This is a genomic window from Rouxiella sp. T17 (genome assembly GCF_036663475.1).
Taxonomy (GTDB): domain Bacteria; phylum Pseudomonadota; class Gammaproteobacteria; order Enterobacterales; family Enterobacteriaceae; genus Rouxiella.
Map to the genome: position 1 here is coordinate 1 of NZ_JAWUEA010000036.1, position 41,414 is coordinate 41,414.

Consider the following 41,414-nt stretch of genomic DNA (forward strand, 5'->3'; position numbering starts at 1 on the left):
GGATTCTCAAGGGTGTTCGCTTAGGAACATCCTTGAGGCGGTCTGCGCCGCCGCGCAGTAAGCGAAGCGCATGCTTTTGAAGTTAAATTTGAATTTGAATTTGAATTTAAATTTGAATTTAAAGATTAAAGTTGAAGAACAACTCAAAATCTTGCTTTACCTGTATGAAAAACTAATAGTTAAATGATAAGGGCGACAGCCGAAACTTGGGGCACTGCCGCTTCAGTGCTATGCTTTGCCCCTTTTTAGCGCGCGACCGCAACCCGCACGCGTTCAATGCAGAGAGTGATTGATGAGTACAGAAAATCAGGTCCGCGAAATATTGCAGGATATTGAAAAGGTTATGCACGAGCTGTCCTTATGGCAGGCGATGCCGCCCGAGCCGGCAGCCTTTGAGAGCAAAGAGCCGTTTGCCGTCGATACCATGTCCGCCGAGCAGTGGTTGCAGTGGGTGCTCATCCCGCGCATGTATGCGCTGCTGGCCGCCGAAGCGAATCTCCCGACGCGTTTTGCCATCACTCCATATTTTGAAGTCGCGCTGCCGGGTCAGGATCGCCTGCACAACGCGCTGCAACACCTTGATGATTTGCTTAACATAGAAGACTGACATGCTGGAAATTTTGTATCAGGATGAGCATCTGATTGCGGTGAACAAGCCCGCGGGAATGCTGGTCCATCGCAGTTGGTTAGACAGGCATGAAACCGTTTTTGTGATGCAAACGCTGCGTGACCAGATTGGTCAGCACGTGTTTACGGTCCATCGTCTCGATAAACCGACGTCCGGCGTGCTGCTGCTGGCGCTCTCGAGCGACGTGGCGCGAATGCTGTCGCAGCAGTTCGAACAGCATGAAATGACTAAGATTTATCACGCTGTGGTGCGCGGATTTGTGCCAGAAGATGGCACGGTCGATTACGCGCTGACCGAAGAACAGGACAAGATTGCCGACAAGTTTTCGCAAGGCGAGAAAGCCGCGCAGCCTGCCGTCAGTCATTATCGCGTGCTGGCGCAGCGTGAAATGCCGGTAGCGATTGGCCGTTATGATTCGGCGCGCTACAGTTTGGTCGAGCTGACGCCCGAAACGGGTCGCAAACACCAGCTGCGTCGCCACATGACGCATCTGCGTCATCCAATTATTGGCGATACGGCGCACGGCGATCTCAAACAGAATCGCGGCATGGCGCAGCATTTTGACTGTCCGGGATTGATGTTACACGCCAGCCATCTGCGGCTGAATCATCCGGTAACCGGCGAGCCGCTCTCCATCACCGCACCCTGGGACAATCGCTGGCAGCAGCTGATCAGGCGTTTTGAGTGGCTGGGCTGCGTGAGCGAACTTGAAAGGGTTGAGTTTCCGGTAGAGTCGAGTCAGGATAGTTAACAATTTTGGAATAACCTAAGGGAGTTGGCGGCATGGCTGAGATTGGTATTTTCGTAGGCACCGTGTATGGAAACGCTTTGCTGGTAGCGGAAGAGGCGGAGACGCTGCTCAAGAAAAAAGGTCACGAGGTTAAAGTGTTCGAAGAGGGCACGCTCGAAGCCTGGCAGTATTATCGCCATCATTTTGTGCTGGTGATTACCTCGACGACCAGACAGGGCGATTTGCCTGACAGCATTGCGCCTCTATATAACGATATTCGCGATAAAGTCGGTTATCAGCCTGAGTTGCGCTACGGCATTATTGCCCTCGGTGACAGCAGCTATGATTTCTTCTGCGGCGGCGGCCACAAGATGGACGATTTGTTGCAGGAGCAGGGCGCCAATCGAATGGGCGATATGCTGGAGATTGATGCTATCGAGCATCCGGAACCGGAAATTGTTGCCCTGCCTTTCGTTGAAAAATGGGCAGCGCAGATTAATCCGTCTTAGGTTGTTGCTGGCTTATAGCCAAACCCTATTTGGAACCAAACAGTAGTTAACGAAAAAAAGGTCAGCGCATGATAAATGCCTGACCTTTTTTCTATTCGCAACAGAGCATTAAACACGATCACGCGACTTAGCGTCCGCTGGTCAGTTTTTCCAGATCGGACTCAATCTCGGTAATTTTGTTGGCAACAACGGACTCGAGATGACGCAGGTCATCAAGAATTTTGCGTTTAAGATCGACTTCAACCTGTTCGCGCTGGCAAATCTGGTCAAGCTCGTCGATGACATAACGCAGATTCGGGCTGATTTCGTTGATCTCTTTATAACCCTGACCGGCATTGTCGGCGGCGATAGTTTTGCGCTGACGCGGATACTTGAACTTCACGCTTTTGGCAAAGAACTCGCCCTTGTCTTTACGGAAATAGATTTTCAGTATGTCGTTGTTCGCCTCTTGGCGCAGGCTGTAACGATCGACGTCATCAGGGTTATTGACCCCTAAACCTTTAAGATTGTCATACATGGCAATACCTTCCTGTTTTTTACCGAGTAAAACGGTGGGAGATCTCAATCCGTCACAACGACGCGAAACGCCGAAAACGCCATAAAAAAAAGCGGGTTATTTAACCCGCTTTCTCAGTTTAGTCGATGGAGCGTAATAACTCATTCAGACCGGTTTTGCCCAGAGTTTTGGCATCAACCTTCTTCACGATGACTGCGCAGTACAGGCTGTAGGTGCCATCTTTGGAAGGCAGGTTGCCGGAAACAACCACAGAACCCGCCGGTACGCGACCGTAATGGATTTCGCCGGTTTCGCGGTCGAAGATTTTGGTGCTCTGGCCGATGTAAACGCCCATTGAAATCACGCAGCCGTCTTCAACGATCACGCCTTCAACGATCTCGGAACGCGCGCCGATGAAGCAGTTGTCGCCGATGATGGTTGGGTTGGCCTGCAGTGGCTCAAGCACGCCGCCGATACCGACGCCGCCGGACAGGTGAACGTTTTTGCCGATCTGCGCGCAAGAACCGACGGTGGCCCAGGTATCAACCATGGTGCCTTCATCAACGTAAGCGCCGATGTTAACGTAAGAAGGCATCAGCACCACGTTGCGGCCGATGAAAGAGCCTTTACGCACGGCAGCTGGCGGCACGACGCGGAAACCTTCACGCTTGAAGCGCGCTTCGTCATACTCGGCGAATTTCATTGGAACTTTGTCGTAGAAACGGTTTTCTGCGCCGTCCATGACTTCGTTGTCATTGATTCTGAAAGAGAGCAGGACGGCCTTTTTCAGCCACTGATGCGTCACCCACTCGCCGTCGATTTTCTCTGCAACGCGCAGTTCGCCGCCGTCGATTTTGTTGATGACCTGATTGATTGCATCGCGAGTTTCGCTGTCAACGTTGGTTGGCGTGATGTCTGCGCGGCGTTCGAAGGCCTGTTCAATAATGTTCTGTAAATGCTGCATATAGCTCTCTTTTAGAAATTTTGGTGATGTTGAAAAAAAGTCCCAAGCAGTACTTGTATCATATTTTGTCGAACGGGTTGAGCACCTCTGTCAATCTGTGCTCAATTTCACGACGTGTTTGCTTATCTAATGCACGACGTTCGCTGTTGGCAAGGATAAATAAATCCTCGACGCGCTCGCCGATGGTCGAAATTCTCGCGCCGTGCAGCGACAGCCCCAAATCTGAGAAGACTTCCCCGACGCGCGCCAGCAGGCCGGGTTGATCCAGCGCGACCAGCTCCATGTAAGTCCGGCGATCGGTGTGCGTTGGCAGGAAGCTGACTTCCGTCGGCACGCTGAAATTACGCAGTTTTGACGACGGACGACGCGCGCGCGGCGGCTGATACGCCTGCAACATTGCCTGTTCGAGCGCAAAACGGATCGCTTCGTGGCGATCGGGCGCGAGCGGGTTGCCGTCGGGCTCGAGCACGATAAAGGTGTCCATCGCCATGCCGTCGCGATTGGTAAAGATTTGTGCGTCGTGGATGCTCAGGTTGCGGCGGTCAAGCTCACCGGCAACGGCCGCGAACAGGTAAGGCTTGTCGGGGCTCCAGACGAAAATCTCAGTGCCGCCGCGCGTGGCCTGACGGCTGACCAGCACTAATGGCTTGGTCGAGTCGTGATCCAGCAAATGACGAGCGTGCCACGCCAGCTGATTCGGCGTGTGGCGCAGGAAATAGTCGGAGCGGCAGCGGCTCCAGATTCGGTGCAGCGCCTCTTCGTCGATATTGTCCATTCGTAACAGCGCGAGGGCCTGCAATCGATGATGACGCACGCGTTCACGCAGGTCCGGTGCGTGCTGAGCGCCGCGACGCAGCTGTTTTTCAGTGGCGAAATAGAGCTCGCGTATCAGGCTCTGCTTCCAGCTGTTCCACAGCGTTTCATTGGTGGCGCAAATGTCGGCGACGGTCAGGCAGACTAAATAGCGCAGGCGATTTTCAGTCTGCATCTCGGCGGCAAACTGCTGAATTTCAGTGGGATCCTGAATATCGCGGCGCTGCGCGGTGACAGACATCAGCAGGTGACAACGCACAAGCCACGAGACCAGCTGGCTCTCGTTTGAGGTCAGGCCGTGCAGCTCGGCAAACTCCTGCGCGTCGCGCGCGCCAAGAATCGAGTGATCGCCGTTGCGCCCTTTGGCGATGTCATGGAACAGCGCCGCCATCAGCAGCAGCTCGGGCTGAGGCAGGCGCGGGAACAGGTCAACGCACAGCGGATGGCGCGGGCGGGTATTTTCGTCGGCGAAACTCTCGAGTTTTTGCAGCACGCGAACCGTGTGCTCATCAACCGTGTAGGCGTGGAACAGGTCGAACTGCATCTGCCCGACAATCAGCCCCCACTGCGGCATATAAGCCCACAGCACGCTGTGACGGTGCATCGGCACCAGCGCGCGACTCACCGCGCCCGGATGACGCAAAATCGACATGAAAATCTCGCGCGCCTCGGGGATCATGCACAGCGGCGTTTGCATATGCCGACGGGTGCGGCGCAGCAGGCGCACAGTAGTCGAATAAATCCCTTTGATTTCGCGGTGGCGCACCATCAGATAAAACATGCTGATAATCGCCTGTGGCTGGCGGTCGAACAGCGTTTCGTCGCGCACGTCAATCAGGTCGCCACGCAGCTGGAAGTTGTCATCCAGCGGGCGCGGCTTTTCATTCGGGCCGATCGCCAGAATCGCCTCGTCAAACAGTTGCAACAGCATCTGATTCAGCTCGCCCACGCGGCGGGTCATGCGATAAAAATCTTTCATCATCCGCTCGACCGGCTCGTTGCCTTCGCCCTGATACTGCAACAGCTGGGCGACGTTAAGCTGACGGTCGAACAGCAGGCGATTGTCGTAACGGTTCAAAATCAGGTGCAGGGCAAAACGAATCCGCCACAGGAAGCTCTGACATTCGTTAATTTCGTTGCGCTCGGCTTTGGTGAGGAAACCAAAACTGACCATTTCGTCGAGCGACGTGGCGCCAAAATGACGGCGGGCAACCCACAGCAGCGTGTGGATGTCGCGCAGGCCGCCGGGGCTGCTTTTTATATCTGGCTCAAGATTGTAGCTGGTGCCGTGATAACGCTGGTGACGCTCGTTTTGCTCGTCGATTTTGGCGCGGAAAAAGCTCGGCGATGGCCAGAAACCGTCGCTGAAAATATGCTTTTGCATATTCAGGAACAGCGCAACGTCGCCGCAAATCAGCCGCGATTCAATTAAATTGGTCGCGACGGTGAGATCGGCCAGCCCTTCGAGCAGGCACTCTTCAAGCGTGCGCACGCTGTGTCCGACCTCAAGTTTGAGATCCCACAGCAGCGTGATCAGCTCGCCAATGCGCTGCGCCTGTTCGTCGTTAAGCCGTTTTTGGCTGAGCACCAGCACGTCGATATCCGACAGCGGATGCAGCTCGCCGCGCCCGTAACCGCCCACCGCGACCATCGCCGTTTCGGGGATTTGATCGAAACCGTAAAAAATCCACAGCCGTTGCAGCATCTGATCGATATAAAGGGAGCGCGCGGCGACCAGCTCTTCAACCCGTTGCCCGCAGTTAAACGCCTCGGCCAGCCACAGCTGGAATTCGTCCATGTGCTGCTTGAGCGACTGGCGGTTCAGCTCGTCGTCGGGATAAAGCGAAGGGGAGGGCGGTCTGTCGGGAAAGGCACGGGTAATTTCGACCGGCAGCGGCAACGCCAGATGAATCAGGTTTCTCGATAAAAACGAATCAGACATAAGTGCGCGGCCTATTGAGCTGTGGAAACAAAACGACAAGACACTGCGAAAAAAAGCCGACGTTTCGCCGGCTTGAGTCAATCAGAACGTCACTTAATTTGCCGCGACGGTGTCGTGAGTCAGGATGTTTGGTAACGTCTCATCCTTGCGCAGCGTCATGATTTCGCAGCCGTTTTCGGTGACAATAATCGTGTGTTCATATTGGGCAGACAGGCTGCGGTCTTTGGTTTTCACCGTCCAGCCATCTTTCATGCTGCGAATGCGGTAATCGCCCGCGTTGACCATCGGCTCGACGGTAAACGCCATGCCCGCTTGCAGCACAACGCCGCCATCATCGGCATCGTAATGCAAAACCTGTGGCTCTTCGTGGAAACCTTCGCCGATGCCGTGTCCGCAATATTCACGCACCACGGAGAATTTCTCGGCTTCGACATATTTCTGAATCGCCTTGCCGAGCGAGCGCAGGCGAATGCCCGGCTTGATCATTTTCAGCGCCAGGTAGAGGCTCTCTTGGGTGACACGGCACAGGCGCTCGCCGAGAATGGTCGGTTTGCCCACGATAAACATGGTGGAAGTGTCGCCGTGGAAGCCGTCTTTGATAACCGTCACGTCGATGTTCACAATGTCGCCATCTTTCAGCAGGCGGTCGTCGCTCGGAATACCGTGGCACACCACTTCATTAATAGAGATACAGACGGATTTCGGGAAACCGTGGTAGCCGAGACAGGCTGAAACCGCGTGCTGCTTGTTGGTGATGTGGTCGTGACAAATACGGTCGAGTTCGCCGGTACTCACGCCTGGCTTAACGAAGGGCGCGATAATTTCCAGCACTTCGGCGGCCAGACGGCCCGCGACGCGCATTTTTTCGATGTCTTGAGGTGTTTTGATTGAGATTGCCATGAAAGAATCCTGCTGATGTCGTGTTTTTGACGACCAATATTTCTACAGCCTTTATTTATGCCTGCGGGTCGTCAATAATTAACTTTGGCTTTATGGTATCAGCCTCGTTCTGACCTGCCAAATTATCATTCTCCCGCCGCGCCTTTGTTCAAGTTTTGTTGGTCTTGCGCCGCGAATTATGGTATAAAGCGCGCCGGCAATCACTGTATTGTCTCTGTAGAAAGGCTCCAGTCTTTTTGCAACGGATAAGAAGTGACTGAGCCGAATACTCACTCTTTTGTGTACTTATTGATTCAATAAGTAATAACACACACGTATCGACACCTGCGCCGGGGTGCTCTGGAATCGCCGTCTTCGGACAGCTTTTTACGGGGTCGGTTGCATGGGATACGTGGAGGCATAACCCCAAACATTTACTATAGAGGTTTTATCATGGCAACTGTTTCCATGCGCGACATGCTCAAGGCCGGTGTACACTTCGGTCACCAGACCCGTTACTGGAACCCGAAAATGAAGCCATTCATCTTCGGCGCTCGTAACAAGGTTCACATCATCAACCTTGAGAAGACCGTACCAATGTTCAACGAAGCTCTGGCTGAGTTGACCAAGATCTCTTCCCGTAAAGGTAAGATCCTGTTCGTTGGTACCAAGCGCGCAGCAAGCGAAGCGGTAAAAGACGCTGCACACAACTGCGACCAGTTCTTCGTGAACCATCGCTGGTTGGGCGGCATGCTGACTAACTGGAAAACCGTTCGTCAGTCCATCAAACGTCTGAAAGATCTGGAAATCCAATCACAAGACGGCACTTTCGAAAAGCTGACCAAAAAAGAAGCTCTGATGCGTACTCGCGAGCTTGCGAAGCTGGAAAATAGCCTGGGCGGTATCAAGGATATGGGTGGTCTTCCTGATGCACTGTTTGTTGTCGATGCCGACCACGAACACATTGCAATCAAAGAAGCTAACAACCTGGGTATCCCGGTATTCGCTATTGTTGATACCAACTCTGATCCAGATGGCGTTGACTTCGTTATCCCTGGTAACGATGACGCAATCCGTGCAGTAAATCTGTACCTGAGCGCCGTTGCTGCCACTGTCCGTGAAGGCCGTTCTCAAGATCTGGCTGTTCAGGCAGAAGAAAGCTTCGTAGAAGCTGAATAATAAGGTTTGTTCAATTACCCGATAGATTTCAATGTGCAGCAAGGCGGCAACGCACGGGCAGATTGAAAGACAACGGGTAATTAGCCCTTATTAACCAGGTATTGAATATGTTGGTTAGGGGGCCTTGATTGGCCCCCTTTGCTTATCTTAAATGCGAGAAATATTTCACTGCAAAAAGCCTTTTTGCACTGGGATAATCGAGGAAAATACAATGGCTGATATTACCGCTGCCCTGGTAAAAGAACTGCGCGAACGTACAAGCGCTGGCATGATGGATTGTAAGAAAGCTCTGGTTGAAGCTAACGGCGACATCGAGCTGGCAATTGAAAACATGCGTAAATCTGGCGCGATCAAAGCCGCTAAGAAAGCAGGCAACGTAGCTGCTGACGGCGTGATCAAAACCAAAGTTGAAGGCACCTACGGTCTGATCCTGGAAGTTAACTGCCAGACTGACTTCGTTGCTAAAGACGGTGGTTTCCAGGCGTTCGCCGATAAAGTGCTGGATGCTGCATTTGCTGGCAAAATCACTGACATCGAAGTGCTGAAAGCACAGTTCGAAGAAGAGCGTATCGCACTGGTTGCCAAAATCGGTGAGAACATCAACATTCGTCGCATCGCTGCTCTTGAAGGCGATGTGCTGGGTAGCTACCTGCACGGTGCTCGCATCGGTGTTCTGGTTGCTGCTACTGGCGCTAACGAAGAGCTGGTTAAGCAACTCGCTATGCACGTTGCTGCAAGCAAGCCAGAATTCGTCAAGCCAGAAGACGTGTCTGCTGAAGTGGTAGAAAAAGAGTACCAGGTTCAGCTGGACATCGCGATGCAGTCAGGCAAGCCGAAAGAAATCGCAGAGAAAATGGTTGAAGGCCGCATGAAGAAATTCACCGGCGAAGTTTCTCTGACTGGCCAGCCTTTCGTTATGGATCCAAGCAAGTCTGTTGCTCAGGTTCTGAAAGAGCAAAACGCTGACGTGACTAACTTCATCCGCTTCGAAGTGGGCGAAGGCATCGAGAAAGTAGAGACTGACTTTGCTGCAGAAGTTGCTGCAATGAGCAAACAGTCTTAATACTGGATTGATATAAAAACGGAACCGCTGAAACTGGCGGTTCCGTTTTATCGAATCTTAAATTACCTGCAAATTCTGCCTTCAAGGTATAATTTGGAGGTAAATTTCAGGCAGTTGAATCAGGCATATCACTGATGTCTGATGACATCACAGGATTTGTGATGCAAAAAAAACGACCATCCCAACACGACACATTGCTTCTTAGGACAGACACCATGGCGACCAATGCGAAACCCGTTTATCAGCGTATCCTGCTAAAACTCAGTGGCGAAGCCCTGCAGGGCAGTGAAGGTTTTGGTATCGATGCGAGCGTTCTGGATCGCATGGCACAGGAAGTAAAAGAGCTGGTAGAGCTGGGCATCCAGGTGGGTGTAGTGATTGGCGGCGGGAACCTGTTCCGCGGTGCCGGTCTTGCTCAGGCAGGAATGAACCGCGTCGTGGGCGACCACATGGGAATGCTGGCTACCGTGATGAACGGCCTGGCAATGCGTGATGCACTGCACCGTGCCTATGTGAACGCGCGCCTGATGTCGGCAATCCCGCTTAACGGCGTTTGCGACAACTACAGCTGGGCCGAAGCTATCAGCCTGCTGCGTAACAACCGCGTCGTGATTTTTGCCGCCGGTACGGGCAACCCCTTCTTTACTACCGATTCTGCGGCCTGTCTGCGCGGAATCGAGATCGAAGCCGATGTGGTGCTGAAAGCCACTAAAGTTGACGGCGTCTTCTCGGCGGATCCGGTCAAACACCCCGATGCCACGATGTTCGATCACCTGACTTATCAGGACGTTCTTGAGAAAGAATTGAAAGTCATGGACCTTGCCGCCTTTACGCTGGCTCGTGACCACAATCTGCCGATTCGCGTTTTCAACATGAACAAGCCTGGTGCACTGCGCCGCGTGGTCATGGGCGAGAACGAAGGTACGCTGATTTCCAAAAGCGAATAACCTGTTGTTCCGAAAACGACCATTTTGACTCTTCACGGACTATAATCTTGTTATGGTCTGCCAAGTAACCCGTTTCTAAAGGTTCGCAACGTGATAAATGATATTAGAAAAGACGCTGAAATCCGTATGGGTAAATGCGTAGAAGCATTCGAAAGCCACATCGGTAAAATCCGTACCGGCCGTGCATCGCCAAGCCTGCTCGACAACATTATGGTTGAATATTACGGGGCTAAAACGCCACTGCGTCAGCTGGCAAACGTCGTTGCAGAAGATGCGCGCATGCTGGCCGTTACCGTGTTTGACCGTTCAATCAGCGCTGCGGTCGAGAAAGCTATCATGACGTCAGACCTGGGCCTGAACCCGATGTCTGCCGGCGCCACTATTCGCGTGCCACTGCCTCCGCTGACTGAAGAGCGTCGTAAAGATCTGATCAAGATCGTACGTGGCGAAGCAGAGCAGGGCCGTGTTTCCGTGCGTAACGTGCGTCGCGATGCCAACGATAAACTGAAAGCGTTGCTGAAAGATAAAGAGATCAGTGAAGACGAAGATCGTCGTTCTCAGGATGAAATCCAGAAAATGACCGACATCTTCATCAAGAAAGTGGATGTCGCGTTGAGCGAGAAAGAAGCCGAGTTGATGGATTTCTAATCGTCACTCGCTAAAGTCTGAAAGCGTCGCAATTGCGGCGCTTTATTTTTTTGAAATTATCCCCTCTAAATCGCTTATACTTCAATGTAAGTTAAGTATTTATCCGTAAACTCGTTCTCCTTCCGTTGATGTGAATGACAGTAATGTGCGGCTGATTCTGATAGACAAGCGGCGCAATGAGTAACAGACTGTGTCACCTCCGATAATGACTTTCGCTATTGAGTAACTTCATGAAGCAACTGACTATCCTTGGCTCCACGGGCTCCGTTGGCACCAGTACGCTTTCCGTGGTGCGTTCCAATCCTGAAGCCTTTGCCATTCGTGCGCTGGTCGCCGGTAATAATGTCAAAATTATGGCCGAGCAGTGCCTCGAGTTTTCTCCAAAGTTCGCCTCAATGTCCAGCGAGGCTTCTGCAAGCGAGCTGAGGCAGATTTTGCAGGCGCAGGGTTGTAAAACCGAGGTAATGTCGGGCATGCACGCGGCCTGCGAGCTGTCGGCGCTGGATGAAGTGGATCAGGTAATGTCGGCCATTGTCGGCGCAGCAGGGCTGTTGCCTACGCTGGCGGCGGTCAAGGCCGGGAAGCGCGTGTTGCTGGCGAATAAAGAGTCGCTGGTCACCTGCGGACGCATCTTTATGGATGCCGTGCGCGAAAACAAAAGTCAGCTTTTGCCTATCGATAGCGAGCACAACGCGATCTTCCAGAGTCTGCCAGAAACCGTTCAGCAACAGCTGGGCTACGCTTCGCTGGCCGATAACGGCGTGTCGCGCATTATTTTGACCGGCTCGGGCGGACCTTTCCGCGAATTGCCGCTGAACGAGTTCGACGCCGTCACGCCGGAGCGTGCCTGTGCGCATCCAAACTGGTCGATGGGCCGCAAGATCTCCGTAGATTCGGCGACCATGATGAACAAGGGGCTGGAATATATCGAGGCGCGCTGGCTGTTTAACGCTTCCGCCGAACAGATGGAAGTGATTATCCATCCGCAATCGATGATTCACTCCATGGTGCGTTATGTCGATGGTAGCGTGCTGGCCCAGCTGGGTTCGCCAGACATGCGCACGCCTATCGCCCACGCCATGGCGTATCCAAAAAGAGTGGCGGCGGGCGTCGAGGCTCTCGATTTCTGCAAGATGGGCGCGCTGACCTTTAACGAGCCCGATTACGAGCGCTACCCGTGCCTGAAGCTGGCCATCGAGGCGAGTCGGACAGGACAGGCGGCAACCACGGCGCTCAACGCGGCCAATGAAGTGTCGGTGGCGGCGTTCCTCGACGGGCAGATTCGCTTCGGCGACATCGCCCGAATCAATCAGCAGGTGCTGGAAAAATCACTGCCTGACGAGCCGACCTGCGTCGATGAAGTATTAGAGATAGACCGCGCGGCAAGAGAACGCGCTTTGTTGTTATTACAGACATTTACTCTGTAATATTATGCGTCATTGTTTGAGGTCGTTTGTTCGAGCAACGTTGAAATGATATAGTCTGCGCCTCCTGACGACGCATTAATGTGTTTAATGGCAGTACTTCTCATTATTTGGTAGGTTGAAAGTCAGGTGAAGCCGTGCCCGAAAGGTTTACGGATTTCAATGAGCAGGGGTTTCATCATGCACGCGAAAACAAGTTACCCAATGACGTCGTTAATTCAAGCTGAAGGAAAAGAGTACGAGTTATGTCGCTCGAGAATCAACAAATGACTGATACAACTTGTCTGCTACCGCGCCATGTCGCCATTATCATGGATGGAAACGGCCGCTGGGCGAAACGTCAGGGAAAAATGCGTGTCTTCGGTCATAAAGCGGGAGTCAAATCCGTACGCAAAGCCGTAAGCTTTGCTGCAAGCCATCAACTAGATGCGCTCACGCTTTATGCCTTCAGCAGTGAGAACTGGAATCGACCGATTCAGGAAGTCTCAGCGCTGATGCAGCTGTTCGTTCGCGCGCTGGATAGCGAAGTAAAAAGCCTGCATAAGCATAACGTCCGCCTGCGGATTATCGGCGATCTCAGCCGTTTCAGTCCGCGTTTGCAGGACATGATCCGCCGTTCCGAGACGTTAACTCAGCATAACGATGGGCTGACGCTAAACATTGCTGCCAATTATGGTGGTCGTTGGGATATTATTCAGGGCGTAAAGAAGCTGGCAGGCCAGATCGAAGCTGGTACACTGCGAGCGGACCAAATCACGGAAGAGGCTTTAGGTGCTTCAGTCTGTATGAGTGAGCTGGCGCCTGTTGACCTGGTGATCAGAACCGGTGGAGAACATCGTATCAGTAACTTCCTGCTGTGGCAGATTGCCTACGCAGAGCTCTATTTTACTGACGTCCTCTGGCCTGATTTTGATGAAAATGTCTTTGAAGGTGCGCTGAATGCTTTTGCACAACGCGAGCGACGCTTCGGCGGAACGACACCTATCGGCGCCAATGCGTCCTAGGGAGAACTTTTGCTGAAGTATCGCATCATTACAGCTTTAATTTTGATTCCTATTGTTATTGCTGCACTTTTTTTACTGCCGCCGGTCGGTTTTGCCGTCGTTACTATTGTGGTTTGCATGCTGGCCGCGTGGGAATGGGGGCAGTTTGCCGGATTTAAAGCGCGTACCCAGCGTGTATGGCTGGCGATTATCTGCGGATTTATATTAACCGCCATGATGTTAAGCCTGCCCGCGTATCAGCAGTCGGTGCATCTGGTGCAGATTAGCGGCTCGCTCTGGGCATCGCTGGCCTGGTGGATAGTCGCGTTCCTGCTGGTTATTGCCTATCCCGGTTCTGCCGCGCTGTGGCGCAGTTCGCGCACGCTCAAACTGCTCTTTGGGTTGTTGACCATCGTGCCGTTCTTTTGGGGCATGCTGGCGCTGCGTCTTTATGGCTATGCCGAAAACCACTACAACGGTGCCTGGTGGCTGTTGTATGTCATGCTGCTGGTATGGGGCGCAGATTCAGGCGCTTACCTGTTCGGCAAGCTGTTCGGCAAACACAAGCTCGCGCCGAAAGTCTCACCGGGTAAAACCTGGGAAGGCCTGATTGGCGGCCTGCTGACGTCGGCCCTGATCTCCTGGCTGTTTGGCCGTTACGCGCCATTGAACGTGGTGCCTGCAACGCTGCTGATTTGCTCGATTGTCGCGGCGCTGGCTTCGGTACTCGGTGACTTGACCGAAAGCATGTTCAAACGCGAAGCCGGAATAAAAGACAGTGGTAATCTCATACCTGGCCACGGTGGGATCATGGATCGCATCGATAGCCTCACTGCTGCGGTGCCGGTTTTTGCCTGCTTGATGCTGTTAGTGTATTAACCTCTCTGCCAGCGGCAGTCTTTAAGGAATAGTTGGGATTATGATGAACGTACTCTGGAGCCTGGCCGCCTTTATTGTTGCATTGGGGGTGCTTATCACCGTGCACGAATTTGGCCATTTCTGGGTCGCTCGTCGTTGTGGTGTGTACGTTGAACGTTTCTCTGTCGGTTTCGGTAAGGCGCTATATCGCCGTACCGACAAGCACGGAACCGAATTCGTACTGGCTCTGATCCCGCTGGGCGGCTACGTCAAGATGCTCGATGAGCGCGTCGAGGCCGTCGCCCCTGAACTCCGCAATCAGTCCTTCAATAATAAAACCGTCTGGCAGCGCGCCGCGATTATCAGCGCGGGACCTATCGCCAACTTCATCTTTGCCGTTTTTGCCTACTGGCTGGTGTTCATTATCGGCGTGCCGAGCGTGCGTCCGGTTATCGGTGAAATCACGCCACATTCCGTCGCCGCGCAGTCCAATATTTCGGCCGGTATGGAACTTAAGTCCGTTGCCGGTATCGAAACGCCTGATTGGGATGCCGTTCGCATGGCCCTGCTTGGCGAAATCGGCGATGCAAAAACGACTATTGGTATCGCGCCGTTTGGTTCGACTCAGGTAGTTGAAAAGCAAGTCGATCTTGCTGAATGGAAGTTTAATCCAGAGAAGCAGGATCCGGTTGTTGCCCTCGGGATTATCCCGCGCGGGCCGCAGATAGAGCCTGTCATGGCGCAGATTCAGGCCGACTCCGCCGCGCAGAAGGCGGGTTTGCAAGCGGGTGACAGGATAGTTAAAGTTGATGGTCAGGTTTTGGTAAGTTGGCGAGCATTTGCCATTCAGGTACGCGATAATCCGGGCAAACCGATGGCGCTTGAAGTTGAACGCAACGGTCAGCCGGTGAACTTAACGCTAATACCGGACACTAAATCAGTGGGAAAAGGACAGGCGCAGGGTTTTGCCGGCGTGGTGCCCAAAATTATCCCGCTGCCTGACGAGTACAAAACGATTCGCCAATATGGGCCGTTCGTCGCGTTTTATGAAGCCGGGGATAAAACCTGGCAACTGATGAAATTAACGGTCAATATGCTGGGCAAATTAATAACCGGCGATGTGAAGCTGAACAATCTGAGTGGTCCTATTTCCATTGCACAGGGTGCAGGATTGTCAGCTGAATACGGATTTGTGTACTACCTGATGTTTTTGGCATTGATAAGTGTCAATCTCGGTATTATCAATCTGTTCCCATTACCGGTGTTAGATGGTGGCCACCTGCTGTTTCTGGCAATAGAAAAGCTCAAGGGTGGGCCAGTTTCCGAGCGAGTTCAGGACTTCAGTTACCGCATTGGCTCTATTTTGCTGGTGTTGTTGATGGGGCTTGCACTTTTCAATGATTTCTCCCGTCTTTAATGGCGGAGATTAGGTTAGGAAGACGCATAACAACGATGGCGATCAAAAAGTTGCTCATAGCGTCGCTGCTGTTTGGCAGCGCGACCGTATACGGTGCAGATGGATTCGTAGTGAGAGATATTCATTTCGAAGGTCTGCAACGCGTTGCCGTCGGTGCGGCGTTACTCAATATGCCGGTACGCGTAGGGGATACGGTTACCGAGGATGATATCAGTAATACCATTCGTGCCCTGTTTGCCACTGGCAACTTCGAGGACGTTCGTGTCCTGCGCGATGGTGATACGCTGCTGATTCAGGTCAAAGAGCGCCCAACTATCGCCAGCATCACCTTCTCCGGCAACAAAGCCGTGAAAGATGACATGCTGAAGCAAAACCTCGAAGCCTCTGGCGTTCGGGTTGGCGAAGCGCTTGACCGTACCGCAATTTCCAGTATTGAAAAGGGTCTGGAAGACTTCTACTACAGCGTCGGTAAATACAGCGCCTCCGTGAAAGCGGTAGTCACGCCTTTACCGCGTAACCGTGTCGATCTGAAGCTGGTGTTTACCGAAGGTAAATCCGCGCAAATTCAGCAGATTAACATCGTCGGTAACCACGCGTTCACCACTGACCAACTGGTTTCCCAGTTCCAGCTGCGTGACGAAGTGCCTTGGTGGAACCTGATTGGTGACCGTAAATATCAGAAGCAGAAGCTTTCCGGCGACCTCGAAACGCTGCGCAGCTACTACCTCGATCGCGGTTATGCCCGCTTTAACATCGACTCGACTCAGGTCAGCCTGACGCCGGATAAAAAGGGCATCTACATTACCCTGAACATCCACGAAGGCGATCAGTACAAGGTTGCCGGCGTGCAGGTTGCAGGCAACATGCAGGGGCATTCGGCCGAAATCGAAAGCCTGAGCAAAATCAACAATGGCGAGCTTTATAGCGGCGCCAAAGTGACCAAGATTGAAAACGACATCAAGGCCATGCTGGGTCGTTACGGTTACGCCTATCCAACGGTAACCACGCAGCCTGAAGTCAACGATAAAGACAAAACCGTTATTCTGCATATCAGCGTAGATGCCGGTAATCGTTACTATGTTCGTCACGTTCGCTTCGAAGGCAACGACACCAGCAAAGATAGCGTGCTGCGTCGTGAAATGCGCCAGATGGAAGGGGCATGGCTGGGCAGTGATCTGGTCGATAAAGGCAAGGAGCGTTTAAACCGCCTTGGCTATTTCGACACGGTAGACGTGGACACCCAGCGTGTTCCGGGCACCACCGATCAGGTTGACGTTGTCTATAAAGTGAAGGAGCGCAACACCGGTACCTTCAACTTTGGCGTGGGCTACGGCTCAGAAAGCGGCGTGAGCTTTACCGTTGGCGTTCAGCAGGATAACTGGTTGGGTACAGGTTATCAGGCCGGCATCACCGGAACCAAAAACGATTACCAGACCTATACCGAACTGACAGTCACCAACCCGTACTTTACGGTTGACGGCGTGAGTCTGGGCGGTCGTATCTTCTATAACGACTTTAAAGCCGACGACGCGGACCTGTCCGAGTACACCAACAAGAGTTACGGTATTGGTGGCAACCTTGGCTTCCCGGTTAACGAAAACAACTCGCTGCGCCTTGGCCTCGACTATGTCCACAATGACCTGTCGAACATGGAGCCGCAGGTATCGATGTTCCGTTACCTGAACAGCGTAGGCGTCGACCCGAAAGTGGTGGCAGGTGAAAACACCTCTGACACTGATTTCAGCGCCGACGACTTCTTCCTGACTCTGGGCTGGGGTTACAACAACCTCGACCGTGGCTTCTTCCCGACAGCGGGTAGCAAAGCCAGCCTGAGCGGAAAAGTGACCGTGCCTGGTTCGACCAACGAGTATTACAAGATTACCTTTGACGCCACCACATACGCGCCGCTTTCCGAAAGCCGTAAATGGGTGTTGATGGGACGTGCTCGCGCCGGTTACGCCGACGGTCTGGGTGGCAAGGAAGTGCCGTTCTACGACAACTTCTATGCCGGTGGTTCAAGCAGCGTCCGTGGTTTCCAGTCGAACACCATTGGTCCAAAAGCGGCTTACTATAACTGTCCTACTGGCGCGGCTTCCTATAAAGGCTGTCCAATCGATAACTCTGACGATGCGGTCGGCGGTAACGCCATGGGCCTGTTGAGTGCAGAACTTATCGTGCCAACGCCGTTTGTTGGCGACAAGTATGCCAACTCGCTGCGTACCTCCGTGTTTGTTGATGCGGGCACCGTGTGGGATACCAACTGGGAAAACACCCCGGAAACTATCGCAGCGGGCGTGCCTGACTACAGCAAGCCTGGCAATATCCGTTCATCTTCCGGTGTCGCATTGCAGTGGCAGTCGCCTTTGGGCCCTCTGTCATTCTCCTATGCGCAGCCAATCAAGAAGTACGACGGCGACAAGGCAGAACAGTTCCAGTTTAACATTGGTAAAACGTGGTAATCTGTTACCCCTATTGAGCCAAAAATAGAATCGCGAAGAGAGGGGCTGACCCTCTCTTTATCCGACGTTCCTGACGCTGTGGCCTTGCTGCTACGGCTTTGGGAACGGAAGATAAATGCGTAATACACTGTGCTGAAAGGCGCAAACGAGTAATGCAAGGAGTTTATAGTGAAAAAGTGGTTATACGCCGCAGGCCTCGGATTAGTTATGGCTGCTTCAGCTAGCGTTCAGGCTGCTGATAAAATTGGTGTTGTAAACGTTCAAGAAATTTTCCAACAAATGCCTGCTCGTGATGCTGTTGCAAAACAGCTGGAAAATGAATTCAAAGGCCGTGCAACGGCGCTGCAGGCTCAGGAAACTGCTTTGCAGTCCCAGATGCAAAATCTGCAACGCAACGCCGGTTCAATGAAAGCCGCTGACCGTGCAAAACTTGAAAAACAAGTTATGGCCAACCGCGAAGATTTCCAGTCAAAAGCACAGGCCTTTGACAATGACAATCGTAAGCGTCAGGCAGAAGAACGTAATAAAATCCTGAGCCGCATTCAGACCGCAGTGAAAACTGTTGCTGATAAAGATGGCCTGGATCTGGTTATCGATGCCAATGCTCTGGCTTATGTATCTAGCGATGCAAAAGACATCACTGACGAAGTGTCGAAGCAGGTTAAATAAGTATGGCTTCAATTCGACTGGCTGATCTCGCACAGCAGTTGGATGCACAATTGCACGGTGATGGCGATCTCGTCATCACCGGCATTGCTTCAATGCATTCCGCACACTCTGAGCAAATCACGTTTTTATCAAACAGCCGTTACCGTGAACAGTTGGCGTCCTGCCTGGCAGGCGCTGTAGTGTTGACCGAAGCGGATCTGCCCTTTTGCCAAAGCGCGGCATTAGTGGTTAAAAACCCCTATCTGACTTATGCACGCATGGCTCAGTTGCTTGATACTACGCCTGCGCCTGCACAAGATATCGCTCCGAGCGCCGTTATCTCTCCCGAGGCTAAATTGGGTCAGCAGGTATCGGTTGGCGCGAATGCAGTGATCGAATCCGGTGTTGAATTAGGCGATGGCGTGATTATTGGCGCTGGCTGTTTCATCGGAAAAAACGCAAAAATTGGTGCCGGAACGCGTATCTGGGCCAACGTTTCTATCTATCATCGGGTCGAAATCGGTCAGAAATGTCTGATTCAATCTGGCACGGTGATCGGCGCAGATGGCTTCGGTTACGCGAACGATCGCGGAAATTGGGTCAAAATTCCTCAACTGGGCACGGTACTTATCGGTGACTCGGTCGAGATTGGCGCCTGTACTACCATCGACCGTGGCGCGCTTGACGACACGCAAATTGGTAACGGTGTCATCATTGATAATCAATGTCAGATTGCACACAATGTCGTGATTGGAGACAATACGGCGGTGGCCGGTGGTGTGATTATGGCCGGTAGCCTAAAAATCGGGCGTTATTGCCAGATTGGCGGGGCCAGTGTCATAAACGGCCATATGGAAATTTGCGATAAGGCAGTCGTAACGGGAATGGGAATGGTTATGCGACCAATTACCGAACCTGGAGTATACTCCTCCGGTATTCCGTTGCAGACGAATAAAGTTTGGCGTAAGACCGCCGCGTTGGTTATGAATATCGATGAGATGAACAAACGCTTGAAAGCTGTAGAGCGTAAAATCGAACAAGACTAATTTACCAACAACTAACTACTAAAAATCAATAAGTAAGGCGCTGTTTTTGTTCTATACTGCATTGCCTTTACGATTCTTAGTCCCTATTTGCGGCCTGCACAATGCTCCTCTTTGAGGGTCACGCAGGCCGTGCTATTGATGAAATCAGTAATTTTAGACAGGACGAGTATTTTGAGCACTCCTACTCACAACGATCACGAGCAAGAAGTTAGCCTAGAAGGTTTTGGTATTGGAGAAATACTTGAGCTGCTTCCGCACCGCTTTCCTTTTTTATTGGTTGACCGCGTCATTGAATACACGCCACACAAAACGTTGCGTGCGATCAAAAATGTTTCGTTCAACGAACCGTGTTTCCAGGGACATTTCCCTAGCAAACCTATCTTCCCTGGCGTACTGATTCTTGAAGCCATGGCGCAAGCTACCGGTCTGCTGGCGTTTAAAAGCGTGGGCCGACTGGAACCGGGCGAACTGTACTACTTTGCCGGCATTGATAATGCACGTTTCAAAAGACCGGTTGTTCCAGGCGATACCATGGTTCTGGAAGTTGAATTCCAGAAAACACGCCGTGGCGTGACCTGGTTCACTGGCCGGGCTCTGGTTGATGGTCAAGTGGCATGTGAAGCCCAGATGATGTGCGCCCGTAGTCAGGAGAAATAATCCGTGATTGATAAAACCGCCTTTATTCACCCTAGCGCCGTCGTCGAAGAGGGCGCGGTAATTGGTGCTGGTGTCCACATCGGACCTTTCTGCTATATCGGCTCACAGGTCGAGATTGGCGAAGGCACCGAACTCAAGTCACACGTCGTAGTCAATGGCGTGACCAAAATTGGTCGCGACAACCGCATTTTTCAGTTCGTTTCCATTGGTGAAATCAACCAGGATCTGAAATATGCCGGTGAACCGACGCGTGTCGAAGTGGGCGATCGCAACAATATCCGTGAGAGCGTAACCATTCACCGTGGTACCGTTCAAGGCGGCGGGCTGACCAAAGTCGGTAGCGACAATCTGCTGATGGTCAACGCGCACATCGCGCATGACTGCATCGTGGGCAATCGTTGTATTCTTGCCAACAATGCGACGCTGGGCGGACACGTTCAGGTTGACGACTTCGCTATCATCGGCGGCATGACCGCGGTTCATCAGTGGTGCATCATCGGTGCGCACGTGATGGTCGGCGGCTGTTCCGGCGTAGCGCAAGACGTACCGCCTTTCGTTATCGCTCAGGGTAATCACGCGACGCCGTTCGGTATTAATATCGAAGGGCTAAAACGTCGTGGTTTCGACAAGCCGTCTCTTCACGCTATTCGCAACGCGTACAAAATTTTGTACCGCAGCGGCAAAACGCTTGAAGAGTCGCAGCCAGAAATTGCGGCTATCGCTGCCGAGTTCCCGGCGGTTAAACCGTTCAGCGATTTCTTTGCGCGTTCGACTCGCGGCATCATTCGTTAAACAGCTTTATTGATAGACGCGTGTGCCCGACCTGGCCGCCAACTGGATTGCATAAAGATGGAAAAGCCCGTTCTGACAATCGGCCTGGTTGCCGGTGAAACATCCGGCGATATTCTTGGCGCGGGGTTAATCCGGGCTTTGAAAGGCCACTATCCCGATGCCCGTTTCGTGGGAGTCGCAGGACCCCTGATGCAGGCCGAAGGCTGTGAAGCCTGGTTCGAAATGGAAGAGCTGGCGGTAATGGGCGTGGTGGAAGTGCTCGAACGTCTGCCACGCCTGTTGAAAATCCGCAAGGAACTGACGCAGCGGTTTAGCGAACTCAAGCCTGACGTTTTCGTAGGCATCGACGCCCCCGATTTCAACATTACGCTTGAAGGTCGACTTAAACAGCGCGGCATTCCCACTATTCACTACGTGAGTCCCTCGGTTTGGGCCTGGCGTCAAAAGCGCGTTTTCAAAATTGGCAAATCGACCAACATGGTCCTGGCTTTCCTGCCTTTTGAAAAAGCGTTTTACGATAAATTCAACGTGCCGTGCCGCTTTATCGGCCATACCATGGCAGATTCGATGCCGCTGGAGCCCGATAAAAAGCTGGCCCGCGAAACGCTGGGCATTCCTCTTGATGTCCATTGTTTAGCGCTGTTGCCCGGCAGTCGCAATGCCGAAGTCGAGATGCTCAGCGCCGACTTCCTGAAAACCGCGCTGCTGTTGCGCCAGCATTATCCCGATTTACATATCGTGGTGCCGCTGGTGAACGCTAAACGCCGCGAACAGTTCGAGCGAATCAAGGCGGAAATCGCCCCCGATTTGCCTGCGCACCTGCTCGACGGACAGGCGCGCAACGCGATGATCGCCAGTGACGCCGCGCTGCTCGCTTCAGGCACGGCCGCGCTGGAATGCATGCTGGCAAAATGTCCGATGGTGGTCGGCTATCGCATGAAGCCGTTTACCTACTGGCTGGCAAAACGTCTGGTGAAAACGCCTTACGTGTCATTGCCAAACCTGCTGGCCGGACGCGAAATCGTAACCGAATTACTGCAGGAAGAGTGTGTCCCCGACAAACTCTCCGTCGCGCTGCTGCCTTTGCTGGCGGGTGGCGAGAAGAGTCACGAGCTACGACAGACCTTCACGACGCTGCATGAAAGTATCCGCCGCGATGCCGACGAGCAGGCGGCGCAGGCAGTAATAGAATTGGCGAGAAAATGACAGAAATTTTTGTATATCCACAGGCAAACCTGATTGCCGGTGTTGATGAAGTAGGGCGTGGACCTTTGGTCGGCGCCGTGGTAACTGCCGCGGTGATCCTCGATCCTGCGCGGCCTATCGCCGGTCTGGCGGATTCCAAAAAGCTCAGCGAAAAACGTCGCGAGTTTTTGTATGAAGAAATAAAAGAAAAAGCGCTGGCCTGGAGTCTGGGTCGCGCCGAACCCGAAGAGATTGACCAGCTGAATATCTTGCACGCCACTATGTTGGCGATGCAAAGAGCCATCGCCGGTCTTGCCATCGTGCCTGATTTTGCTTTGATCGATGGCAATCGCTGCCCGGCGCTGCCGATGCCTTCGCTGGCCGTCGTGAAAGGCGACAGCCGCGTCGCCGAGATTAGCGCCGCGTCTATTTTGGCAAAGGTCACCCGCGACCGCGAAATGTTTGAGCTGGATAAAACCTTTCCAGCCTACGGATTTGCCAAACATAAAGGCTATCCAACCGCCGCGCATCTGGAGCAGCTTGCCCTTCATGGCGCAACGGTCCATCATCGACGTAGCTTTGCGCCGGTCAGAAAAGCGTTGGAAAACGCCTTCTAGTCGCGCGCGCTTTGCTGCCTCACCGCACTTTTAAATTATGTAAAGTGCGGCATGATGAACAGTATCGATGATTCGATTTTCATCACCTCAACACCTCTATTTCTGGTAACTGAAAATGGCTGAACCTCGTTTTATTCATTTGCGCGTACACAGCGACTATTCCATGGTTGATGGATTAGCCAAAGTCGGCCCGTTGGTGAAACGAGCGGCCGCGCTTGGCATGCCTGCGCTGGGCCTCACCGACTTCACCAACCTGTGCGGTCTGGTCAAATTTTATGGATCGGCACACGGCGCGGGCATCAAGCCGCTGATCGGTGCTGATTTCAACGTCCACAGTGAGATGCTCGGCGATGAGCTGGCGCAGCTCACCGTGTTGGCGATGAATAATCAGGGTTATCAAAACCTTACCCTGTTGATTTCCCGCGCCTACCAGCGTGGTTACGGCGCGGCAGGTCCGATTATCGACCGCGAATGGCTGGCCGAGCTTAACGAAGGGCTGCTGTTGCTTTCCGGTGCTCGTCACGGTGATATCGGTAAATTCCTGACCCGCTCGAATCAGCCGCAGGTTGAGCAGTGCGTCGAGTTTTATCAGCACTATTTCCCGAATCGCTATTATCTCGAGCTTATCCGCACGGGTCGTCCCGACGAAGAAAACTATCTGCATCAGGCGATTGCGCTGGCGGGTGACAGCGGATTGCCGGTGGTGGCCACCAATGACGTGCGTTTTCTGATTGAGAGTGATTTTGACGCCCACGAAATTCGCGTTGCGATTCACGACGGCTTTACGCTCGACGATCCAAAACGTCCAAAGAATTATACCGCGCAGCAATATTTACGCAGCGAAGAGGAGATGTGCGCGCTGTTTGCCGACATCCCCGAAGCGTTGCAAAACAGCGTCGAAATAGCCAAACGTTGTAACGTGACTATTCGTCTCGGCGAATATTTCCTGCCGCAGTTCCCGACGGGCGACATGACGACGGAAGATTTTCTGGTTGCCTGCTCCAAGAAAGGGCTGGAAGAGCGTCTGGAATTTTTATTCCCCGATCCCGCGGTTAGAGCTGAAAAACGCACAGAGTATGACGAGCGTCTCGACGTTGAGCTGCGCGTCATCAACCAGATGGGCTTTCCGGGTTACTTCCTGATTGTTATGGAGTTTATCCAGTGGTCGAAAGACAACGCCGTGCCGGTGGGGCCAGGCCGTGGGTCCGGTGCGGGTTCACTGGTGGCCTATGCGCTGAAGATTACCGATCTGGATCCGCTGGAATTTGATCTGCTTTTCGAACGTTTCCTCAATCCTGAACGTGTTTCGATGCCCGACTTTGACGTCGACTTCTGCATGGAAAAACGCGACATGGTTATCGATCACGTCGCCGAAATGTATGGTCGCGAGGCCGTATCGCAGATCATTACTTTTGGAACGATGGCAGCGAAAGCCGTAATTCGCGACGTGGGCCGCGTGTTGGGTCACCCTTACGGATTTGTCGATCGTATTTCCAAGCTGATCCCGCCGGATCCCGGCATGACGCTGGAGAAAGCCTTTGCCGCCGAGCCACAGCTGCCCGAGATTTACGAGGCCGACGAAGAGGTCAAGGCGCTGATCGACATGGCGCGAAAGCTCGAAGGTGTGACGCGTAACGCCGGTAAACACGCCGGTGGCGTGGTGATCGCGCCGACTAAAATTACCGATTTTGCGCCGCTTTACTGCGACGCAGAGGGCAAAAACCCGTTAACGCAGTTCGATAAAAATGACGTCGAATATGCGGGCTTGGTGAAGTTTGACTTCCTTGGCCTGCGAACGCTGACCATTATCGACTGGGCGCTCGGGATGATTAACGCCCGTCGCGCAAAAACGGGGCTCGAACCTCTTGATATCGCAGCGATTCCGTTAGACGATAAGAAAAGTTTCGACATGCTGCAACGCTCGGAAACCACGGCGGTTTTCCAGCTTGAATCACGCGGCATGAAAGATTTGATCAAACGTTTGAAGCCCGACAGTTTCGAAGACATGATAGCCCTAGTGGCGCTGTTCCGTCCGGGGCCGCTGCAATCGGGCATGGTAGACAACTTTATCGACCGTAAACACGGCCGCGAAGAGCTTTCCTATCCTGATATTCAGTGGCAGCATGAATCCCTGAAACCGGTGCTTGAGCCGACCTACGGCATCATCCTGTATCAAGAACAGGTTATGCAGATTGCGCAGGTGCTGGCGGGGTATTCACTCGGCGGCGCGGACATGTTGCGTCGTGCGATGGGTAAAAAGAACCCGGTCGAGATGGCCAAGCAGCGCGGCGGCTTCGAAGATGGCGCAAAATCTCGCGGTATTGACGGCGAGCTGGCGGTTAAAATCTTCGATCTGGTGGAAAAATTCGCCGGTTACGGATTTAACAAATCGCACTCGGCGGCTTACGCGCTGGTTTCCTATCAGACTTTATGGCTGAAAGCGCACTATCCTGCCGAATTCATGGCGGCCGTCATGACCGCCGATATGGACAACACCGACAAAGTGGTCGGGCTGGTCGATGAATGCTGGCGCATGGGGCTTAAAATCCTGCCGCCGGACATCAACAGCGGGTTGTACCATTTCCACGTCAATGACGAAGGCGAAATTGTCTACGGCATCGGCGCGATTAAAGGCGTGGGCGAAGGCCCGATTGAAGCAATTATTGAAGCGCGTAACGAAGGCGGCTATTTTAGAGAGCTGTTTGACTTATGTGCCCGTTCGGATACTAAAAAGCTTAACCGACGCATTCTCGAAAAGTTGATAATGTCGGGAGCATTCGACCGTCTCGGCCCGCACCGCGCGGCGTTGATGCACTCGCTGGGCGACGCGCTTAAAGCGGCCGATCAACACGCCAAGGCCGAAGCGATTGGTCAGGTGGATATGTTTGGCGTGCTGGCCGAAGCGCCCGAGCAGGTCGAAAAATCCTATGCCAACGTGCCGCGCTGGCAGGAACAAAAGGTATTGGACGGCGAACGCGAGACGCTGGGTCTCTATTTGACCGGCCATCCGATCACCCAGTATCTCAAAGAAATCGAGCGTTATGGCGGCGGCCAGCGCCTGAAAGATATGCACCCGACCGATCGGGGAAAAATGACCGTCGCAGTAGGTTTGGTGGTTGCTGCGAAGGTGATGATGACCAAGCGGGGTAACCGCATTGGCATTTGTACACTGGATGACCGGTCAGGTCGTCTTGAAGTAATGTTGTTTACCGAAGCCTTGGAAAAATTTCAGCATTTGTTGGAAAAAGACCGTATCCTGATAGCGACAGGACAGGTCAGCTTTGATGACTTCAACGGCGGGCTTAAAATGATGGCCCGTGATTTAATGGACATCAGTGAAGCGCGTGAAAAATACGCTCGTGGTCTTGCTATATCGCTGACTGACAGGCAAATTGATGACCAGCTTTTGAACCGTCTGCGCGAATCGTTGGAACCTCATCGATCGGGGACGATACCAGTGCACTTGTACTACCAGCGCGAAAACGCTCGGGCAAGGTTACGATTCGGCGCTACATGGCGTGTTACGCCAACCGATCGTCTGCTTCTCGATTTACGTTCTCTTGTCGGTACGGAACAGGTTGAACTGGAATTTGACTAAAATAGGAATGCTATGAGTCTGAATTTTCTTGATTTTGAACAGCCGATTGCGGAGCTGGAAGCGAAAATTGACTCGCTGACTGCAGTCAGTCGTCAAGACGAAAAATTAGATATTAATCTGGACGAAGAAGTAGGGCGCTTGCGTGAAAAGAGCGTTGAACTGACTCGTAAAATTTTCTCAGGTTTGGGTGCCTGGCAGGTTGCGCAGTTGGCTCGCCATCCGCGTCGTCCTTACACTCTTGATTACATCAAGCACATCTTTACTGAATTTGATGAACTTGCGGGTGATCGTGCCTATGCCGACGATAAAGCTATCGTAGGTGGCATCGCTCGTTTGGGCGAACGTGCCGTGATGATTATTGGTCATCAAAAGGGACGCGAAACCAAAGAGAAGATCCGTCGCAACTTCGGTATGCCTGCACCTGAAGGTTACCGTAAAGCGCTGCGTCTGATGGAGATGGCCGAACGCTTCAAACTGCCTATCATTACCTTCATTGACACCCCGGGTGCATACCCAGGCGTGGGCGCTGAAGAACGTGGACAGTCCGAAGCTATCGCCCGTAACCTGCGCGAAATGTCTCGTCTTAACGTACCGGTTATCTGTACCGTTATCGGCGAAGGCGGTTCGGGCGGCGCATTGGCTATCGGCGTGGGCGACAAAGTGAACATGCTGCAATACAGCACCTACTCGGTGATTTCACCGGAAGGCTGTGCGTCGATTCTGTGGAAAAGCGCAGATAAAGCGCCGCTGGCGGCCGAAGCGATGGGCATCATTGCTCCACGTTTGAAAGAGCTGAAACTGATCGACTCCGTGATCCCTGAACCTCTGGGTGGCGCGCATCGTGACGTTCCTGCCATGGCTGCCTCGCTTCGTGCGCAGCTGGAAGCAGATTTGGCCGATTTGGACGCGCTGAACAATGAAGAACTCCGCGATCGTCGTTATCAGCGTCTCATGACTTACGGCTACTGCTAATACTCTTCATCCTTCGTGATGTAACGGTGTTGAATGTAGTGAGTAAATTGAAAGGGCAGTCTTAGGACTGCCCTTTTTTATTGTTTCGGCGTGATGAGGTCGTTACCCTGTCTTTCAGGAAACCAGAAGGATTTGTTAGATGAATATTATTGCCATCATGCGCCCGGAAGGGTCCTATTATAAAGATGAACCTATTCGCGAGCTGGATACCGCGCTCGAGTTATTAGGGTTCAAAATTATCTATCCGCGCGACCGAGCTGACCTGCTCAAGCTCATCGAGAGTAATGCGCGGATTTGTGGCGTGATTTTCGATTGGGACCAGCAAAGCACCGATCTGTGCATCGAAATCAACGAGCTGAATGAGTATCTGCCGCTTTACGGTTTTATCAATACCCATTCAACCATGGACGTCAGCGTGACGGACATGCGCATGGAACTCTACTTCTTTGAATACGCGCTCAATGCCGCCGACGATATCGCGCAGCGTATTCGCCAGTATACCAATGAATATATTGATAAAATTACGCCGCCGCTGACCAAGGCGCTGTTTAATTATGTTGAAGAAGGTAAGTACACCTTCTGTACGCCGGGCCACATGGCGGGCACCGCGTTTCTGAAAAGTCCGGTTGGCACGCTGTTTTATGACTTTTTCGGTGCAAAAACGCTGAAGGCCGACGTCTCGATTTCGGTTACCGAACTGGGTTCGCTGCTCGACCATACTGGGCCACATCTCGAGGCCGAAGAGTATATCGCGCGCACCTTTGGCGCGGAGCAGAGTTACATTGTGACCAACGGCACCTCGACGGCCAACAAGATTGTCGGCATGTATTCCGCGCCGGCGGGCAGCACGGTTCTTATCGATCGTAACTGCCACAAATCGTTGGCACATTTGCTGATGATGACCAATATCGTGCCAATTTATCTGCGCCCGCTGCGCAATGCCTACGGAATTTTGGGCGGTATTCCACAGCGTGAGTTTACCCGCGAAAGCATCGAGCAGAAGGTTGCGGCAACCGAGAACGCCAGCTGGCCGGTACACGCCGTCATCACTAACTCGACCTACGACGGCCTGCTGTATAATACTGATTACATTAAAAACACCTTGGATGTTGCGTCGATTCATTTCGACTCTGCGTGGGTGCCTTACACCAATTTCCACCCGATTTACTTGGGCAAAAGCGGCATGAGCGGCGATCGTATTCCGGGCAAGGTGATTTACGAAACGCAGTCGACCCACAAACTGCTGGCCGCGTTTTCGCAGGCGTCGATGATTCATATTAAAGGTGATTACAACGAAAACACCTTTAACGAAGCCTACATGATGCACACCACCACCTCGCCAAACTACGGCATTGTGGCCTCCGCTGAAACCGCCGCGGCGATGATGCGTGGCAATCCGGGCCGCAGGCTGATTAATCGTTCGGTGGAACGCGCTCTGCATTTTCGTCACGAAATTCAACGCCTGCGTGAAGAAACCGATGGCTGGTTCTATGATATCTGGCAGCCGGAAGAGATTGACGAGGCCGAATGCTGGCCGCTAAATCCTGACGATAACTGGCACGGTTTTGCCAACGCCGATACCGAACACATGTATCTCGACCCGATTAAAGTCACGATTTTGACACCGGGTATGGATGAGACGGGCAATCTGGCGGCAGAGGGAATTCCGGCGGCGCTGGTGGCCAAGTTCCTTGACGAGCGTGGCGTAGTGGTTGAAAAAACAGGGCCTTATAACTTGCTGTTCCTGTTTAGCATCGGCATCGACAAAACCAAATCGATGAGCCTGATGCGCGGCCTAACCGATTTCAAACGCGCTTACGACCTCAATCTGCGGGTCAAAAACATGCTGCCGGACCTCTATGCCGAAGATCCTGATTTCTATCGCCACATGCGAATTCAAGACCTGGCGCAGGGGATCCACAAGCTTATCGTTAAACACGATTTGCCCGCGCTGATGCTCAAGGCTTTCGATGTGTTGCCTGAAATGAAAATGACGCCGTACGAGATGTTCCAGCATCAGGTGCGCGGCAACATTGAGGAGTGCGCGCTGGAAGAGTTGGTCGGCAAGGTATCGGCAAACATGATCCTGCCTTATCCGCCGGGCGTGCCGGTGGTAATGCCGGGTGAGATGATCACTCATGAAAGCCGCGCCGTGCTGGATTTCCTGCTGATGCTCTGTTCCATCGGCGAGCGTTTTCCGGGCTTCGAAACGGATATTCATGGCGCGAAACTGACCGAAGAAGGCCACTATCTGGTTAAGGTATTGAAGCTGCCGGAAGCCTAATCCGCCGTGCGTTAGCGCCTCTTAGTGTAGGAGGCGCTAATAACATGAGTTAATCCCATTCATAAAACAGGATATTTCCATGCTTAATATTCGCCAAATCCATCATATTGCTATCATTGCCAGCAATTATGAGCTCAGCAAAAAATTCTACTGCGAGGTTTTGGGCTTTGAGTTGCAGTCCGAGGTTTACCGTAAAGCGCGCGATTCGTGGATGGCAAACCTCGCCATTAACGGTCTTTATCAGATTGAATTATTTAGCTTTCCATTACCGCCCGCGCGCCCTAGTCGCCCCGAAGCCTGCGGTTTGCGCCACTTGGCGTTCAGCGTGGAAAACATCGAAGAAGCCGTAATGAAACTTGCCGCGGCGGGCGTCGAGTGCGAGCCGGTACGCATTGACGCCTACACGCAAAAGAAATATACCTTTTTCTCCGATCCCGACAATTTGCCGCTGGAGCTTTACGAGATTGGCTAATTTTTCGCGGGTCGATGCTAGAGATAACGCCATGATGCATAACCTTCTGATATATAAAGGCATGATAAATAAAGTCATGATGCATAAATTATTAATAAATCACGCCGATGTTGCTTGAACATCTCGCCCGGCAATTGGGTGAAACGCGCCGTGTTTGCGTGGCATTTAGCGGCGGGCTTGACTCGACGGTGCTGCTGCACGCGCTGACTCGGCTTCGCGCCAGCGCGCTGTTTGACTTGCAGCTGCGCGCGATGCACGTTAATCACGGATTGAGTCAGTTTGCCCTACGGTGGACGGCGGGCTGTGAGGCACAGTGTCAGCAGTGGCAGGTCGATTTTTTGCCGCTTTTCGTCAAGGTTGATGCCCGCGAAGGCGGCATTGAAGCGGCGGCGCGCGCGGCGCGTTATCAGGCACTGACCGCAAATCTGCTGCCGGGTGAAACGCTGCTCACCGCCCAGCATCTTAACGATCAGTGCGAAACGTTTATGCTGGCGCTCAAGCGCGGCAGTGGTCCAGCGGGGCTTTCATCGATGAGTGTGACGGCAACGCTTGGCGCGCATCCTCTGCTGCGTCCGCTGTTGACGTTGAGTCGCCAACAGCTTGAAGACTACGCCCGCGAACATCAGCTGAGCTGGGTCGATGATGACAGTAATCAGGATGCCCGTTTCGATCGCAACTTCCTGCGCCTTGACGTCTTGCCCGCGCTGTATCAGCGTTGGCCACATTTTGCCGCCGCTACCGCCCGCAGCGCCGCGCTGTGCGCCGAGCAGGAATCGCTGCTGGACGAGCTGTTGCAAGAGGCGTTGGATCAGCTCATCGACGCGCAAAACAGTTTGTCGATAGACGGCCTGATTCCTCTTTCATCCGCCCGGCGTTTTGCGCTTATTCGCCGCTGGCTGGCACTATGTGGCGCGAAAATGCCGTCGCGCGAGCAGCTGCAAAAACTCTGGTACGAGGTAGCGCTCAGCCGTGAAGATGCCGATCCGCAGCTTCAGCTGGGTGCTTTCAGCGTGCGTCGATTCCGTCAGCGGCTCTATTGGCTGCCTTTGATGCTTTCGTTGAAAGAAAAGATAATTCATTGGCCGGGCGCCGAGCCTCTTACGCTGCCCGATGGGTTGGGCTCGCTCTCTTTTGATCCGGATCCGCAACACGGACAAGCGCTACGCAAGCCGCGTGCAGATGAAACCGTCAGCGTCAGATTTTACGCCAGCGGCAGCGTGCAGAAAGTAGGGCGCGATCGCTCTCGTCCAATGAAAAAGTTATGGCAGGAGCTAGCTATCCCGCCGTGGCAGCGCGAGCGTATCCCGTTAATATTTTATAATGAAACGCTTATCGCCGTCGCAGGGCTGTTTATCACGCACGATGCATTGACTACGGACCCGCAAGAGGTTGTCTGGTCACTGCATTGGCAACAATAAAAACCGCTATCTTACCGCCGGGGTGAACCGGTTTGGGAGCAATGATGCAAGCTGTAATCAAGGGCGCGATGGGCGTCGTTTTGGCGTGGACAGTAATCAGTTTACCCGTCTTGGCGGATGGCGACATTGCGCAGGGGCAGGCGAAATCGGCGAGCTGCGCGGCTTGTCATGGCGCGACGGGCAAGGCGACCAATACGCTTTACCCAAATATTGGCGGGCAAAACGCGGCTTATCTTGCGCTGGCGCTTAATGCTTATAAAAGTGGGGGCAGAACAGGCGGGCAGGCGGGAGTGATGCAGGCATTTACCGCAGGGCTTTCCGAGCAGGATATTAATGATCTCGCTGCTTTCTATTCCAGTCAAAAGCCCTGAACGTTGTAGATAAAAGCGTTAAGTGATCTCGCTGCTTAAATCCTTAGTAAAGCTTAAAGTATGAGTTTCAAAAATAGAAACGGGCAATCAGCTGATTGCCCGTCGGGGTATTGGTTAGGTCATGTTAGCGGGAATTACTCTACGCTAACGACCACGGTGCCAATTTTGGGGTTACTGAAGCTCTCGATATGGTCGAGCCGCAGTTCCAACTGTTGTCCACCCGAGTCAACAATCAGATATTCCACTTTTTTCCGCATCAATAGATCTTTGGCCTTCGCCTCGACAAGTTCTCCACTGCGCAATTTCAGGGTCAGAACCAGATTGTCTTGACAGGCAAGCTCGAGATTATCGTAATCATCGCAATTGATGGGTTGGTACACATCATTAATCGACATAATCGCTCACCAGTAAGTTAGCGGCGGCATAAGCCGCCTGTTCTCGAACGGAAGACGGAAGTTCGGCATTCGCCGCCACATCGTCTAATGCCTTTAGCACACAGCCCAACGCGTCGGGCACATAACCGAGGTCGCCACTGCCGATCTCGGAATATTTTCGGCGTACTAACTCAGAGTATTGTTGCATAGGTCCTCCTTTAGAGCTTGTTCGAAATGGCTCTTTACGCTTCTTTTCGATCAAGCTCTGCTACTTTCCGCTCATGCCGTTAAACCATTTTGGCGCTGGAAAGATAAACTTCCGTTACTAAAGGACTATAGCACACCCCACGCGGAGTTATCAGGGGGGAAGGGCAGCACGCTTTATCTTATGTTGATATCAAGTACAATGTGCGGCCAATACTTAGAGGTTTCCCATGGCGTTAAAAGCAACAATATATAAAGCCGCAATCAACATTGCCGATATGGATCGCAATTTTTTCCATGATGCCAACCTGACGCTGGCCCAACACCCTTCCGAAACCGAGCAGCGTATGATGCTGCGCCTGCTGGCCTGGATTTGCCACGCCGACGAGCGTTTGAGTTTTACGCGTGGTCTGAGCGCGGAAGATGAGCCGGAAATCTGGCGTAAAAATGATCATAACGGCATCGAACTGTGGGTCGAGTTAGGCCTGCCGGACGAAAAACGCCTGAAAAAAGCCTGCAATCAGTCGCGAACCGTGGTGCTTTACGCCTACAGCGAACGCGCCGCCAACGTGTGGTGGTCGCAGGTGCAAAATAAAGTAAGCCAATTCGATAACCTGAGCGTGCGTTTTATCGACGACGAACTGCTGGCGCAGCTTACCGCCTTCTGCCAGCGCAATATGGTGTTGCAGGCCACCTTGCAGGATGACGCGATTTGGCTGTCAGACGCGCAAAACAACGTTGAAATTCACTTTAATGAGTGGAAAAACGGCGACTGGAAACAGGCAGGACATTAACCGTGTTTATACTTTCCGGCAGGCTTGAAATCCCCGACGGCGAAATCGAATTGACCGCCATTCGTGCGCAGGGCGCGGGCGGGCAAAACGTCAATAAAACATCAACGGCCATTCATTTACGCTTTGATATCAAAGCTTCGAGCCTGCCCGACTATTATCAACAACGTTTGTTGGCATTTAAACATCATTTAATTACTGCCGATGGCGTTGTGATAATAAAGGCGCAGGAATATCGCAGTCAGGAACAAAATCGCGAGGCCGCGCTGGCGCGTTTGTCTTCGTTAATCGATCAGGCGATGGTCATCGAAAAGCCGCGCCGAGCGACGAAACCGACGCGAGGCTCCAAAATACGCCGCGTCGAAAGCAAGGTGCGCAAGGGTGCAACCAAAGCATTACGAGGTAAAATTCGCTCATCCTGACGAGTGAAAAGAAAATCAAAAACGCAGTGGGAGAAAACTGTGAAAAAAATAATAATCGCGCTTGGGCTGAGTCTCAGCCTATTTTCGCTATTCGGATGTCACAACAAGATTTTTGCGCACGAACAACCTTTCGAAGCTATGCAGCAGAGTTATAGGGGAATTTTACCCTGTGCCGACTGCGACGGCATTGAAACCTCGCTGTTCCTTCAACAGGACGGCAGTTACGTGCTGCGTGAAGTTTATCGCGTTAAAGCCGAAGATAATCAGGCTTTTGCGCAATACGGAACCTGGGCGCGTACCGCCGACAAGCTGGTGTTAACGCAGGCGAACGGTGAAAAGCGCTATTTTCATCCGACAGGTAAAAATTTCGAAATGCTGGATATCAATGGCGATCCGATTCATTCGCCTGCGCATACGAAAGTTAACTATTTGCTGAAACCGACCGAACAGCGAATGCCGCATACGCCGATGCCGCTAAGTGGCATGGTGCGCTATCAGGCTGATAACGTAGTGTTTACCGACTGTACAACCGGCAAGGTGATTCCGATGGCAACCAGCAAATTGCTGGAAAAAGCCTACATGGATATCCGCCATAGCACGGACCAGCTGGTGTTTGTCTCGATGGACGGTCACTTTCAGGTTGAGCCCGGCGGCGTAGAAGGCAAAGGGCAGAAGCTGCTGATTGCCGACAGTCATATCAGCGTCGATGCCAGCAAGCACTGTAAGTAATCTTTAGCCCGTAAAGAAGAGTGAAAGATTGCCTTAATAGGACCATAAAAAAACGCCCGCCGAAGATTGACTCCTCGGCGGGCGTTTTCATTTGAAAACCGCGCTTAGCGTGGGATCTGGCTCAGCAGGAAATCAACGGTTTCGCTAATTTTCAGCATTTGCTTCTCGCCGCTACGACGATTTTTGTATTCCAGCTCTTCGGCATCGAGGTTGCGCTCGCCAATCACGATTTGGTGAGGCACGCCAATCAGCTCCATGTCGGCAAACATCACGCCCGGACGCTCTTTACGATCGTCGAGAATAACGTCGATGCCCTTGGCACGCAGCGTATTGTAGAGCTCTTCGGCAGCGTCTTTCACGCGGAATGACTTGCTCATGTTCATCGGCAGAATAGCAACCTGGAAAGGGGCAATCGCGTCTGGCCAGATGATGCCACGGCCGTCATGGTTTTGTTCGATAGCCGCCGCGACGACGCGCGTCACGCCGATACCGTAACAACCCATGGTCAGCACCTGATTTTTGCCATCTTCGCCTTGCACCGTGGCTTTCATCGCTTCGGAATATTTGGTTCCGAGCTGGAAGATGTGGCCCACTTCGATACCGCGCTTGATAAGCAGAGTACCTTTACCGTCCGGGCTGGCGTCGCCTTCAACGACATTACGCAGGTCGGCAATTTCCGGCAGCGGCAGGTCGCGCTCCCAGTTAACGCCGAAGTAATGTTTACCGTCGATGTTGGCACCGGCGCTGAAATCGCTCATCACGGCAACCGTGCGATCGATAACGATAGGCATTGGCAGATTGATTGGACCCAGCGAACCCGGACCGGCGTTAACCAGCTCGCGGATTTCGGCTTCGGTCGCAAATTCCAGCGGCGAAGCAACCAGTGGCAGCTTCTCGGCCTTGATTTCGTTCAGCTCGTGATCACCACGAACCAGCAGGGCGACCAGCTTGTGCTCGCTGCCTTTAACGGCGTGAACCATCAGCGTTTTCACGGTCTTTTCGATCGGCAATGCAAATTGCTCAACCAGCTCGGCGATGGTTTTCGCATTTGGCGTATCGATAACGCGTAATTCTTCGGTAGCCGCACCGCGTGGCGTAGCAGGCGCAACGGCCTCGGCTTTTTCGATATTTGCCGCGTAGTCAGAGCCGGTGGAGAAGATAACGTCATCTTCGCCGCTCTCGGCCAGCACCTGGAATTCGTGGGAGGCGTTACCCCCAATCGAGCCGGTGTCGGCTTCTACGGCGCGGAAATCCAGGCCCATGCGGGTAAAGATTTTGCTGTAGGCCGCGTACATTGCGTCATAGGTTTCCTGCAGGGATTCCTGAGTCGCGTGGAACGAGTAGGCGTCTTTCATCAGGAATTCACGGGAACGCATCACGCCAAAACGCGGGCGAACTTCGTCACGGAATTTAGTCTGAATCTGGAAGAAATTCAGCGGCAGCTGCTTGTAAGAGCTCAGCTCGTTGCGCATCAAATCGGTAATCACTTCTTCATGCGTAGGGCCGAGAACGAAAGCGCGATCGCCACGATCGACTAAACGCAGCAGCTCGGGGCCGTACTGTTCCCAACGTCCGCTCTCCTGCCACAGGTCGGCGGGCTGCACAACCGGCATGGAGACTTCAATCGCACACGCGTTGTTCATCTCTTCGCGCACGATGTTTTCGACTTTCTTGAGAACGCGCAAACCGGTCGGCATCCAGGTATAAAGACCTGAAGCCAGTTTGCGGATCATTCCGGCGCGCAGCATCAGCTGGTGGCTGATCACTTCGGCGTCGGCTGGCGTCTCCTTCAGAGTGGAGAGCAGATATTGTGTTGTACGCATGATGTGTTGGTTCCGTTAGCACTGCAAAGCGTCCGCAGACCGGAAGGCCTGCCGGGACGTGAAAATATTCGAATAATCGCCCGTCATCCGCAGCTATGATGAACCCCGAAATAGCCTGCGGTCAGCTAGTTTACCAGCGGACGACGCGAGTCAAAAGAGAACCGCCTGAATTTTAGCTGGGGTCGAGCGAGATTACCTGATTCTGATCGGCAATCACGCGCCATTTAACGTTGAATTCAAGCAAACGCACCGCGTAATCACGTTCCAGCTCTTCGCCTTTACGATAAGCTGGGCGAGGATCTTGCCCAAGCACCTGCGTAATAAAACGACGCAAATGCGGATAACGCGCCAGATTGGCCGCCAGCTGGCTTTCGGCCTCGGGCGTAAACGTCACCGGCATGTTGGCGTCGGGCGCGCTTTGCGCAAATCCGGCTAGCGCCTGCGGCTGACTTTCGGCAAATGGCAGATAGGGTTTGATGTCGACAACCGGCGTGCCGTCGACCAAATCGAGGCTGCCCAACTCGAGAATCACCTCTTGCCCACGACAGCGGATACCTTTGAGTTCCACCAGTGACATGCCGAGCGGATTAGGCCGAAACGTCGAGCGGGTAGCAAAAACGCCTACGCGCGCATTGCCGCCGAGCCTTGGTGGACGCACGGTCGGACGCCAGCCGCCCTCCATCGTTTGATGAAAGATAAACATCACCCAAAGATGGCTAAATTCTTCCAGACCGCGCACGGCTTCTGCCTGATTATAGGGCGGCAGCAAATGCAGCTCGCCGCCGCCGTCTTCAACCAGACCCGGCTGACGCGGCACGGCAAATTTCTCTTTATAAGGAGAACGAATTCTCCCTATTTCATTAAAGGTAAATTCGGTCATTTAAAGCTGACGTTGAGTGCAGAACCCTGACAAACGGCCTGCTGGTGGCAGCCGGTAGCATCGGTCACTATCTGGCATTGATGCAGCAAGACGGCATTGGCTTTCATGGTCGAGGCGTGAGCCAGCATACGTTTACGGGCGTTGGCCATGCTCGGCGGTGAGTCTTGCGCAGAAGCCTGACAGGATTCGCCGGACACTTCGCCTAAATCACGGAACGGCGTGCCGACCAGCGCGGTGGCATCTTTATAGAGTTTTACGGGCGCAGGGCGAGCAGGGGCCGGCTTGGGTTTAACCACTTTTGGCTGTTCGACCACGGGGCGCTCGTTGAAAATGGGCTGCGTTTTATGAGTTGCGGTACATCCAGTTAGCAATAGGGCTAACAAACAGAGAGGTAAAGCACGCATGATATGTCCTCTGCTCCATACCCGAGATCCTTCAAAACGCTGAGGTTTGGGCATCCTTGTCTTAGGGTTGCTACCTATCCGCATCCTGAATCTCAGGGGTATTAATAATGAAAGTTTTAGTGAAAGTTGAAGTGAAAGTTATAACGAAAGTAATAGTCACATCAGAAGGAGGCGTTATTGAAGCAAGGTATGACAAAAATAACAAGGCGGGCATAAGCCCGCCTTGTGAAATAATGAATTATTTGGGTAACAGATTATTTGAGCAACCCGTTATCTGGCTCTTCAGCGAATAAGCTCGTTAGCCAACAAGCTTACCAGCCTTTAACCGCGCCACCGTTGAAGACTTTGTTGGCCGCCTGGTCGACTTCGTCCGACTGGTAGGCTTTAACAAACTTCTGCACGTTTTCAGCGTCTTTATTGTCTTCGCGAGAAACAATCATGTTCACGTAAGGTGAATCTTTGTCTTCGACGAAGATGCCGTCTTTCGCTGGCGTCAGGCCAATCTGGCTTGCGTAAGTGGTGTTGATAACCGCCAGCGCAATTTTGTTGTCATCCAGTGAACGTGGCAGCTGTGGCGCTTCAAGCTCGACCAGCTTCAGATTTTTTGGATTTTCAGTCACGTCCAGCACGGTTGGCAGCAAGCCAACGCCGTCTTTCAGTTTGATCAGACCCTGTTTCTGCAACAGCAGCAGCGAACGGCCGAGGTTAGTCGGGTCGTTTGGCAGCGCAATCTGATCGCCTTCTTTCAACTCGTCGATAGATTTAATCTTCTTGGAGTAACCGGCAATCGGGTAAACGAATGTGTTACCAACGGAAACCAGCTTGTAGCCACGGTCCTTGATTTGCTGATCCAGATACGGCTTGTGCTGGAAGGCGTTGACGTCGATATCGCCTTTGCTCAGCGCTTCGTTTGGCAGCACGTAATCGTTGAAAGTTACCAGCTCAACGTCGAGACCATATTTCTCTTTCGCTACTTTGGCTGCCGTTTCAGCAACCTGCTGCTCTGCACCAACAATCACGCCAACCTTGATATGGTTAGGATCTTCTTTCTTTGGTCCACAGCCTGCAACCGCCATGGTACCCAAAAGTACACCCGCTACTGCCAGAGATTTAAATTTAATGGACATGTCCTATCCTCACCATTTTATGTCGAGATTAATTATGGGCGGCGTAACGCCTTGCCGCCGTTTTTTCTTTATTGACGAGCTAGCTATCTATTTACTTACTTGTGGGTGACCGCTTTTACGATGCGATCGCCACAGAGCTGGATCAGATACACCAATACCACCAACAATACTAATACAGTATTCATTACTGTGGCGTCGTAGCCAATATAACCGTACTGATAGCCAATCTGACCCAGACCACCTGCACCGACCGCGCCACCCATGGCGGAATAACCAACCAGCGTGATGAGGGTGATAGTGGCGGCGTTGACCAGTCCTGGCAAGGCTTCAGGCAGCAAGACTTTGCGGATGATTTGCATCGGCGAGGCGCCCATTGCGCGGGCCGCTTCAACCAGACCGCTCGGGATCTCGAGCATCGCGTTCTCGACCATACGGGCAATAAACGGCGCAGCACCAACCGTTAATGGCACGATAGCCGCCTGCAAACCGATCGAGGTGCCGACGATTATGCGGGTAAACGGAATCATCCAGACCAGCAGGATAATAAAGGGAATAGAACGGAAGATGTTAACCAGCGCCGACAGAATGCGATACAGCTTCTTGTTCTCGGCAATTTGCCCCGGACGCGTTACGTAAAGCAGCACGCCAAACGGCAGGCCCAGCGCGAAACCGAAGAAGCCGGAGGTCAGCGTCATGACTACGGTTTCCCAAATGCCTCGGCCCAATAACCACATCATTGCCTCAGACATAACCGAGTACCTCTACTTTAACCTGATTTTGATGCAGGAAATTAATCGCTGCCTGTGTGTCTTCAACGCTGCCGTGCATTTCGGTCAGCATAATGCCGAATTTCACACCACCGGCGTAATCCATCTGCGCGCTGATAATATTGTTGTTGATATTAAACTGACGAACCGCCTGCGACAGCAGCGGCGCATCGACCGACTGACCGGTAAATTCCAAACGCAATAAAGGAACGCTGTCAGCAAACTGCTCGGGCTTCATGCGCAGCGCGTAATCGTCGGGAATGTCGAGATGCAGCGTTGACTGGATAAACTGCTGCGCCAGCGGAGTTTTCGGATGCGAGAACATCTCGCTCACTTTGTCCTGCTCAATCAACTGACCGTTGCTGATAACCGCAACCTGATCGCAGATACGCTTCACGACGTCCATTTCATGGGTGATCAATAGAATGGTCAGACCCAGACGACGGTTGATATCTTTTAACAGCTCGAGAATAGAACGGGTGGTCGCCGGGTCCAGCGCGCTGGTGGCTTCATCGCACAGCAACACTTTTGGATTGCTGGCAAGCGCACGGGCGATCGCCACACGCTGTTTCTGGCCACCTGAAAGATTGGCAGGGTAAGCGTCGTGCTTCTCTTCCAGTCCAACCAGCTTCAGCAATTCGGTCACACGCTGCTTAATCTCTGCGGAGGAGAGGTTATCGAGTTCTAAAGGCAGCGCAACGTTACCGAAAACGGTGCGTGAAGAAAGCAGGTTAAAATGCTGGAAGATCATGCCGATTTGACGGCGCGCGCGCGTCAGTTCTTTCTCGGAAAAAGCCATCAGATCTTTTCCATCGACTTCGACCTTGCCTTCCGTTGGGCGCTCGAGCAGGTTCACGCAGCGAATCAGCGTACTTTTACCTGCGCCGGAAGAACCGATCACGCCATAAATCTGTCCGGCAGGGACGTGAAGGCTCACGTTGGAGAGCGCCGTGATGTTGCGCTGGCCCTGCTTGAACACTTTGGTGATGTTAGAAAGTTTAATCATATTTTTCTTATGTTGTCTGTACAGCCGTGACGTATAAAAAGTAACCCTTGGGAACTAATCCCGGAACTTGGCGAGGATGCTAAGGCGTCTAGACGTCTAAGTCAACCAGATAGAATTCTCATGGCCTGCTAAAACATGCGATACTGACAGCATTATTCAGCCATCAGGAGCCAAAACGTGGCACAAACTGTTCCAGCAATTTTCCTAGACCGTGACGGTACTATTAATGTCGATCACGGCTATGTGCATGAAATCGATGATTTCGAGTTTATCGAAGGCACCATTGAAGCCTGCCTTGAGCTTAAAGCCATGGGCTACGCTCTGGTTTTAGTGACCAACCAGTCGGGCATCGCGCGCGGCAAGTTTACCGAAGACCAGTTTTTCCGTCTAACCGAATGGATGGATTGGTCACTGGCCGATCGCGGCGTTGATTTGGATGGCATCTATTTCTGTCCTCATCATCCAGAAGCAATAGTAGAAGAGTATAAGCAGACGTGTGATTGTCGTAAGCCGCAACCGGGCATGTTCCTGACGGCTAAAGAAGAGCTGAATATCGATATGGCCGCTTCTTATATGGTAGGCGACAAGTTAGAAGACATGCAGGCAGCAATAAATGCAGGCGTAGGCACAAAGATTCTGGTGAGAAGCGGCAAGCCCGTGACGGCCGAAGGCGAAAAGTTAGCCGATAAAGTGCTCGATTCCCTTGCACAGCTGCCTTCAGCCATTAAAAAAGGCTTAAAATAAGCCGTTGCGAGTGAAAATTAGGCAAACGAAATAAAACTGTATTTATTCGCTTGCCATTCCCGCTCAGCTCCCTATAATGCCGCTCCAACGACAGGGAACAACGCAGCAGCAACGCGGTGTGAACGAGTCGGGAAGAATTAAAAA

41 protein-coding genes are annotated in these 41,414 nt (G+C 52.7%); 29 read left to right on the plus strand and 12 right to left on the minus strand.

Annotated features, from left to right (window positions below):
- Positions 1-292: 292 nt before the first annotated feature.
- Genes SC206_RS15110 through SC206_RS15120 form a run of 3 tightly spaced genes read left to right on the plus strand, consistent with a single transcriptional unit; the run spans position 293 to position 1,867 of the window.
- On the plus strand, positions 293-607 hold the full coding sequence (locus SC206_RS15110) for a YqcC family protein (protein WP_332738276.1): 315 nt from the start codon (positions 293-295) through the stop codon (positions 605-607).
- A 1-nt stretch (position 608) separates the two neighbouring features.
- The gene (gene truC / locus SC206_RS15115; protein WP_332738278.1) at positions 609-1,379 is read left to right on the plus strand and encodes a tRNA pseudouridine(65) synthase TruC; all 771 of its coding nucleotides are present in this window, start codon (positions 609-611) and stop codon (positions 1,377-1,379) included.
- Positions 1,380-1,411: 32 nt separating this feature from the next.
- Positions 1,412-1,867 (plus strand): flavodoxin, encoded by a 456-nt coding sequence (locus SC206_RS15120; RefSeq protein ID WP_332738280.1) that lies wholly within the window; start codon positions 1,412-1,414, stop codon positions 1,865-1,867.
- A gap of 127 nt (positions 1,868-1,994) precedes the next feature.
- Here the strand turns inward: SC206_RS15120 and SC206_RS15125 are convergent, their stop codons facing one another.
- The 4 genes from SC206_RS15125 to map form a co-directional block, all read right to left on the minus strand.
- Positions 1,995-2,384 carry a DUF3461 family protein gene (locus tag SC206_RS15125; protein WP_045049463.1) on the minus strand — a complete coding sequence of 130 codons (390 nt, stop codon included), beginning with the start codon at positions 2,382-2,384 and terminating at the stop codon, positions 1,995-1,997.
- Positions 2,385-2,502: 118 nt separating this feature from the next.
- Positions 2,503-3,327, minus strand: a complete 825-nt coding sequence (dapD, locus tag SC206_RS15130) for a 2,3,4,5-tetrahydropyridine-2,6-dicarboxylate N-succinyltransferase (RefSeq protein WP_332738283.1) — start codon at positions 3,325-3,327, stop codon at positions 2,503-2,505.
- Between the two features lie 58 nt (positions 3,328-3,385).
- The gene (gene glnD, locus SC206_RS15135) at positions 3,386-6,082 is read right to left on the minus strand and encodes a bifunctional uridylyltransferase/uridylyl-removing protein GlnD (protein WP_332738285.1); all 2,697 of its coding nucleotides are present in this window, start codon (positions 6,080-6,082) and stop codon (positions 3,386-3,388) included.
- Positions 6,083-6,175: 93 nt separating this feature from the next.
- Positions 6,176-6,982, minus strand: a complete 807-nt coding sequence (gene map, locus SC206_RS15140; protein WP_332738287.1) for a type I methionyl aminopeptidase — start codon at positions 6,980-6,982, stop codon at positions 6,176-6,178.
- A 432-nt stretch (positions 6,983-7,414) separates the two neighbouring features.
- On the opposite strand from map, the gene rpsB reads away from it, so the two are divergent.
- The 21 genes from rpsB (at position 7,415) to SC206_RS15245 (ending at position 31,999) form a co-directional block, all read left to right on the plus strand.
- A complete protein-coding gene (gene rpsB / locus SC206_RS15145; RefSeq protein ID WP_009638348.1) occupies positions 7,415-8,140 on the plus strand; it encodes a 30S ribosomal protein S2 in 726 nt (241 codons plus the stop codon).
- Between the two features lie 211 nt (positions 8,141-8,351).
- A complete protein-coding gene (tsf, locus tag SC206_RS15150; RefSeq protein ID WP_332738293.1) occupies positions 8,352-9,203 on the plus strand; it encodes a translation elongation factor Ts in 852 nt (283 codons plus the stop codon).
- A gap of 215 nt (positions 9,204-9,418) precedes the next feature.
- Positions 9,419-10,150 carry a UMP kinase gene (pyrH, locus tag SC206_RS15155; protein ID WP_045049458.1) on the plus strand — a complete coding sequence of 244 codons (732 nt, stop codon included), beginning with the start codon at positions 9,419-9,421 and terminating at the stop codon, positions 10,148-10,150.
- 90 nt (positions 10,151-10,240) lie between these two features.
- A complete protein-coding gene (gene frr / locus SC206_RS15160; protein ID WP_332738296.1) occupies positions 10,241-10,798 on the plus strand; it encodes a ribosome recycling factor in 558 nt (185 codons plus the stop codon).
- 230 nt (positions 10,799-11,028) lie between these two features.
- Positions 11,029-12,225 (plus strand): 1-deoxy-D-xylulose-5-phosphate reductoisomerase, encoded by a 1,197-nt coding sequence (ispC, locus tag SC206_RS15165; RefSeq protein ID WP_332738298.1) that lies wholly within the window; start codon positions 11,029-11,031, stop codon positions 12,223-12,225.
- A gap of 242 nt (positions 12,226-12,467) precedes the next feature.
- Entirely contained in the window at positions 12,468-13,226 is a 759-nt protein-coding gene (gene ispU, locus SC206_RS15170) for a (2E,6E)-farnesyl-diphosphate-specific ditrans,polycis-undecaprenyl-diphosphate synthase (protein WP_332738300.1), read from the plus strand.
- Between the two features lie 9 nt (positions 13,227-13,235).
- On the plus strand, positions 13,236-14,084 hold the full coding sequence (cdsA, locus tag SC206_RS15175) for a phosphatidate cytidylyltransferase (protein WP_332738302.1): 849 nt from the start codon (positions 13,236-13,238) through the stop codon (positions 14,082-14,084).
- A 40-nt stretch (positions 14,085-14,124) separates the two neighbouring features.
- Complete coding sequence (gene rseP, locus SC206_RS15180; protein WP_332738304.1) at positions 14,125-15,480, plus strand: sigma E protease regulator RseP; 1,356 nt, start codon at positions 14,125-14,127, stop codon at positions 15,478-15,480.
- Between the two features lie 35 nt (positions 15,481-15,515).
- A complete protein-coding gene (gene bamA / locus SC206_RS15185; RefSeq protein ID WP_332738306.1) occupies positions 15,516-17,939 on the plus strand; it encodes an outer membrane protein assembly factor BamA in 2,424 nt (807 codons plus the stop codon).
- Positions 17,940-18,107: 168 nt separating this feature from the next.
- A complete protein-coding gene (skp, locus tag SC206_RS15190; RefSeq protein WP_332738308.1) occupies positions 18,108-18,608 on the plus strand; it encodes a molecular chaperone Skp in 501 nt (166 codons plus the stop codon).
- A 2-nt stretch (positions 18,609-18,610) separates the two neighbouring features.
- The gene (gene lpxD / locus SC206_RS15195) at positions 18,611-19,633 is read left to right on the plus strand and encodes a UDP-3-O-(3-hydroxymyristoyl)glucosamine N-acyltransferase (RefSeq protein WP_332738310.1); all 1,023 of its coding nucleotides are present in this window, start codon (positions 18,611-18,613) and stop codon (positions 19,631-19,633) included.
- A 171-nt stretch (positions 19,634-19,804) separates the two neighbouring features.
- Complete coding sequence (fabZ, locus tag SC206_RS15200) at positions 19,805-20,290, plus strand: 3-hydroxyacyl-ACP dehydratase FabZ (RefSeq protein WP_332738312.1); 486 nt, start codon at positions 19,805-19,807, stop codon at positions 20,288-20,290.
- Between the two features lie 3 nt (positions 20,291-20,293).
- A complete protein-coding gene (lpxA, locus tag SC206_RS15205; protein ID WP_332738314.1) occupies positions 20,294-21,082 on the plus strand; it encodes an acyl-ACP--UDP-N-acetylglucosamine O-acyltransferase in 789 nt (262 codons plus the stop codon).
- Positions 21,083-21,139: 57 nt separating this feature from the next.
- The gene (gene lpxB, locus SC206_RS15210; protein WP_332738316.1) at positions 21,140-22,288 is read left to right on the plus strand and encodes a lipid-A-disaccharide synthase; all 1,149 of its coding nucleotides are present in this window, start codon (positions 21,140-21,142) and stop codon (positions 22,286-22,288) included.
- Positions 22,285-22,884: a ribonuclease HII gene (gene rnhB / locus SC206_RS15215; RefSeq protein WP_332738318.1), complete on the plus strand. Its 600-nt coding sequence runs from the start codon at positions 22,285-22,287 to the stop codon at positions 22,882-22,884. The genes lpxB and rnhB overlap by 4 nt, the downstream gene beginning before the upstream one ends.
- A 115-nt stretch (positions 22,885-22,999) precedes the next feature.
- Entirely contained in the window at positions 23,000-26,482 is a 3,483-nt protein-coding gene (gene dnaE, locus SC206_RS15220; protein ID WP_332738320.1) for a DNA polymerase III subunit alpha, read from the plus strand.
- A gap of 12 nt (positions 26,483-26,494) precedes the next feature.
- Positions 26,495-27,454: an acetyl-CoA carboxylase carboxyl transferase subunit alpha gene (gene accA, locus SC206_RS15225; RefSeq protein WP_332738322.1), complete on the plus strand. Its 960-nt coding sequence runs from the start codon at positions 26,495-26,497 to the stop codon at positions 27,452-27,454.
- A 139-nt stretch (positions 27,455-27,593) separates the two neighbouring features.
- Positions 27,594-29,738, plus strand: coding sequence for a lysine decarboxylase LdcC (locus tag SC206_RS15230; RefSeq protein ID WP_332738325.1), 2,145 nt, complete (start codon positions 27,594-27,596; stop codon positions 29,736-29,738).
- 79 nt (positions 29,739-29,817) lie between these two features.
- Positions 29,818-30,210: a VOC family protein gene (locus tag SC206_RS15235; protein ID WP_332738327.1), complete on the plus strand. Its 393-nt coding sequence runs from the start codon at positions 29,818-29,820 to the stop codon at positions 30,208-30,210.
- 107 nt (positions 30,211-30,317) lie between these two features.
- Positions 30,318-31,628, plus strand: coding sequence for a tRNA lysidine(34) synthetase TilS (gene tilS / locus SC206_RS15240; protein WP_332738329.1), 1,311 nt, complete (start codon positions 30,318-30,320; stop codon positions 31,626-31,628).
- Between the two features lie 44 nt (positions 31,629-31,672).
- Positions 31,673-31,999, plus strand: a complete 327-nt coding sequence (locus tag SC206_RS15245; RefSeq protein WP_332738356.1) for a c-type cytochrome — start codon at positions 31,673-31,675, stop codon at positions 31,997-31,999.
- 134 nt (positions 32,000-32,133) lie between these two features.
- On the opposite strand, the gene rof is transcribed toward SC206_RS15245, so the two are convergent.
- Positions 32,134-32,394, minus strand: coding sequence for a Rho-binding antiterminator (gene rof / locus SC206_RS15250; protein ID WP_045049440.1), 261 nt, complete (start codon positions 32,392-32,394; stop codon positions 32,134-32,136).
- The gene (locus SC206_RS15255) at positions 32,384-32,581 is read right to left on the minus strand and encodes a YaeP family protein (RefSeq protein WP_045049439.1); all 198 of its coding nucleotides are present in this window, start codon (positions 32,579-32,581) and stop codon (positions 32,384-32,386) included. The genes rof and SC206_RS15255 overlap by 11 nt, the downstream gene beginning before the upstream one ends.
- A gap of 226 nt (positions 32,582-32,807) precedes the next feature.
- On the opposite strand from SC206_RS15255, the gene SC206_RS15260 reads away from it, so the two are divergent.
- Genes SC206_RS15260 through nlpE form a run of 3 tightly spaced genes read left to right on the plus strand, consistent with a single transcriptional unit; the run spans position 32,808 to position 34,519 of the window.
- On the plus strand, positions 32,808-33,371 hold the full coding sequence (locus tag SC206_RS15260) for a YaeQ family protein (RefSeq protein WP_332738333.1): 564 nt from the start codon (positions 32,808-32,810) through the stop codon (positions 33,369-33,371).
- Positions 33,372-33,373: 2 nt separating this feature from the next.
- Complete coding sequence (arfB, locus tag SC206_RS15265; RefSeq protein ID WP_332738335.1) at positions 33,374-33,790, plus strand: alternative ribosome rescue aminoacyl-tRNA hydrolase ArfB; 417 nt, start codon at positions 33,374-33,376, stop codon at positions 33,788-33,790.
- A gap of 39 nt (positions 33,791-33,829) precedes the next feature.
- Complete coding sequence (gene nlpE, locus SC206_RS15270; protein WP_332738337.1) at positions 33,830-34,519, plus strand: envelope stress response activation lipoprotein NlpE; 690 nt, start codon at positions 33,830-33,832, stop codon at positions 34,517-34,519.
- A 104-nt stretch (positions 34,520-34,623) separates the two neighbouring features.
- On the opposite strand, the gene proS is transcribed toward nlpE, so the two are convergent.
- The 3 genes from proS to rcsF all read right to left on the minus strand — a co-directional run bounded on the left by proS (position 34,624) and on the right by rcsF (position 37,626).
- Positions 34,624-36,342, minus strand: a complete 1,719-nt coding sequence (gene proS, locus SC206_RS15275; RefSeq protein ID WP_332738339.1) for a proline--tRNA ligase — start codon at positions 36,340-36,342, stop codon at positions 34,624-34,626.
- Positions 36,343-36,514: 172 nt separating this feature from the next.
- A complete protein-coding gene (gene tsaA, locus SC206_RS15280; protein ID WP_332738341.1) occupies positions 36,515-37,222 on the minus strand; it encodes a tRNA (N6-threonylcarbamoyladenosine(37)-N6)-methyltransferase TrmO in 708 nt (235 codons plus the stop codon).
- Positions 37,219-37,626 carry an Rcs stress response system protein RcsF gene (gene rcsF / locus SC206_RS15285; protein WP_332738343.1) on the minus strand — a complete coding sequence of 136 codons (408 nt, stop codon included), beginning with the start codon at positions 37,624-37,626 and terminating at the stop codon, positions 37,219-37,221. Before rcsF ends, tsaA begins: the two co-directional genes overlap by 4 nt.
- A 107-nt stretch (positions 37,627-37,733) precedes the next feature.
- Between rcsF and SC206_RS15290 the strand changes: the two genes are divergently transcribed.
- Positions 37,734-37,919 carry a hypothetical protein gene (locus SC206_RS15290; protein WP_332738345.1) on the plus strand — a complete coding sequence of 62 codons (186 nt, stop codon included), beginning with the start codon at positions 37,734-37,736 and terminating at the stop codon, positions 37,917-37,919.
- Positions 37,920-37,937: 18 nt separating this feature from the next.
- Here the strand turns inward: SC206_RS15290 and SC206_RS15295 are convergent, their stop codons facing one another.
- From SC206_RS15295 to metN, 3 genes are all read right to left on the minus strand, one after another.
- Positions 37,938-38,753 (minus strand): MetQ/NlpA family lipoprotein, encoded by an 816-nt coding sequence (locus SC206_RS15295; protein WP_332738347.1) that lies wholly within the window; start codon positions 38,751-38,753, stop codon positions 37,938-37,940.
- Between the two features lie 95 nt (positions 38,754-38,848).
- Entirely contained in the window at positions 38,849-39,502 is a 654-nt protein-coding gene (locus tag SC206_RS15300; RefSeq protein WP_332738349.1) for a methionine ABC transporter permease MetI, read from the minus strand.
- Entirely contained in the window at positions 39,495-40,526 is a 1,032-nt protein-coding gene (metN, locus tag SC206_RS15305; protein WP_332738351.1) for a methionine ABC transporter ATP-binding protein MetN, read from the minus strand. The genes SC206_RS15300 and metN overlap by 8 nt, the downstream gene beginning before the upstream one ends.
- 177 nt (positions 40,527-40,703) lie before the next feature.
- Here metN and gmhB point away from each other — a divergent pair, with 177 nt between their 5' ends.
- The gene (gene gmhB, locus SC206_RS15310) at positions 40,704-41,270 is read left to right on the plus strand and encodes a D-glycero-beta-D-manno-heptose 1,7-bisphosphate 7-phosphatase (protein WP_332738353.1); all 567 of its coding nucleotides are present in this window, start codon (positions 40,704-40,706) and stop codon (positions 41,268-41,270) included.
- The last annotated feature ends 144 nt before the right edge of the window (positions 41,271-41,414 follow it).

Excerpts from the sequence above, each read along its gene's own strand:
- lpxD (WP_332738310.1), top strand. The coding sequence starts at position 18,611 with ATGGCTTCAATTCGACTGGCTGATCTCGCACAGCAGTTGGATGCACAA.
- SC206_RS15230 (WP_332738325.1), top strand. The coding sequence starts at position 27,594 with ATGAATATTATTGCCATCATGCGCCCGGAAGGGTCCTATTATAAAGAT.
- tilS (WP_332738329.1), top strand. The coding sequence starts at position 30,318 with ATGTTGCTTGAACATCTCGCCCGGCAATTGGGTGAAACGCGCCGTGTT.
- bamA (WP_332738306.1), top strand. The coding sequence starts at position 15,516 with ATGGCGATCAAAAAGTTGCTCATAGCGTCGCTGCTGTTTGGCAGCGCG.
- dapD (WP_332738283.1), bottom strand. The coding sequence starts at position 3,327 with ATGCAGCATTTACAGAACATTATTGAACAGGCCTTCGAACGCCGCGCA.
- SC206_RS15290 (WP_332738345.1), top strand. The coding sequence starts at position 37,734 with ATGAAAGTTTTAGTGAAAGTTGAAGTGAAAGTTATAACGAAAGTAATA.
- dnaE (WP_332738320.1), top strand. The coding sequence starts at position 23,000 with ATGGCTGAACCTCGTTTTATTCATTTGCGCGTACACAGCGACTATTCC.
- SC206_RS15260 (WP_332738333.1), top strand. The coding sequence starts at position 32,808 with ATGGCGTTAAAAGCAACAATATATAAAGCCGCAATCAACATTGCCGAT.
- rseP (WP_332738304.1), top strand. The coding sequence starts at position 14,125 with ATGATGAACGTACTCTGGAGCCTGGCCGCCTTTATTGTTGCATTGGGG.
- ispC (WP_332738298.1), top strand. The coding sequence starts at position 11,029 with ATGAAGCAACTGACTATCCTTGGCTCCACGGGCTCCGTTGGCACCAGT.
- SC206_RS15110 (WP_332738276.1), top strand. The coding sequence starts at position 293 with ATGAGTACAGAAAATCAGGTCCGCGAAATATTGCAGGATATTGAAAAG.
- rof (WP_045049440.1), bottom strand. The coding sequence starts at position 32,394 with ATGTCGATTAATGATGTGTACCAACCCATCAATTGCGATGATTACGAT.
- map (WP_332738287.1), bottom strand. The coding sequence starts at position 6,982 with ATGGCAATCTCAATCAAAACACCTCAAGACATCGAAAAAATGCGCGTC.
- SC206_RS15235 (WP_332738327.1), top strand. The coding sequence starts at position 29,818 with ATGCTTAATATTCGCCAAATCCATCATATTGCTATCATTGCCAGCAAT.
- tsf (WP_332738293.1), top strand. The coding sequence starts at position 8,352 with ATGGCTGATATTACCGCTGCCCTGGTAAAAGAACTGCGCGAACGTACA.
- rnhB (WP_332738318.1), top strand. The coding sequence starts at position 22,285 with ATGACAGAAATTTTTGTATATCCACAGGCAAACCTGATTGCCGGTGTT.
- rpsB (WP_009638348.1), top strand. The coding sequence starts at position 7,415 with ATGGCAACTGTTTCCATGCGCGACATGCTCAAGGCCGGTGTACACTTC.
- lpxB (WP_332738316.1), top strand. The coding sequence starts at position 21,140 with ATGGAAAAGCCCGTTCTGACAATCGGCCTGGTTGCCGGTGAAACATCC.
- proS (WP_332738339.1), bottom strand. The coding sequence starts at position 36,342 with ATGCGTACAACACAATATCTGCTCTCCACTCTGAAGGAGACGCCAGCC.
- SC206_RS15295 (WP_332738347.1), bottom strand. The coding sequence starts at position 38,753 with ATGTCCATTAAATTTAAATCTCTGGCAGTAGCGGGTGTACTTTTGGGT.
- SC206_RS15255 (WP_045049439.1), bottom strand. The coding sequence starts at position 32,581 with ATGCAACAATACTCTGAGTTAGTACGCCGAAAATATTCCGAGATCGGC.
- truC (WP_332738278.1), top strand. The coding sequence starts at position 609 with ATGCTGGAAATTTTGTATCAGGATGAGCATCTGATTGCGGTGAACAAG.
- tsaA (WP_332738341.1), bottom strand. The coding sequence starts at position 37,222 with ATGACCGAATTTACCTTTAATGAAATAGGGAGAATTCGTTCTCCTTAT.
- SC206_RS15120 (WP_332738280.1), top strand. The coding sequence starts at position 1,412 with ATGGCTGAGATTGGTATTTTCGTAGGCACCGTGTATGGAAACGCTTTG.
- accA (WP_332738322.1), top strand. The coding sequence starts at position 26,495 with ATGAGTCTGAATTTTCTTGATTTTGAACAGCCGATTGCGGAGCTGGAA.
- ispU (WP_332738300.1), top strand. The coding sequence starts at position 12,468 with ATGTCGCTCGAGAATCAACAAATGACTGATACAACTTGTCTGCTACCG.
- rcsF (WP_332738343.1), bottom strand. The coding sequence starts at position 37,626 with ATGCGTGCTTTACCTCTCTGTTTGTTAGCCCTATTGCTAACTGGATGT.
- SC206_RS15245 (WP_332738356.1), top strand. The coding sequence starts at position 31,673 with ATGCAAGCTGTAATCAAGGGCGCGATGGGCGTCGTTTTGGCGTGGACA.
- glnD (WP_332738285.1), bottom strand. The coding sequence starts at position 6,082 with ATGTCTGATTCGTTTTTATCGAGAAACCTGATTCATCTGGCGTTGCCG.
- pyrH (WP_045049458.1), top strand. The coding sequence starts at position 9,419 with ATGGCGACCAATGCGAAACCCGTTTATCAGCGTATCCTGCTAAAACTC.
- SC206_RS15125 (WP_045049463.1), bottom strand. The coding sequence starts at position 2,384 with ATGTATGACAATCTTAAAGGTTTAGGGGTCAATAACCCTGATGACGTC.
- SC206_RS15300 (WP_332738349.1), bottom strand. The coding sequence starts at position 39,502 with ATGTCTGAGGCAATGATGTGGTTATTGGGCCGAGGCATTTGGGAAACC.
- metN (WP_332738351.1), bottom strand. The coding sequence starts at position 40,526 with ATGATTAAACTTTCTAACATCACCAAAGTGTTCAAGCAGGGCCAGCGC.